The sequence below is a fragment of the Pseudomonas paracarnis genome (genome assembly GCF_904063055.1).
Taxonomy (GTDB): Bacteria; Pseudomonadota; Gammaproteobacteria; order Pseudomonadales; family Pseudomonadaceae; genus Aquipseudomonas; species Aquipseudomonas paracarnis.
This window is the reverse complement of sequence record NZ_CAJFCN010000017.1, coordinates 1-57,671: the sequence shown is the minus strand read 5'-3', so window position 1 is coordinate 57,671 and position 57,671 is coordinate 1. Positions and strand designations below refer to the sequence as shown.

The 57,671-nt window shown below is 61.3% G+C and carries 46 protein-coding genes (1 of these 46 running past the window's edge); 17 read left to right on the top strand and 29 right to left on the bottom strand.

Features of this window, described 5'->3' with window-relative positions; all coding sequences use genetic code 11:
* The 9 genes from JMV15_RS25110 to JMV15_RS25070 form a co-directional block, all read right to left on the bottom strand.
* Positions 1–392, bottom strand: partial view of a carbohydrate kinase family protein gene (locus JMV15_RS25110; protein ID WP_020301116.1) — the beginning only. 547 nt of this gene lie to the left of the window's left edge; 392 of the gene's 939 nt are visible here — the first part of the coding sequence; it begins with the start codon at positions 390–392; its stop codon lies beyond the left edge, outside the window.
* A gap of 12 nt (positions 393–404) precedes the next feature.
* Positions 405–1,886, bottom strand: coding sequence for a xylulokinase (gene xylB, locus JMV15_RS25105; RefSeq protein WP_032901628.1), 1,482 nt, complete (start codon positions 1,884–1,886; stop codon positions 405–407).
* A gap of 135 nt (positions 1,887–2,021) precedes the next feature.
* A complete protein-coding gene (locus JMV15_RS25100; protein WP_038450359.1) occupies positions 2,022–3,503 on the bottom strand; it encodes a mannitol dehydrogenase family protein in 1,482 nt (493 codons plus the stop codon).
* An 18-nt stretch (positions 3,504–3,521) separates the two neighbouring features.
* The gene (locus tag JMV15_RS25095; protein ID WP_038450357.1) at positions 3,522–4,625 is read right to left on the bottom strand and encodes an ABC transporter ATP-binding protein; all 1,104 of its coding nucleotides are present in this window, start codon (positions 4,623–4,625) and stop codon (positions 3,522–3,524) included.
* A 23-nt stretch (positions 4,626–4,648) separates the two neighbouring features.
* A complete protein-coding gene (locus JMV15_RS25090) occupies positions 4,649–5,479 on the bottom strand; it encodes a carbohydrate ABC transporter permease (protein WP_005788583.1) in 831 nt (276 codons plus the stop codon).
* A gap of 10 nt (positions 5,480–5,489) precedes the next feature.
* The gene (locus JMV15_RS25085; RefSeq protein WP_014718700.1) at positions 5,490–6,380 is read right to left on the bottom strand and encodes a carbohydrate ABC transporter permease; all 891 of its coding nucleotides are present in this window, start codon (positions 6,378–6,380) and stop codon (positions 5,490–5,492) included.
* Between the two features lie 176 nt (positions 6,381–6,556).
* On the bottom strand, positions 6,557–7,867 hold the full coding sequence (locus JMV15_RS25080) for an ABC transporter substrate-binding protein (protein WP_038450354.1): 1,311 nt from the start codon (positions 7,865–7,867) through the stop codon (positions 6,557–6,559).
* Positions 7,868–8,918: 1,051 nt separating this feature from the next.
* Positions 8,919–9,824: an AraC family transcriptional regulator gene (locus tag JMV15_RS25075; protein ID WP_003190965.1), complete on the bottom strand. Its 906-nt coding sequence runs from the start codon at positions 9,822–9,824 to the stop codon at positions 8,919–8,921.
* A 72-nt stretch (positions 9,825–9,896) separates the two neighbouring features.
* A complete protein-coding gene (locus JMV15_RS25070; RefSeq protein ID WP_032901625.1) occupies positions 9,897–11,186 on the bottom strand; it encodes a glycosyltransferase in 1,290 nt (429 codons plus the stop codon).
* A 158-nt stretch (positions 11,187–11,344) separates the two neighbouring features.
* Here JMV15_RS25070 and tpx point away from each other — a divergent pair, with 158 nt between their 5' ends.
* The 7 genes from tpx to JMV15_RS25035 all read left to right on the top strand — a co-directional run bounded on the left by tpx (position 11,345) and on the right by JMV15_RS25035 (position 24,378).
* Positions 11,345–11,845 (top strand): thiol peroxidase, encoded by a 501-nt coding sequence (gene tpx, locus JMV15_RS25065; protein WP_014718696.1) that lies wholly within the window; start codon positions 11,345–11,347, stop codon positions 11,843–11,845.
* A 232-nt stretch (positions 11,846–12,077) separates the two neighbouring features.
* Positions 12,078–13,376, top strand: a complete 1,299-nt coding sequence (locus JMV15_RS25060; RefSeq protein WP_014718695.1) for an MdtA/MuxA family multidrug efflux RND transporter periplasmic adaptor subunit — start codon at positions 12,078–12,080, stop codon at positions 13,374–13,376.
* The gene (locus JMV15_RS25055) at positions 13,373–16,474 is read left to right on the top strand and encodes an MdtB/MuxB family multidrug efflux RND transporter permease subunit (RefSeq protein ID WP_014718694.1); all 3,102 of its coding nucleotides are present in this window, start codon (positions 13,373–13,375) and stop codon (positions 16,472–16,474) included. Before JMV15_RS25060 ends, JMV15_RS25055 begins: the two co-directional genes overlap by 4 nt.
* On the top strand, positions 16,471–19,578 hold the full coding sequence (locus JMV15_RS25050; RefSeq protein WP_014718693.1) for an efflux RND transporter permease subunit: 3,108 nt from the start codon (positions 16,471–16,473) through the stop codon (positions 19,576–19,578). Before JMV15_RS25055 ends, JMV15_RS25050 begins: the two co-directional genes overlap by 4 nt.
* 80 nt (positions 19,579–19,658) lie before the next feature.
* Positions 19,659–21,116 (top strand): efflux transporter outer membrane subunit, encoded by a 1,458-nt coding sequence (locus JMV15_RS25045; RefSeq protein ID WP_370694787.1) that lies wholly within the window; start codon positions 19,659–19,661, stop codon positions 21,114–21,116.
* A 364-nt stretch (positions 21,117–21,480) separates the two neighbouring features.
* Entirely contained in the window at positions 21,481–23,577 is a 2,097-nt protein-coding gene (locus JMV15_RS25040) for a putative bifunctional diguanylate cyclase/phosphodiesterase (RefSeq protein WP_038450352.1), read from the top strand.
* A gap of 54 nt (positions 23,578–23,631) precedes the next feature.
* Positions 23,632–24,378: an SDR family oxidoreductase gene (locus tag JMV15_RS25035; RefSeq protein ID WP_038450350.1), complete on the top strand. Its 747-nt coding sequence runs from the start codon at positions 23,632–23,634 to the stop codon at positions 24,376–24,378.
* On the opposite strand, the gene mapR is transcribed toward JMV15_RS25035, so the two are convergent.
* The 3 genes from mapR to JMV15_RS25020 form a co-directional block, all read right to left on the bottom strand.
* The gene (gene mapR / locus JMV15_RS25030; protein ID WP_019816868.1) at positions 24,375–25,784 is read right to left on the bottom strand and encodes a GntR family transcriptional regulator MpaR; all 1,410 of its coding nucleotides are present in this window, start codon (positions 25,782–25,784) and stop codon (positions 24,375–24,377) included. The genes JMV15_RS25035 and mapR overlap by 4 nt on opposite strands.
* A 155-nt stretch (positions 25,785–25,939) precedes the next feature.
* Positions 25,940–27,349, bottom strand: a complete 1,410-nt coding sequence (gene ccoG / locus JMV15_RS25025) for a cytochrome c oxidase accessory protein CcoG (protein ID WP_038452177.1) — start codon at positions 27,347–27,349, stop codon at positions 25,940–25,942.
* Between the two features lie 184 nt (positions 27,350–27,533).
* Entirely contained in the window at positions 27,534–27,773 is a 240-nt protein-coding gene (locus tag JMV15_RS25020) for a DUF3203 family protein (protein ID WP_014718687.1), read from the bottom strand.
* A gap of 122 nt (positions 27,774–27,895) precedes the next feature.
* On the opposite strand from JMV15_RS25020, the gene JMV15_RS25015 reads away from it, so the two are divergent.
* Positions 27,896–28,387 (top strand): MgtC/SapB family protein, encoded by a 492-nt coding sequence (locus JMV15_RS25015; RefSeq protein WP_014718686.1) that lies wholly within the window; start codon positions 27,896–27,898, stop codon positions 28,385–28,387.
* A 19-nt stretch (positions 28,388–28,406) separates the two neighbouring features.
* On the opposite strand, the gene JMV15_RS28470 is transcribed toward JMV15_RS25015, so the two are convergent.
* Together JMV15_RS28470 and JMV15_RS25005 are read right to left on the bottom strand one after the other, a co-directional pair.
* The gene (locus JMV15_RS28470; RefSeq protein ID WP_231125710.1) at positions 28,407–29,420 is read right to left on the bottom strand and encodes a M10 family metallopeptidase C-terminal domain-containing protein; all 1,014 of its coding nucleotides are present in this window, start codon (positions 29,418–29,420) and stop codon (positions 28,407–28,409) included.
* Between the two features lie 195 nt (positions 29,421–29,615).
* A complete protein-coding gene (locus tag JMV15_RS25005; protein ID WP_165835081.1) occupies positions 29,616–29,780 on the bottom strand; it encodes a hypothetical protein in 165 nt (54 codons plus the stop codon).
* Positions 29,781–29,984: 204 nt separating this feature from the next.
* Between JMV15_RS25005 and JMV15_RS25000 the strand changes: the two genes are divergently transcribed.
* The 4 genes from JMV15_RS25000 (at position 29,985) to JMV15_RS24985 (ending at position 38,931) form a co-directional block, all read left to right on the top strand.
* A complete protein-coding gene (locus JMV15_RS25000; RefSeq protein WP_201491951.1) occupies positions 29,985–31,973 on the top strand; it encodes an alpha-1,4-glucan--maltose-1-phosphate maltosyltransferase in 1,989 nt (662 codons plus the stop codon).
* A 164-nt stretch (positions 31,974–32,137) separates the two neighbouring features.
* Positions 32,138–35,485, top strand: a complete 3,348-nt coding sequence (gene treS / locus JMV15_RS24995) for a maltose alpha-D-glucosyltransferase (protein WP_014718683.1) — start codon at positions 32,138–32,140, stop codon at positions 35,483–35,485.
* Complete coding sequence (gene glgB / locus JMV15_RS24990) at positions 35,482–37,728, top strand: 1,4-alpha-glucan branching protein GlgB (RefSeq protein ID WP_014718682.1); 2,247 nt, start codon at positions 35,482–35,484, stop codon at positions 37,726–37,728. Before treS ends, glgB begins: the two co-directional genes overlap by 4 nt.
* A gap of 42 nt (positions 37,729–37,770) precedes the next feature.
* Complete coding sequence (locus tag JMV15_RS24985) at positions 37,771–38,931, top strand: GGDEF domain-containing protein (RefSeq protein WP_019816876.1); 1,161 nt, start codon at positions 37,771–37,773, stop codon at positions 38,929–38,931.
* On the opposite strand, the gene JMV15_RS24980 is transcribed toward JMV15_RS24985, so the two are convergent.
* The 6 genes from JMV15_RS24980 to JMV15_RS24955 all read right to left on the bottom strand — a co-directional run bounded on the left by JMV15_RS24980 (position 38,910) and on the right by JMV15_RS24955 (position 46,883).
* Positions 38,910–41,114, bottom strand: a complete 2,205-nt coding sequence (locus JMV15_RS24980; protein WP_038450345.1) for a GAF domain-containing protein — start codon at positions 41,112–41,114, stop codon at positions 38,910–38,912. The two genes, JMV15_RS24985 and JMV15_RS24980, sit on opposite strands and share 22 nt — an antisense overlap.
* Before the next feature lie 171 nt (positions 41,115–41,285).
* Entirely contained in the window at positions 41,286–42,137 is an 852-nt protein-coding gene (locus tag JMV15_RS24975; protein ID WP_014718680.1) for a CAP domain-containing protein, read from the bottom strand.
* 82 nt (positions 42,138–42,219) lie between these two features.
* Complete coding sequence (locus JMV15_RS24970) at positions 42,220–43,545, bottom strand: MFS transporter (protein WP_038450343.1); 1,326 nt, start codon at positions 43,543–43,545, stop codon at positions 42,220–42,222.
* A 56-nt stretch (positions 43,546–43,601) separates the two neighbouring features.
* On the bottom strand, positions 43,602–44,795 hold the full coding sequence (lhgO, locus tag JMV15_RS24965) for an L-2-hydroxyglutarate oxidase (RefSeq protein ID WP_019816877.1): 1,194 nt from the start codon (positions 44,793–44,795) through the stop codon (positions 43,602–43,604).
* Positions 44,796–44,901: 106 nt separating this feature from the next.
* Positions 44,902–45,612, bottom strand: a complete 711-nt coding sequence (locus tag JMV15_RS24960) for a FadR/GntR family transcriptional regulator (RefSeq protein WP_019816878.1) — start codon at positions 45,610–45,612, stop codon at positions 44,902–44,904.
* Between the two features lie 38 nt (positions 45,613–45,650).
* Positions 45,651–46,883, bottom strand: coding sequence for an MFS transporter (locus JMV15_RS24955; protein WP_014718676.1), 1,233 nt, complete (start codon positions 46,881–46,883; stop codon positions 45,651–45,653).
* A 113-nt stretch (positions 46,884–46,996) separates the two neighbouring features.
* Between JMV15_RS24955 and JMV15_RS24950 the strand changes: the two genes are divergently transcribed.
* Both JMV15_RS24950 and JMV15_RS24945 read left to right on the top strand, forming a co-directional pair.
* The gene (locus tag JMV15_RS24950) at positions 46,997–47,881 is read left to right on the top strand and encodes a LysR family transcriptional regulator (protein ID WP_038450339.1); all 885 of its coding nucleotides are present in this window, start codon (positions 46,997–46,999) and stop codon (positions 47,879–47,881) included.
* 56 nt (positions 47,882–47,937) lie between these two features.
* Positions 47,938–48,615 (top strand): GNAT family N-acetyltransferase, encoded by a 678-nt coding sequence (locus JMV15_RS24945; RefSeq protein ID WP_014718674.1) that lies wholly within the window; start codon positions 47,938–47,940, stop codon positions 48,613–48,615.
* Here the strand turns inward: JMV15_RS24945 and JMV15_RS24940 are convergent.
* Positions 48,605–49,207 (bottom strand): TetR/AcrR family transcriptional regulator, encoded by a 603-nt coding sequence (locus JMV15_RS24940; protein WP_014718673.1) that lies wholly within the window; start codon positions 49,205–49,207, stop codon positions 48,605–48,607. The two genes, JMV15_RS24945 and JMV15_RS24940, sit on opposite strands and share 11 nt — an antisense overlap.
* Before the next feature lie 72 nt (positions 49,208–49,279).
* On the opposite strand from JMV15_RS24940, the gene JMV15_RS24935 reads away from it, so the two are divergent.
* Complete coding sequence (locus JMV15_RS24935; RefSeq protein WP_014718672.1) at positions 49,280–49,879, top strand: NAD(P)H-dependent oxidoreductase; 600 nt, start codon at positions 49,280–49,282, stop codon at positions 49,877–49,879.
* A 1-nt stretch (position 49,880) separates the two neighbouring features.
* Here the strand turns inward: JMV15_RS24935 and JMV15_RS24930 are convergent, their stop codons facing one another.
* The 3 genes from JMV15_RS24930 to JMV15_RS24920 all read right to left on the bottom strand — a co-directional run bounded on the left by JMV15_RS24930 (position 49,881) and on the right by JMV15_RS24920 (position 52,276).
* Positions 49,881–50,270: a hypothetical protein gene (locus JMV15_RS24930; protein ID WP_019816884.1), complete on the bottom strand. Its 390-nt coding sequence runs from the start codon at positions 50,268–50,270 to the stop codon at positions 49,881–49,883.
* A gap of 61 nt (positions 50,271–50,331) precedes the next feature.
* Complete coding sequence (locus JMV15_RS24925; protein WP_038450337.1) at positions 50,332–51,588, bottom strand: 3-phosphoshikimate 1-carboxyvinyltransferase; 1,257 nt, start codon at positions 51,586–51,588, stop codon at positions 50,332–50,334.
* 133 nt (positions 51,589–51,721) lie between these two features.
* Positions 51,722–52,276, bottom strand: a complete 555-nt coding sequence (locus tag JMV15_RS24920) for a UPF0149 family protein (RefSeq protein WP_019816886.1) — start codon at positions 52,274–52,276, stop codon at positions 51,722–51,724.
* Positions 52,277–52,460: 184 nt separating this feature from the next.
* On the opposite strand from JMV15_RS24920, the gene JMV15_RS24915 reads away from it, so the two are divergent.
* Both JMV15_RS24915 and nudC read left to right on the top strand, forming a co-directional pair.
* Positions 52,461–53,273: a crotonase/enoyl-CoA hydratase family protein gene (locus JMV15_RS24915; protein ID WP_032901606.1), complete on the top strand. Its 813-nt coding sequence runs from the start codon at positions 52,461–52,463 to the stop codon at positions 53,271–53,273.
* Between the two features lie 5 nt (positions 53,274–53,278).
* Positions 53,279–54,112, top strand: a complete 834-nt coding sequence (gene nudC / locus JMV15_RS24910; RefSeq protein WP_032901605.1) for an NAD(+) diphosphatase — start codon at positions 53,279–53,281, stop codon at positions 54,110–54,112.
* Here the strand turns inward: nudC and JMV15_RS24905 are convergent.
* The 5 genes from JMV15_RS24905 to JMV15_RS24885 form a co-directional block, all read right to left on the bottom strand.
* Positions 54,080–54,859, bottom strand: coding sequence for a TSUP family transporter (locus JMV15_RS24905; protein WP_003191011.1), 780 nt, complete (start codon positions 54,857–54,859; stop codon positions 54,080–54,082). The genes nudC and JMV15_RS24905 overlap by 33 nt on opposite strands.
* Before the next feature lie 109 nt (positions 54,860–54,968).
* On the bottom strand, positions 54,969–55,685 hold the full coding sequence (pcsA, locus tag JMV15_RS24900) for a phosphatidylcholine synthase (RefSeq protein ID WP_014718666.1): 717 nt from the start codon (positions 55,683–55,685) through the stop codon (positions 54,969–54,971).
* Positions 55,686–55,833: 148 nt separating this feature from the next.
* Complete coding sequence (locus JMV15_RS24895; RefSeq protein ID WP_014718665.1) at positions 55,834–56,754, bottom strand: class I SAM-dependent methyltransferase; 921 nt, start codon at positions 56,752–56,754, stop codon at positions 55,834–55,836.
* Between the two features lie 49 nt (positions 56,755–56,803).
* Positions 56,804–57,292 (bottom strand): DUF1289 domain-containing protein, encoded by a 489-nt coding sequence (locus JMV15_RS24890; RefSeq protein WP_038450334.1) that lies wholly within the window; start codon positions 57,290–57,292, stop codon positions 56,804–56,806.
* A gap of 146 nt (positions 57,293–57,438) precedes the next feature.
* A partial coding sequence (locus tag JMV15_RS24885) for a ribonucleotide-diphosphate reductase subunit beta (RefSeq protein ID WP_176902628.1) occupies positions 57,439–57,671 on the bottom strand: 233 nt, incomplete at its 5' end.

Genomic DNA, 57,671 nt, shown 5'->3' with positions numbered 1-57,671 from the left:
GAGCCCACATGCAGCCCGCGAATTTCATCGCCCAGGGGCGGCAGGTGCGTCAGTTGCAATTGCCGGTCGGCGCAGCCTTCGCCGCGAAAGCTGTACTGCGGCGAGCCATTGGCGCCCACGGCCACCATCGCCAGGGTGGTCGGCGCGTCGAACGCCACCAGAAAGCGTTCGCTGATACCTTCGTCATTCAGGACCTGCTGCAAGCGCCGTCCAAGGTAATCGGTGGACAGGCCGGCGAAGAGCCCCGACTCGATCCCCAGGCGCCGCAAACCCACCGCCACGTTGAACGGCGAGCCACCGGCAATCGCCTTGTAGTTGAGCTTGGCGGCCTGCCCGCTGGCATCCTCCTCGCTGAAGAAATCAAACAGCGCTTCACCACACACCAGATACATAGTTGCTCGCTCTTAAAGGGTTGCCACGTGCTGTTGATAACGCTGATACGCTTGTTGATAGGCACTGACATTGGCCGCCACGGGTAAGGTGCGGCTGGCCGGGTCAATGCTCACGCATTTGTCGCAAAGGCTGGCCAGCGGTTCGCCGCTCTGGCACCACGCCGCCTGGATCGCCGCGCCCAGGGCGGCCGCCTCGCTCTGTTCGGTACACACCACTTCGGTGTGCATGATATCGGCGACCATCTGCCGCCACAGCGGGCTTTTCGAGCCGCCACCGATCAGGCGGATGCTCTGGCTTTGCAGGCCGGTCTGGCGCAGCAGGTCGAGGCCATAACGCAGGCCGAAGGTGGTGCCTTCGACCACCGCGCGGCACAGGTTGGCACGGGTCAGGTTGGTCATGGTCAGGCCCTGCAGGCTGCCGGTGGCGTGGGGCAGGGCGGGCACGCGTTCGCCGTTGAGGAACGGCAGCATGCTCACCCCATCGGCCCCGATGGATGCCTGTTCGACCAGCGCGTTGAAGGCATCGAGGTCCAGGTCGAACAGCTCGCGAATCACCCCGGTGGCGTTGGTCAGGTTCATGGTGCAGATCAGCGGCAGCCAGCCGCCGCTAGAGGAGCAGAAGGTCGCCACCGAGGCCTGGGGGCTGACGTTGGGCTGGTCGGCAAAGGCATACACGGTGCCCGATGAACCCAGGCTCATGGTGATCACGCCGGGGGCGATATTGCCGGTGCCAATGGCGCCCATCATATTGTCGCCGCCACCACTGGACACCACCGCGTTGGGGTTGATGCCCAGGCGCTCGGCAATGGCCGGCAGGATCGTGCCCACCGCTTGGTCGGCTTCGATCAGTGTCGGCAACGCGGCTTGCAGGCGGCCGCTGGGGTCGATGTGCTGGAGCAACGCCACATCCCATTCGCGGCGGCGCACGTTGAAGTAACCGGTGCCCGACGCATCGCCGTACTCGGCGCAGGCGCGGCCGGTGAGCCAGTAGTTGAGGTAGTCGTGGGGCAGCAGGATATGGGCAATGCGTGCGAAGACGTCGGGGTGCTGTTCGCGGGTCCAGAGCAGCTTGGACACGGTGTAGCCCGGAGCGATGGCCACGCCCAGGCGCTCCAGGGACCCGCGTTCGCCACCCAGATGCTGCAGCAGCCGGTCGTTCTCCGGCGCGGTTTCGGTGTCGCACCACAACTTGGCCGGGCGCAGCACTTCACCTTGTTCGTCCAGCAGCACCAGGCCGTGCTGCTGGCCGGACACGCCGATGCCAAGGATGTCCTGGCCGTCCACCCCGGCTTGTTGCAGGGCGCGGTGGGTGGCTTCGGTGAAGGCGTCCAGCCATTCCTGGGTGTGTTGTTCACGCCGGCCGTTGGCGCCGCTGATCAAGGTGTGCGCGGCGGCGCCCAGGCCCAGCACCTTGCCGCTGGAGGCGTCGAGGACGATGGCCTTGGTGCCTTGGGTGCCGCAGTCGATTCCGAGGAACAGGTTTTGCTGGGTCATGATGGAGTGCTCAGCATTATTATTGGGTTGAAAATACGGTCGATGTGGGAGCTGGCTTGCCTGCGATAGCGGTCTGGCAGTCACCGCAGGGTTGACTGGACCACCGCTATCGCAGGCAAGCCAGCTCCCACCTGTTTAATCCGGTTTGTTCAGGAGGTTTTGTAGTGTGGTGGTGACGCCTTTGTCGCGCAGGCTTGCATAACACCGCTCGAACGCTGCCACAAACGCCGCCGACTTGGGAATAGCCGTGCCAAAAATCTCTTCCACACCCAGCAACCGCTGGCTGATCAGCGCGTCATCGCTCACCAGGTCCTGGCAGAACGCTGCCCGCGGGTCCGGGATACTGTAGCGCGCGCCGTTTTCATCCACACCTTTCAAGTACAGCGCCCAGGCCGCCACCACAAGGGCGGCACGGTCCGTCTCGCGGCCGTCGGCAATCAGGCGGTTGATGGTCGGCACGGTGAACTTGGGAAACTTCGATGAACCGTCGGAGCACACGCGCTCCAATTGGTCGGCAATCGCCTGGTTGGAAAAGCGTTCCACCAGGGTCTGCTTGTATTCGGTCAGGTCGATACCAGGTACCGGCGCCAGGTTCGGCGTGACGTCCAGGTCCATGTAGGCGCGCATATACGCCACGAACACAGGGTCGTTCATGGTCTCGTGAACGAATCGGTAGCCCTTGAGGAACCCCAGGTACGTGAGGGCCAGGTGGCTGCCGTTGAGCAGGCCGATCTTCATTTCTTCGTAAGGCGTGACGTCATCGGTGAACTGCACGCCGACCTTTTCCCAGGCCGGGCGGCCGTTGACAAATTTGTCTTCCAGCACCCACTGCACAAACGGCTCGCACACCACCGGCCAGGCATCGTCGATCCCGTGCTGGTCATGCAGTTGCAGGCGGTGGGCGGTGCTGGTCATGGGCGTGATGCGGTCAACCATGGCGTTCGGGAAGCTCACGTTGGCCTTGATCCAGTCATGCAGGCCCGCGTCGTGCAGGGCGGCGAAGGCCAGCAAGGCCTTGCGGATGACGGCGCCGTTGTGAGGCAGGTTATCGCAGGACATCACCGTGAAGGCCGGGGTGCCAGCGGCGCGGCGCTGGGTGAGCGCAGCGCAGATAAAGCCGAACACGGTTTTCGGCGCTCTCGGGTGCGCCAGGTCATGCTGGATCTGCGGCAGGTGGGCCATGAACTCGCCGTTGCTGTCGTCGATGCAGTAGCCGCCTTCGGTGATGGTCAGCGAGACGATGCGGATCTGTGGGCTGGCGAGCTTATCGATCAGCGCTTGGGCGTCGTCTTCGGCCAGCAGCATGTCGCTGATCGAGCCGATCACGCGCACTTGCGTGTCGTCGGTGTCGCCCAGTTCATACAGGGTGAACAGGTAATCCTGGCCGGCCAGGTCGTCGCGGGCCTTGCGGTCTTCACTGCGCAGGCCGACGCCGCAGATGCCCCAGTCCAGGCCCTCGCCGGTGTTCATCAGGGCATCGGTGTAAAACGCCTGGTGCGCACGGTGGAAACCGCCGACGCCGATGTGCGCGATGCCCTGGCGGGTGTCGGCAATCGCATAGGCAGGCAACTGCACTTGGGGCGCCAGTTGGGTCAGGTTGGCTTTATTCAATTTCATCGGGAAATACTCACGAAATCAGGCGGCAGCGCGCAGTGGACGGGCCACGGCGACGCCATCGGTGTCGAACAAATGGCAGTGCGTCGGGTCCAGGTGCAGTTGCAGCGTCTCGCCGTACTGGCTGGCCATGTCGCCACGGATACGCATGGTCAGCGGTTCGCCGTTGCGGGTGATGACGTGGCAGAAGGTGTCGCTGCCCAGGCGCTCGCCGACGTCGGCGGTGACGGTCAGGGTGGTTTGCCCGGGTGTGGCCATTTCCAGGTGCTCGGGACGAATGCCCAGGGTCACCGCGCTGCCCACGCTCAGGGTGGCGCCGCTCAACGGCAGGCTGATCAGAGTGCCGGCGTCCAGTTGCACCTCGCAGCCTTGGCTGTCGACGCGGGTGACCTGGCCCTTGAGGAAGCCCATCTTCGGTGTGCCGAGAAAGCCTGCCACAAACAGGTTGGCCGGCTGGTGGTACAGCTCCAGCGGCGAACCGACCTGTTCGATGCGCCCGCTGTTGAGCACCACCACCTTGTCGGCCAGGGTCATGGCTTCGACCTGGTCGTGGGTCACGTAGATCATGGTCGCTTGCAGTTCTTTATGCAGGCGCGCCAGCTCCAGGCGCATCTGCACGCGCAGGGCGGCGTCGAGGTTGGACAGCGGTTCGTCGAACAGGAAGATCTTCGGGTTGCGCACAATCGCTCGGCCAATCGCCACGCGCTGGCGCTGGCCACCCGAAAGTTGCTTGGGCTTGCGCTCCAGCAAAGGCCCCAGCTCAAGGATGCGCGCCGCTTCGCTGACTTTGCTCTCGACCAGCTTCTTGTCGACGCCCGCCAGGTCCAGGGCAAACGACATGTTCTTGCGCACGCTCATGTGCGGGTACAGCGCGTAGGTCTGGAACACCATGGCCAGGTCGCGCTTGGCCGGGGTGACTTCGGTAATGTTGCGGCCATCGAGTTCGATGGTGCCGTCGCTGACTTCTTCCAGGCCGGCGATCAGGCGCAGCAGGGTGGATTTGCCACAGCCCGACGGGCCGACGAACACCACGAATTCCTTGTCGTTCACTTCCAGGTCGATGCCCTTGATGATGGAAAAACCTTCAAAGCCTTTTTGCAGATTCTTGATTTTCAGGTTGGCCATGATGGGCCCTCCGCTGGGAATTATTATTTGACGGCGCCAAAGGACAAACCGCGTACCAACTGCTTCTGGCTGATCCAGCCAAAGATCAGGATCGGCGCGCAGGCGAGGGTCGAGACGGCGGACAGCTTGGCCCAGAACAAGCCTTCGGGGCTGGAGTAAGAGGCGATCAAGGCGGTCAACGGCGCGGCGCTGGAGGAGGTCAGGTTCAGCGACCAGAAGGCCTCGTTCCAGCACAGGATCAACGACAGCAGTACCGTGGAGGCCAGGCCACCCTTGGCGATGGGCAGCAGCACGCGCACCATTTCCTGCCACAGGGTGGCGCCGTCCAGGCGGGCGGCTTCGAGGATGTCCTTGGGGATGTCCTTGAAGTAGGTGTACACCATCCACACCACAATCGGCAGGTTGATCAGGGTGTAGATGATGATCAGCGCAATGCGCGTGTCCAACAGGCCAAAGCTCTTGGCCAACAGGTAGATCGGCATCAGCACGCCCACCGGCGGCAGCATCTTGGTCGACAGCATCCACAGCAGCGTGCCCTTGGTGCGCTGGGTTTCGTAGAACGCCATGGAATAGGCGGCCGGTACCGAAATGAGCAGGCACAGGGCGGTGGCGCTGAACGAAATCACCACCGAGTTCCAGGCGTAGGCGAAGTAATTGCTGCGCTCGTTGATGTGCAGGTAGTTCTCCAGCGTCGGCGTGAAGATGAACTGCGGCGGCGTGGCGAACGCGTCGATTTCGGTCTTGAAGCTGGTCAGCACCATCCAGAAGATCGGAAAGAAAATCAGGATCGCGATGGCCCAGGCCAATGTGCCGAGCAACAGGCTCTGCAGGCGACGGGATTGTTGAAGCGTCATGGCGCGGCCCTCAAGGCTTGTCAGTCAGGTTTTTGCCGATCATCCGCACCAGGATGATCGCCGCGATATTGGCGATGACCACGGCAATCAAGCCGCCGGCCGAGGCCATGCCCACATCGAACTGCACCAGTGCCTGGTTGTAGATCAGGTAGGCGAGGTTGGTCGAGGCGTAGCCCGGGCCGCCGTTGGTGGTGGTGAAGATTTCGGCGAATACCGAGAGCAGGAAGATGGTTTCGATCATCACCACCACGGCAATCGGGCGGGCCAGGTGGGGCAAGGTCAGGTGCCAGAAGATCGCAATGGCGCCGGCACCGTCCAGGCGTGCGGCTTCCTTCTGCTCCTGGTCCAGGGATTGCATGGCGGTCATCAGCAGCAGGATCGCGAAGGGCAGCCATTGCCACGACACAATGATGATGATCGACAGCAGCGGGTAATGCGCCAGCCAGTCCACCGGCTCGGCGCCGAAGAACTTCCACACGGCGGCGAGAATCCCCGACACCGGGTGAAAAATCAGGTTCTTCCAGATCAGCGCGCCCACCGTGGGCATGATGAAGAACGGCGAAATCAGCATCACCCTGACGATGCCGCGCCCCAGGAACTCACTGGCCTCCAGCAGCGCACTGATCAACACGCCGAACACCACGCTGATCAGCAAGACGCTGCCCACCAGCAACAGGGTATTGGTGGCGCCGGGCAGGAACCCCGAATCGGTGATGAAGTAGCTGAAGTTTTCCAGCCCCACGAATTGGTTTTCGCCGGGGTAGAGCAGGTTGTAGCGGATCAGCGAAAAGTACAGGGTCATGCCCAGCGGCACGATCATCCACAGCAGCAACAAGGCCACCGAGGGGCTGACGAGAAACCAGCCGGGGTTGGCCAGGCGGTTTTTGGTGGGTGTATTCATGGTGATCAGAACCAGTCAGATGCCTACAGAATCTGCGTCGGAGCGCGGTCACTGTGGGAGCTGGCTTGCCTGCGATGGTATCGCCTCGGTGTTACGGATAGACCGAGTCGTTTGCATCGCAGGCAAGCCAGCTCCCACAAAAGCCCAGCGCCTACATTTGCGGTGGTGTGGCAGGGTTATTTGGGGTAACCGGCCCGCTTCATTTCCCGCTCGGTTGTAGTCTGCGCGGCGGTCAATGCAGCATCGACGGTTTGCTGACCGGTCAGCGCCCCCGAGAAGAACTTGCCCACCTGGGTACCAATCGCCTGGAATTCAGGAATGGTCACCAACTGGATACCGATATACGGCACCGGCTTCTCGGTCGGCTTGGTCGGGTCGGCCACTTTCAGCGATTCCAGCGTCACCTTGGCGAACGGCGCGGCCTTCATGTACTCGTCGCTATAGGTGGATTGGCGCGTACCCGGCGGCACGTTGGCGATGCCATCGGTCTTGGCCACGAGCTGGCCGTATTCCTTGGAGGTGGCCCAACTGGTGAACACCTTGGCGGCGTCCTTGGCCTTGGAACTGGTGGGGATCGCCAGGCTCCAGGAGTACAGCCACGACGTGCCCTTGTCGGTTTTCTCATGGGGCGCGAAGGTAAAGCCGACATGGTCTGCGACCTTGCTCTGGCTCTTGTCGGTAACAAACGAGCCGGCCACGCTGGCATCCACCCAGATCGCGCATTTGCCGCTGTTGAACAGCGCCAGGTTTTCGTTGAAACCGTTGCTGGAGGCGCCCGGCGGGCCGGATTTCTTCATGTTGTCGACGTAGAAGTTCAGCGCGTTCTTCCACTCGGGGCCGTTGAACTCTGGCTGCCACTTCTCATCGAACCAGCGCGCGCCGAAGCCGTTGGCCAGGGTGGTGATCAGCGCCATGTTCTCACCCCAACCGGCTTTGCCGCGCAGGCACAGGCCGTATTGCTCTTTGGATTTGTCGGTGAGTTTAACGGCGAATTCGCCGATCTGGCTCCAGGTCGGGTGCTCAGGCATGCTCAGCCCGGCGTCCTTGAACAGGTCGGTGCGGTAATAGGTGATCGAGCTTTCGGCATAGAACGGCAGGGCGTACAACGAGCCCTTGACCGACAAACCGTCACGCACCGAAGGGAACACATCGTCGAGGTCGTAGGAAGCCGGCAAGTCCTTCATCGGCTCCAGCCACCCCTTGGCGCCCCAGAGTGCGGCTTCGTACATGCCGATGGTCAACACATCGAACTGCCCGCCCTGGGTGGCGATGTCGGTGGTCAGGCGTTGGCGCAGCACGTTTTCTTCGAGCACCACCCAGTTCAACTTGATCTCCGGGTGCTCGGTCTCGAAGGTTTTCGAGAGCTTCTGCATGCGGATCATGTCGCTGTTGTTGACGGTGGCAATGGTCAGGGTTTGCGCGCCAAGGCTGACGGCGCTGAGGGTCATGCAGGTGCAGGCAAGCAATGCTTTTGCTGTGAACTTCATCGCGCACTCCATTTCCGCGCCCAGAGGGCTACAGAAGGACGGTTATTGTTGTTGTGTCTTCCTACGAGAAGTCAGGAAGAGTGTGCGTTGATTACAGCCTTCAAAAGCGGCGGTGACAAATCCTTGGGCGCACGCTCACTGATACTTTTTTGCACTCATCGACCACCTGATCGTTCCCACGCTCCGCGTGGCAACGTCGCTAGGGACGCTCTGCGTCCCGGGGTGACGCAGAGCGTCACGGTATGCATTCCCACGCAGAGCGCGGGAACGATCCTCAGTGCAGTGCTTAACGCTTGATCGTTCCCACGCTCCGCGTGGTAACGCCGCTTGGGACGCTCTGCGTCCCCAGGTGACGCAGAGCGTCACGGAATGCATGCCCACGCAAAGCGCGGGAACGATCCTCAGTGCAGTGCTTAACGCTTGATCGTTCCCACGCTCCGCGTGGTAACGCCGCTTGGGACGCTCTGCGTCCCCAGGTGACGCAGAGCGTCACGGTATGCATTCCCACGCAGAGTGCGGGGACGATCCTCAGTGCAGTGCTTAACGCTTGATCGTTCCCACGCTCCGCGTGGTAACTCCGCTTGGGACGCTCTGCGTCCCCGAGTGATGCAGAGCGTCACGGAATGCATGCCCACGCGGAGCGCGGCAACGATCGATGCCGTCTTTAACGGTGAATAGCACGCTGGAGGCGGGATCGATTGGGGGATTTGGGGTGGGTTTGATCATGGTGAAACTCCTGATTTAAGTGGAGCTGCCACCCTTTCGCCGCGACGCTATGGGGTGGTAGCCGTACGCAGGTTCGCGGACCGGAATCAGGAAACCGGCATACCCGAAGGTATCCCGCGCACAGCCACCATGAAGCCGCACAGTAGACGATAAAAAAACGCCGACTAAAAGCGGAAATGGCACTTTGCATCTGATTAAACCGGGCCGCGACGCCCGACGCTGCCTGTGCAGCGGTGTACGGAGACTAGAGATCGAGTGTCCTAGGGGCAACCTCAAAGCCTTGTAAGACGTTTCTGTTTCCCACCACCTAGATGAACGATCAACCTCAAGCCAAATTCTGCTCCGTCAACCGCTGCACCGCCAACCGCCGATAGTGAGACGGCGTCATCCCCTTGAGCTGCTGAAACCGCCGATTGAAGTTGGAAATATTATTGAACCCCGACTCAAAGCACACATCCGTCACCGCCTTGTCCCCATCGGCCAGCAATTCACAGGACTTGCTGATGCGCAGCCGATTGACGAATTCAATAAAAGTCCGCCCGGTCGCCTGTTTGAACACCCGGGAAAAATACGTCGGCTTCATCCCCAGGTACTCCGCCACTTCTTCCAACGGCAGCTCTCGGGCGTAGTGGGCAAAGATGTAGTCCACTGCGCGGTTGGTGCGGTCGATGCTGTGTTCGTCGGCTTGCTGTGGCGTGGTGACGCCGGACAGTAACTGGTAGTCCTCACAGGCGCTCAACACCTCCAGCAAGATAAAGAAGTGCCCCAGGCGTGCCATGCCTTGGGCGTCTTCGATGCGTTGCATCAGGGTCATGGCGTGGGCGATGGTTTTTTTGCAGCGAAATTCGATGCCGTATTGCGCACGTTCAAGCAGCGGCGCCAGGCTCTTGAGTTCGGTGAAGATGTGGCTGCCGTGTTCGAACAACTCATCGGTGAAGTTCACCAGCATGTCACGCTTGGGCACCACTTCATCTTCCTCCACCTGGCTGATCCAGTTATGGGGCAGGTTGGGGCCGGTGAGGAACAGGCTTTCCGGGTAGAAGTTGCCGATGTAGTCGCCGATAAACACCTTGCCGGAGCTGGCGACGATCAGGTGCAGTTCGTATTCCTTGTGGAAGTGCCAGCGCACCAACGGGCAGGGGAAGCCATGCTGACGATAGATGATGGACAGGCCGTTGTGGTCGTCCATCAGTTCGTAGGAAGGGTCGGTGATGCGCGTTGCTCGGGTCATGCTGCCGTCGCTTTATTGTGGTCGCTGCGTAGGATAATGCCCCGTCGCGCGCGACCTCGCCAGCAGCAGTGTTTATAGGGTGCGGTTTTTGGCCTCGATCCACTGGGACATGTACTGGGTACTTTTATGCGCGTGATGGCGCAGCATGCTGCCGGTGAAGTTGTCCCGGCGATGGGCGGCGAGGTTGCTGCGGCAACGTTCCAGGCATTCCACCAAGGCGGGCCCGTGCACGTCCTGGTCATAGCGTCGGGCCAGGAGTTGGCGCCCATGCTCCTGGGCTTGAGTCCAGCGCTCGCGGTTTTGGTAAAGGGTAACGGCAGCGGCGGCCAGGGCCGGGGCGTCCTGTGCGATCTCGCCGGGCCAGGGCTGGTCATCGCCCATGGCTTCGGCGCCGATCGGGGTGGTGACATTGGGTGTGCCGCACAGCATGGCGTCCACCAACTTGCCCTTGATGCCGGCGCCAAAGCGCAGTGGCGCCAGGCAAATACGCGCCGCCGTCATGACTTGCAAGGCATCTTCGGCCCAGTTCATCACATGAAAACCCTGTGCCGGGTTGTGCAGGGCGGTGGCTTTGGGCGGGGTGTAGGCGCCGTAGATGTGCAACTGCGCGCCCGGCAACTGTTGGCGGATCAGCGGCCACAGGCTGTGCTTCATCCACAGCACTGCGTCCCAATTTGGCGCGTGGCGGAAGTTGCCGATGCTGAGGAAATGCGCACGGTCTTCAAAGGGCGCAAAGGCTGCAGTGGGCGGTTGCAGCATCAAGGGGCACCAGTGGAGCAGGGCGGCAGGCACCTTGAACTGTTCGGTGAGCAGGCGGATTTCCACGTCGGAGATCATCAGGCTGATGTCGCAGCGGTAAATCGCGGCGATTTCGCGCTTGGCCAGGTCGGTATCGGCCATGCGCTGGAATTCGTCCTCCAGCGCCGGCGCGAACAGGGCGCTGAAGTCGTCGCTGTCGGGGTTGGCTTTTACTTGTTCTTTGAAACGCTGGTGGCGGGCGTCGCGCAGGCTTTGCAGGTCGGAGGTTTCCAGCACGCGCAGGGCGTCGGGGCAGCATTGTTCTACGCGCCAGCCGAATTGCTCCTCCATCATGAAACGGTCGAACAGCACGATATCCGGGGCCAGTTCGCGAATAAAGTCGTCGAAACTGCTGTTATTCAGTTCGATGGCGCGTTCGGCGATCCCGAGTGCCGGCAAGTCGGCCTTGTGCTCGCCAATGGTGGCCGGGCTGCTGAAGGTAATGTCCCAACCTTGCGTAAGAAAGCTCTCAAGGATTTGCATCATATGCCCGCCCGCTGCCGAGGAGCGGGGCTCGGGCCAGACGTAGCCAATGACCAGGACTTTGGTGGCGGGCTGATTCATCGACGAAGGTTTCCTTGAAGGGCAGGCGCAAAGCGCGCAATTAAACCACAACCTCAGGACATGACAATTTGTGTCTGGCGGTAGGTAGCTTCGGCACTTTGTGGTTAACTTCCGCCTCTCGAATTCGTTTAACCAAACCCAGCATAAGGATTCCGTTCATGGCTCAAGTCACCCTTAAAGGCAACCCGGTCCAGGTTGAAGGCCAATTGCCGAAAGTCGGCGCCAAAGCTGCAGACTTCACCCTGACCGCCGGCGATCTGTCCAACGCCACCCTGGCTACCTTTGCCGGCAAGCGCAAAGTGCTGAATATTTTCCCAAGCGTTGACACCCCAACCTGCGCCACTTCGGTGCGCAAGTTCAACGCCCAGGCCAACGATGTGGCCAACACCGTGGTGCTGTGCATCTCCTCCGACCTGCCATTCGCCCAAGCGCGTTTCTGTGGTTCCGAAGGCCTGGAAAACGTTAAGAACCTGTCGGATTTCCGCAACGCCGACTTCGCCGTCGACTATGGTGTTTCCATCGCTGACGGCCCGCTGCAGGGCCTGACCGCTCGCGCTGTCGTGGTGCTGGATGAAAACGACAACGTGCTGCACAGCGAGTTGGTCAAGGAAATCGCTGAAGAGCCAAACTACGACGCCGCCCTGGCTGTGTTGAAGTAACTGTTTCTACGTATGACTGTCGTTTGGCAGTAACACGTATGATGCATGATTGCGGCCTGGCCTAGTCCAGGCCGTTTTTATTTGAGCGTCAGCGGCTTAGCGAAATAGCCGGTGGACTAAGATCAAAAAGTTAAACGTTGTAAGCCTAAGGTAAATAGCCGGTAAAGGTGCTTTTCTAAACGCACCCCAGTGCTTATCTTTCAGCCTCCCGAAGAAGAAGCTCTCACCCCCAATGGTTGATCACTCCATGCAATCCTCCTCCCGCAACTCCCGCCGCTGGCTGTTTGGCCTGCTCGTGCTGCTGGTTATCGCCGGCCTGTGCTGGAAATTCTGGCCCAGTGGCGCGGCCCATAAAGATGCTCCGGCGGGACACACGGGCAAGACCGGCATGGCGCGCCCAGGCTTCGGTGGTTCCACCGGGCCGGTACCGGTGCGTGTGGCGCCGGCGGTGCTGGGGGAGTTTCCTGTGTACTACAAGGCCCTGGGGACGGTCACTGCACTGAACACCATTAATGTGCGCAGCCGGGTGGGCGGCGAGTTGGTCAAGATCGCCTTCGAGGAAGGGCAGATGGTCAAGGCCGGTGACCTGCTGGCAGAAATCGACCCGCGCAGCTACCAGAACGCCTTGCTCCAGGCCCAGGGCACCTTGCTGCAAAACCAGGCCCAGTTGAAGAACGCCCAGGTCGATGTACAGCGTTATCGCGACCTGTACGCCCAGGACAGTATCGCCAAGCAGACCCTGGACACCGCCGAAGCGCTGGTGTTGCAGTACCAGGGCACGGTCAAGACCAACCAGGGCGCGGTGGACGACGCCAAGCTCAACCTGGAATTCACCAAGATCCGTGCGCCCATCAGCGGCCGCGTCGGTTTGCGCCAGCTTGACGTCGGCAACCTGGTTGCGGCCAACGACACTACCGCCCTCGCGGTGATCACCCAGACCCAGCCAATCAGCGTGGCCTTCACCCTGCCGGAAAATACCCTGGAAACCGTGTTGGCCCGTTACCACGCCGGCAACAAATTGCCAGTGGAAGCCTGGGACCGTAGCGACGTGAAAAAACAGGCGGTCGGTGTACTGCAAAGCCTGGACAACCAGATCGATGTCACCACCGGCACCCTGAAGTTCAAGGCGCGGTTCGATAACAAGGACCAGGCGCTGTTCCCCAACCAGTTCGTCAATGTGCACCTGCTGGCCGATACCTTGAAGAACGTGGTGCTGGCACCCTCTGCGGCGATCCAGTTCGGCAACAATGGCACCTTTGTCTATAAGCTCGACGGTGACAAGAAGGTCAAGGTCCAGCCGCTGGTGGTGGGGGATACCGATGGCGAAAATACCGTGATCAAAGAGGGCCTGGTCGCTGGCGACCGCGTGGTGCTGGAAGGCACCGACCGCCTCAAGGACGGTAGCGAGATCGAAGTGGTCAACGCCAGCAGCGAGGTGCCGACCACGCCGACCGAACACCTGCAAGGCAAGCCCGCAGCTAAAGGGGAGACCGGGGCAGACGCCGGCAAGGCGCAAAAGGTCGGTTCATGAACCTGTCGCGCCTGTTCATCCTTCGCCCGGTCGCCACCACGCTGAGCATGCTGGCCATTGTCCTGGCCGGCATCATTTCGTACCGCCTGCTGCCGGTATCGGCGTTGCCCCAGGTGGATTACCCGACTATCCGGGTGATGACCCTGTACCCCGGCGCCAGCCCCGACGTGATGACCAGTGCGGTCACCGCACCGCTGGAGCGTCAGTTCGGGCAGATGCCCGGGCTGACCCAGATGGCGTCCACCAGCTCCGGCGGCGCGTCGGTGCTGACCCTGCGTTTCAACCTCGACATCAATATGGATGTCGCCGAGCAACAGGTGCAGGCCGCGATCAACGCCGCCACCAACCTGTTGCCCAAGGATTTGCCGGCGCCGCCGGTATACAACAAGGTCAACCCGGCGGACACCCCGGTGCTGACCCTGGCAATTACCTCCAAGACCATGTTGCTGCCCAAGCTCAATGATTTGGTCGACACGCGCATGGCGCAGAAAATCGCGCAGATCAGCGGCGTCGGCATGGTCAGCATCGCCGGTGGCCAGCGCCAGGCCGTGCGCATCAAGGTCAACCCCGAGGCCCTGGCGGCCAATGGCTTGAACCTCTCGGACGTGCGCGCCCTGATCGCCGCCTCCAACGTCAACCAGCCCAAGGGCAACTTCGACGGCCCCACCCGCGTGTCGATGCTCGACGCCAACGACCAGTTGGTCTCGCCCGAGCAATATGCCGAACTGATCCTGGCCTACAACAACGGCGCCCCGCTGCGGCTCAAGGATGTCGCGCAGATTGTCGACGGTGCCGAAAACGAACGCCTCGCCGCCTGGGCCAATGAGAACCAGGCCGTGTTGCTCAATATCCAGCGCCAGCCGGGCGCCAACGTGATCGAGGTGGTGGACCGCATCAAGGCCCTCCTGCCCAGCATCACCGACAACCTGCCGGCCGGCCTGGACGTGACGGTGCTCACCGACCGCACCCAGACCATCCGCGCCTCGGTCAAAGACGTACAGCACGAGCTTCTGATCGCCATTGCCCTGGTGGTCATGGTGACGTTCCTGTTCCTGCGCCGGGTCAGCGCTACGATCATTCCGTCCATCGCCGTGCCGCTGTCCCTGGTGGGCACCTTTGGTGTGATGTACCTGGCCGGATTCTCCATCAATAACCTGACGCTGATGGCCCTGACCATCGCCACCGGGTTTGTGGTGGACGACGCGATCGTGATGCTGGAGAACATCTCGCGCTATATCGAGGAAGGCGAGACGCCGATGGCGGCCGCGCTCAAGGGCGCCAAGCAGATCGGTTTCACCCTGGTGTCCCTGACGCTGTCGTTGATCGCGGTGTTGATCCCTTTGCTGTTCATGGCCGACGTGGTCGGGCGGTTGTTCCGTGAGTTCGCCATCACCCTCGCAGTGGCGATCCTGATTTCCCTGGTGGTGTCCCTGACCCTCACGCCCATGATGTGCGCGCGCCTGCTCAAGCGCGAACCCAAGGAGGAAGAGCAGGGCCGCTTCTACAAAGCCAGCGGCGCCTGGATTGACTGGTTGATCGAAGCCTACGGCCGCAAGCTGCAATGGGTGCTCAAGCACCAGCCGCTCACGTTGCTGGTGGCGATCGCCACCCTGGGGCTTACGGTAGTGCTGTACCTCGTGGTGCCCAAGGGCTTTTTCCCGGTGCAGGACACCGGCGTGATCCAGGGTATTTCCGAAGCGCCGCAGTCGATTTCCTTTGCGGCGATGAGCCAACGCCAGCAGGAGTTGGCGAAGATCATCCTTGCCGACCCGGCGGTCGAGAGCCTGTCGTCCTACATTGGCGTGGACGGCGATAACGCCACCCTCAACAGCGGCCGCTTGTTGATCAATCTCAAGGCCCACGGCCAGCGCGATTTGAGCGCAGCCGAGGTGATCACCCGCCTGCAACCGCAAATCGACAAGCTGGTGGGCATCCGCCTGTTCATGCAGCCGGTGCAGGACCTCACCATCGAAGACCGCGTCAGCCGTACCCAGTACCAGTTCAGCATGTCCTCCCCGGACGCCGAGTTGCTGGCGTTGTGGAGCGGCAAGCTGGTACACGCCCTCAGCCAGTTGCCGGAACTCACCGACGTCGCCAGCGACCTCCAGGACAAAGGCTTGCAGGTGTACCTAGTGATAGACCGCGACGCGGCCTCGCGCCTGGGCGTGAGTGTCTCGACCATTACCGACGCGTTGTATGACGCCTTCGGCCAGCGCCAGATTTCCACCATCTACACCCAGGCCAGCCAGTACCGGGTGGTGTTGCAGGCCCAGTCCGGCGAAACCCTCGGCCCGGCGGCCCTCAACCAGATCCATGTGAAAACCACCGACGGTGGCCAGGTGCGGCTGTCGAGCCTGGCCCATGTCGAGCAGCGCCAGGCGCAGTTGGCGATTGCCCATATCGGCCAGTTCCCGGCGGTGATGATGTCGTTCAACCTGGCGCCCGGCGTAGCGCTGGGCAAAGGCGTGGAACTGATCAACCAGACCCAGAAGGACATCGGCATGCCGGTGGGCGTGCAAACCCAGTTCCAGGGTGCGGCCCAGGCGTTCGAAGCCTCGTTGTCGAGCACCTTGCTGTTGATCCTGGCGGCGGTGGTTACCATGTACATCGTGCTCGGTGTGCTCTATGAGAGCTATATCCACCCGATCACCATCCTCTCGACCCTGCCATCGGCGGCGGTGGGGGCCTTGCTGGCGTTGCTGCTCAGTGGCAATGACCTGGGCATGATTGCGATCATCGGCATCATCCTGCTGATCGGTATCGTGAAAAAGAACGCGATCATGATGATCGACTTCGCCCTCGACGCCGAACGCAACCAGGGCCTGGACCCGCAGACGGCGATCTACCAGGCGGCGCTGTTGCGCTTCCGGCCAATTTTGATGACCACCCTGGCCGCGTTGTTCGGTGCGGTGCCGTTGATGCTCGCCAGCGGTTCCGGCGCCGAACTGCGCCAGCCCCTGGGCCTGGTGATGGTCGGTGGCTTGCTGGTGAGCCAGGTGTTGACGCTGTTCACCACGCCGGTGATCTACCTGTACTTCGATCGTCTTGGCCGTCGCTGGCGCAAAGAGCCGCAACGCCTGGAGCCGGTTGAGCCATGAACCTGTCCGGACCTTTCATTCGCCGGCCGGTAGCGACCATGCTGCTGAGCCTGGCGATCATGTTGCTCGGTGGCGTCAGCTTCAACTTGCTGCCGGTGTCGCCGCTGCCGCAGATCGACTTCCCGGTGATCGTGGTGTCGGCCAGCTTGCCCGGTGCCAGCCCCGAGGTGATGGCGTCCACGGTGGCCACGCCGCTGGAGCGCTCGTTCGGCGCGATTGCCGGTATCACCACCATGAGCAGTTCGTCGAGCCAGGGCTCAACCCGGGTGATTCTGGCGTTCGATTCCGACCGCGACATCAACGGGGCGGCGCGGGAAGTGCAGGCGGCCATCAACGCGTCGCGCAACCTGCTGCCCAGCGGTATGCGCAGCATGCCCACCTACAAGAAGATCAACCCGTCCCAGGCGCCGATCATGGTGCTGTCGCTGACCTCTGACGTGCTGCAGAAGGGCCAGTTGTACGACCTGGCCTCGACCATCCTGTCCCAGAGCCTGTCCCAGGTGCCGGGCGTGGGCGAAGTGCAGATCGGCGGCAGTTCGCTGCCGGCGGTGCGTATCGAGCTGGAGCCCAAGGCCCTCGATCAGTACGGCGTGGCCCTGGACGATGTGCGCAACACCATCGCCAATGCCAACCAGCGCCGGCCCAAGGGCTCCTTGGAAGACAGCGAGCGCAACTGGCAGATCCAGGCCAACGACCAGTTGGAAAAAGCCAAGGACTATGAGCCCCTGCTGATTCGCTACCAGGACGGCGCCGCTCTGCGCCTCAAGGACGTGGCGAAGATCACTGATGGTGTGGAAGACCGCTACAACAGCGGCTTCTTCAACAATGATTCGGCGGTGTTGCTGGTGATCAACCGCCAGTCCGGCGCCAACATCATCGAAACCGTGCGGCAGATCAAGGCGCAGTTGCCGGCGTTGCAGGCGGTGCTGCCGTCCAGCGTCAAGCTCAGCCTGGCCATGGACCGCTCGCCCGTGATTACCGCCACCCTGCATGAGGCGGAAATGACCTTGCTGATCGCTGTAGGGCTGGTGATCCTGGTGGTGTACCTGTTCCTGGGCAACTTCCGCGCTTCGTTGATCCCGACCCTGGCGGTGCCGGTATCGCTGGTGGGCACCTTCGCGGTGATGTACCTGTACGGGTTTTCTCTGAACAACTTCTCGCTGATGGCGCTGATCCTCGCCACCGGGCTGGTGGTGGACGATGCCATCGTGGTGCTGGAGAACATTTCCCGGCACATCGACGACGGCGTGCCACCGATGAAAGCCGCGTACCTGGGCGCCCAGGAAGTGGGCTTTACCTTGCTCTCGATGAACGTGTCGCTGGTGGCGGTGTTCCTGTCCATCCTGTTCATGGGCGGGATCGTGACTAACCTGTTCCGTGAGTTTTCGATCACCTTGTCGGCGGCGATCATCGTTTCGCTGATTGTCTCGCTGACCTTGACGCCCATGCTGTGCGCCCGCTGGCTCAAGCCCCACGTCAAGGATCGGCAGACCGGTTTGCAGCGCTGGAGCCAGAAGGTCAACGACCGCATGGTCGCCGGCTACGCCACCAGCCTGGACTGGGTGCTGCGCCATCGGCGCCTGACCTTGCTCAGCCTGTTGATCACCGTGGGCGTGAATATCGCGCTGTACGTGGTGGTGCCCAAAACCTTCATGCCCCAGCAGGACACCGGCCAGTTGATCGGTTTTGTGCGCGGCGACGATGGCCTGTCGTTCAGCGTGATGCAGCCGAAGATGGAGATCTTTCGCCAGGCGGTGCTCAAGGACCCGGCGGTGCTCAGCGTGGCCGGCTTTATCGGTGGCAACCAAGGCACTAACAATGCGGTGATGCTGGTACGCCTCAAGCCGATCGGCGAACGCAAAATTTCCGCCCAGGCGGTGATCGAGCGCCTGCGCAAAGAGGTGCCACTGGTGCCGGGCGGGCGCTTGTTCCTGATGGCCGACCAGGACCTGCAATTTGGCGGCAGCCGTGACCAGACCAGCGCGCAATACTCTTACATCCTGCAAAGCGGTGACTTGGCCGCGCTGCGCCTGTGGTACCCGAAAGTGGTGGCGGCCATGCGTGAATTGCCAGAGCTGACCGCCATCGACGCCCGTGAAGGCCGGGGCGCGGCCCAGGTCACGCTGATTGTCGACCGCGACCAGGCCAAGCGCCTGGGCATCGACATGAACATGGTCACGGCAGTGCTCAACAACGCCTACAGTCAGCGGCAGATTTCCACCATCTACGACAGCCTCAACCAGTACCAGGTGGTGATGGAGGTCAACCCCAAATACGCCCAGGACCCGATCACCCTTAACCAGATGCAGGTGATCACTGCCGACGGCGCACGGGTGCCGTTGTCGACCATTGCCCACTATGAGAATAGCCTGGCCGACGATCGCGTCAGCCATGAAGGCCAGTTCGCTTCGGAGAATATCGCCTTCGACATGGCGCCCGGGGTCACGGTGGAGCAGGGCACGGCGGCTATCGAGCGTGCGATTGCCAAAGTCGGGTTGCCCGAGGACGTGATCGCCAAGATGGCCGGTACTGCCGATGCGTTCGCCGCGACCCAGAAAGGCCAGCCGTTCATGATTCTCGGCGCGCTGGTGGCGGTGTACCTGGTGTTGGGTATTCTGTATGAAAGCTACATTCACCCGCTGACCATCCTGTCGACGCTGCCGTCGGCCGGTGTCGGCGCGTTGCTTGCGATTTACCTGCTGGGCGGCGAGTTCAGCCTGATCTCCTTGCTGGGCTTGTTCCTGTTGATCGGCGTGGTGAAGAAAAACGCGATCCTGATGATCGACCTGGCGCTGCAACTGGAGCGCAACGATGGCATGAGCCCGCTGGAGTCGATCCGCAGCGCCTGCCTGTTGCGCCTGCGGCCGATCCTGATGACCACCCTGGCCGCGATCCTCGGTGCCTTGCCGTTGCTGCTCGGCAGTGGTGATGGCGCGGAAATGCGCCACCCGTTGGGCCTGACCATTATTGGCGGCCTGGTGTTCAGCCAGATCCTGACCCTTTACACCACCCCGGTGGTTTACCTTTACCTGGACCGCGCGCGCCATCGCTTCAACGCCTGGCGCGGCGTGCGTACCGATGCTGCCCTGGACACTGCGCTATGACCGACCCAACCAACGCCCCTGCGACCTCTGTAGGAGCGAGCTTGCTCGCGAAAAAGGCCCAGACGCCGCGCTCATCCAGAATGAACGCGTTAACGTTGACAGTCTTCGCGAGCAAGCTTGCTCCTACAGTGGGCTTGGCCATGTTGCTCAGCGCCTGCGCCATCGGCCCTGACTACAAACGCCCGGACGTCATCGAGCCGGTGCAGTTCAAGGAGGCCCAGGGCTGGCGCCAGGCCAACCCCAGCGACTCCCTGGCCCGCGGCGCCTGGTGGGAGCTGTACGGTGACCGTCAACTCAACGACCTGGTGGTGCGCCTCAACGCGTCCAACCAGACCGTCGCCCAGGCCGAAGCGCGTTTTCGTCAGGCAAAGGCGCTGGTGCGCAGCTCACGCGGGGCGTTTTACCCCAGCGTTGACCTGAGCGTGGGTAAAACCCGCGCCAGCCAGGGCACCGGCAGCAGCAGCGCCAGCCTCAGCAGCTCCAGCAGTGGTATCCGCGACACCCTCAATGCCCAGTTGGGTGTGAGCTGGGAAGCCGATATCTGGGGCAAGTTGCGCCGTGGTCTGGAGGCCAACGAAGCCAGCGCCGAGGCAAGCTCGGCCGACTTGGCCGCAATGCGTCTGAGCCAGCAGTCCGAACTGGTGCAAAGCTACCTGCAACTGCGGGTCATGGACGAACAGACGCGGCTGCTGCAAGCCACGCTGGACACCTACCAGCGTTCATTGAAAATGACCGAAAACCAATACCGCGCCGGTGTGGCTGGCAAGGACGCCATTGCCCAGGCGCAAACCCAGCTCAAGACCACCCAGGCCAGCCTGATCGACTTGATCTGGCAACGCGCCCAGCTGGAAAACGCCATAGCCGTGCTGATTGGCGAAGCCCCGGCCAACTTCAATCTGGCGGTGAGCAAAGATATTCCGGCGCTACCGCAAATACCGGTGAGCCTGCCGTCCCAACTGCTGGAGCGTCGCCCCGATATTGCCTCGGCCGAACGCTCGGTGATCGCCGCCAACGCCAATATCGGCGTGGCCAAGGCGGCCTATTACCCGGACCTCAGCCTGAGCCTGCAGGGCGGCTATTCCAGCAGCACTTATGAAGATTGGATCAGCCTGCCGAACCGCTTCTGGTCGGTGGGGCCGAAACTGGCCATGACCCTGTTCGATGGCGGCCAGCGCTCGGCGGAAGTCGACCGCAGCGTGGCCAGCTATGACGAGACCGTGGCCAAGTACCGCCAGACCGTGTTGGACGGTTTCCGTGAGGTGGAAAACTACATGGTCCAGCTCAAGGTGCTCGCCGATGAGGCGGTGGTCAGCAATGAAGCGCTGGAATCGGCGCGTGAATCCTTGCGCTTGACCGAAAACCAATACAAGGCCGGGTTGATTGCCTATCTGGATGTGGTCACGGTGCAGGCAACGGCCTTGAGCAACGAGCGCACCGTGTTGACCTTGCTGCAATCGCGCCTGGTGGCGAGTGTGCAATTGATTGCAGCGTTGGGCGGAGGCTGGGACGGCCAGACCTCCCTGGCTGAAAAGGAGTAACCGGATGCGCCGCGCATCCTGGGGGAGCAAGATCAACTGTGTGGGCTTGCCCCAATGCCAGTCAGTTAAGCACAGTACCCTGTGGGAGCTGGCTTGCCTGCGATAGCGTTAGTGCAGTAGTAGTTGCGGTGACTGACACACCGCCTTCGCGGGCAAGCCCGCTCCCACAGGGGATCTGCGCAGGCGATATTTTGATGTCCATGACGTCGTTGAAAACAGCCTGGCGAAGCCATCCGATTGACGCCAAAAACTCACTAATGGCCAACTGATTAATTAATCACCTGCCTCGGATTCATACTCGCTACAATCGCCCGCTTTGCCACCCGGCACGGGCTTTTTCGCCCCGTCGCCAGCGAGAAAACCTATGTTGATCGGTAGCTATTCAACCTCCCTTGTCGTGATTTCCCTGTGCGTGGCCATCCTGGCGTCCTACACGGCCTTGGACCTGGCCGGGCGTATCGCGACCGCCAAGGGGCGGGCTGTATACCTATGGATCACTGGCGGCGCAGTGGCGATGGGCGTGGGCATCTGGTCCATGCACTTTATCGGGATGTTGGCCCTGCGCCTGCCGTTTGCCCTCGGGTTTGAGGTAGGCATTACCCTGTTTTCGCTGTTGATCGCCGTGCTATCCAGTGGTTTCGCGTTATGGCTGGTCAGCCAGCCACGCTTGCCGGTCTGGCAACTGGCATTCGGGGCGTTGGTAATGGGCGCTGGAATTGCCAGCATGCATTACACCGGCATGGCCGCGATGCGCATGACACCCGGCATTGATTACGACCCGACCTTATTTGGCGCTTCGTTGGTGATCGCGGTGGTGGCTTCCGGCGCCGCCCTGTGGATCGCCTTCAACCTGCGGCGCAACACACCTTATGTGCGGCTGGCACGGGGTGGCGCCGCCGTCGTGATGGGCGTGGCCATCGTGGGGATGCACTACACCGGGATGGCTGCGGCGCGCTTTGCCGATGGCAGCTTCTGCGGCGCCGCATTGACCGGCTTGAGCGGCAAGGGCCTGGATAACCTGGTCTTGGTCACTTCGCTGGCGGTGCTGGTCATTGCGCTCTTGACCTCGGTGCTGGATGCGCGCCTGGAAGCGCGCACCGCCGTACTCGCCGATTCCCTGACCCTGGCCAATCAGGAACTTACTCACCTGGCCCTGCATGACATGCTCACCGGCCTGCCCAATCGCACGTTGTTGGCTGATCGCATTCAACAAGGCATCCAGGCGGTGAACGAGCGGGGCGGTTGCTTTGCCTTGATGTTTATCGACCTGGATGGCTTCAAGCCGGTCAACGATGCCTTTGGTCATCACCTGGGCGACCAGTTACTGCGCGAGGTCGGCTTGCGCTTGCGTGAGGACTTGCGCAGCCAGGACACCCTGGCCCGTATCGGCGGCGATGAGTTCGTATTGCTGGTGCAACTCACCCAGCCCGACGATGCCATGGGCTTGGCCGAGCGCCAGGTGAGCCTGATCAACCGCACCTTCACGGTGGCCGAGCATGAGTTGCAGATCTCGGCCAGCGTCGGTATCGCCATGTTCCCCGGTAACGGTAATAGTCCTCAGGAACTGCTGATGAACGCCGACGCGGCGATGTATCACGCCAAGGGCATGGGCAAGAACGGCTACAGCTTCTTCGATGTGTCGATGAACACCAATGCGCGCAAACAACTGCAATTGCTGCAGGACCTGCGCAATGCCCTGGAGCAGGGGCAATTTCGTTTGCACTACCAACCCAAGTTCGACGCCGTCAGCGGTCTTGCCGTGGGGGCCGAGGCGCTGTTGCGCTGGGAGCATCCGCAACAAGGCTTGTTGATGCCCGCTACGTTTATTGCACTGGCGGAGAAAACCGGGCTGATCATCCCCATCGGCGAATGGGTACTCGATGAAGCTTGTCGCCAGATGAGCCTGTGGTACGCACAGGGTTATGAGCACTGGCGCATTGCCGTAAACCTCTCGGCGTTGCAGTTCTGCCACGCCGGGTTGGTCAACAGCGTAGCGGCCGCGCTGGAGCGTCACCAATTACCGGCCAACAGCCTCACGCTGGAGATCACCGAGACCACCGCCATGAGCGATGCCGACGCGAGCATGAAGGTATTGCAGCAACTGTCGGACATGGGTGTGGACCTGTCTATCGATGACTTTGGCACCGGGTACTCCAGCCTCATGTACCTCAAGCGCCTGCCGGCCAATGAGTTGAAGATCGACCGCGGCTTTGTACGTGACCTGGAACACGACAGCGACGACGCCGCCATCGTCTCGGCCATCGTGGCCCTCGGCCAGGCTCTGGACTTACGGATTGTCGCCGAAGGCGTGGAAACCGATGCGCAGCAAAATTTCCTTACCCGCCTGGGGTGTGATTCCTTGCAAGGCTATCTGTTGGGGCATCCATTGCCGGCCGACAGCTTCATGACCAATATCCGCAGTGCCGAACAGGCAGCAGTGCCTGACAAACGCCCAGAGTGACGGGTATTCTTGGATCCAACCCTAAACATCAGGTTGAATCAGGAGACCGCAGCCATGGACAAAGTCGTCATCATCACCGGGGGCAGCCGAGGGATTGGCGCCGAGACGGCCTTGCTGGCCGCTCGCGAAGGTTATCGCATCTGCATTAATTATCAGTCGGACGAGAAGGCTGCCAATGCTGTGCTTGAACAAGTGCGCGGCCTCGGAGCACAGGCCATCGCGGTGCGCGCCGATGTCAGCATCGAAGATGAGGTGATTGCGCTGTTCAATCGTGTGGATGCCGAATTGGGGCGTGTCACTGCGCTGGTCAATAATGCCGGTACCGTGGGGCAAAAATCGCGGGTCGACGAGATGTCCGAGTTTCGTATCCTCAAAATCCTCAAGACCAATGTGCTGGGCCCGATTCTGTGTGCCAAGCACGCGGTGTTACGCATGTCGCCCCGGCATGGCGGGCAGGGCGGCAGTATCGTCAACGTGTCCTCGGTGGCGGCGCGGCTGGGCTCGCCGGGTGAGTATGTCGACTACGCCGCCTCCAAGGGCGCGCTGGATACCTTTACCCTGGGGTTGTCGAAGGAGGTGGCGGGCGAGGGCATTCGCGTCAACGCCGTGCGCCCAGGCTATATCTTTACCGATTTCCATGCCCTGAGCGGCGACCCGGACCGAGTCAGCAAGCTGGAGTCCGGCATCCCGATGGCGCGCGGCGGGCGTCCGGATGAAGTGGCGGAGGCGATTATCTGGTTACTGTCGGACAAGGCATCGTATTCCACCGGAACGTTTATCGACTTGGGGGGCGGCCGTTAAAACGATCGCACAATCCGCCCTAATGTCTCCATGGCCTTTTCCGATGCCTCGTTCCACGGGCTGCCATAGTTCAAGCGTATGCAGTTTCTGAACCGCTGAGTTGCGGAAAAGATCGGCCCCGGCGCAATGCTGATGCCCTGGGCCAAGGCCATCTGGAACAACTTCAGCGAGTCGGTCTGCTCCGGCAATTCCAACCACAGGAAATAGCCCCCCGCCGGCTGGCTGACCCGTGTCTGGGCCGGGAAGTAGCGAGCGATAGCCGCGAGCATGGCGCTTTGCTGTTCTTCCAGGGCGTAGCGCAGTTTGCGCAGGTGGCGGTCATAGCCGCCGTGTTGCAGGTAGTCGGCAATTGCCGCCTGGGCCGGCATCGACGGGCATAACGAGGTCATCAACTTGAGCCGCTCGACCTTCTGTGCAAAGCGCCCGGCGGCGACCCAGCCCACTCGGTAACCCGGCGCCAGGCTCTTGGCAAAGGAGCCGCAATGCATCACCAGCCCTTCGGTATCGAAGGCCTTGGCCGGTTTAGGCGCTTGTTGCCCGTAGTACAGCTCGGCGTAGACGTCATCTTCGATCAGCGGCACTTGATGGCTGCGCAGCAGTTCCACCAGCGCCTGTTTTTTCTCTTCAGGCAGCGTGGCGCCCATGGGGTTCTGGAAACTGGTCATGGTCCAGCAGGCCTTGATCGGATAGCGCTCAAGGCTTTGGGCCAGGGCGTTCAGGTCAATACCGTCGCGCGGGTGCACCGGGATCTCCACGGCCTTGAGCTTCAGGCGTTCAAGCACTTGCAAACACGCGTAGAACGCCGGCGCCTCGATGGCCACCAGGTCGCCCGGTTCGGTCACAGCCTGCAGGCACAGGTTCAACGCTTCGAGGGCACCGTTGGTGATCAACAGCTCCTCCATCGGCAGCATCAGGCCACCGACCATATAGCGCAGGGCAATCTGCCGGCGCAGTTGCGGGTTGCCCGGCGACATGTCGGTGACCACCAAGCGTGGGTCCATTTCGCGGCTGGCGCTGGCCAGGGAGCGGGCCAGGCGCGGCAGCGGGAACAGCATGGGGCTGGGGAAGGCCGAGCCGAAGGGCACGGTGTTGGGGTCTTTGATGGAGTCCAGTACCGAGAACACCAGCTCACTCACGCCCACCTCGGTGGACTCATGCACCTGCTCACTCACCACCGGTTCGGAAAACGGGCTGGGCGCATGGGCGTTGACGAAGTAGCCAGAGCGGGGGCGTGCGCGAATCAGGCCACGACGCTCCAGCAGGTAGTAGGCCTGGAACACGGTGGACGGGCTGACGCCGTAGGCCTGGCTGGCATAGCGCACCGATGGCACGCGCTGGCCGGGGCCGAGGACGCCGGAGCGGATCAGTTCTGCGATGTCGTCGGCAAATTTTTCGTAGCGTTTCATGGCGGCCTAATTAGCTTTTTGAATGTGTACGCAGGGCAAATTGTAGGCGCTGGCTTGCCTGCGAAGGCGGTGTGTCAGTCACTGCATCTGTTACTGCTCTACCGCTTTCGCAGGCAAGCCAGCTCCCACATTTGATCTCTGTTGTTGATGAAGTATCAGCGATTCAAGGGCGCTACGAAGCGGCTGTCAGCAGCGGTATAGATCCAAGGTTCATCCACATCAGTGACTTTAAAACGTAAGGTTTGAGAGCTGCTGGCCGGTGTGTCCGCCAGCAATGCTACCGACACCGGTATATCGACAATTTCCCCGGCAGCCAGGCTGACCTGGGTCTTGCCTTGCAACTGGAACCCCTCGGCATCCACCAGTTCCAGGCGGTATTCCTGGCGCTGCTGGGTTTTGTTGATCACCTTGAGGCTGTAGATGTTTTCGATCAAACCCAGGCTGTTTTCGCGGAACATGCCACGGTCTTTGGTCACATCCAGCGACACCATCGGCCGTTCAATCAGGGCCACCACCAGTGCCGCGAGCATCACCACCAGCACGGCACTGTAGCCGATCAGGCGTGGCCGCAGCAGATGAGTCTTGCCACCCTGCAATTGGTGCTCACTGGTATAACTGACCAAGCCACGGGCATAGCCCATTTTGTCCATGATCGAATCGCAGGCGTCGATGCAGGCTGCGCAGCCGATGCATTCCATCTGCAGGCCGTCGCGGATATCGATGCCCGTGGGGCATACCTGCACGCATAGCTGGCAATCGATGCAGTCACCGAGGCCAACCTGCGCTGGCGGCACGTCACGTTTACGCGGGCCACGTTGCTCGCCGCGGGCGGCGTCGTAGGAAATAGTCAGGGTGTCTTTATCAAACATCACGCTCTGGAAGCGTGCATAGGGGCACATATGCATGCATACGGCTTCGCGTAGCCAGCCGGCATTGATGTAAGTGGCCCCCGTGAAAAACAATACCCAAAACAGGCTCACACCGCCCATCTGCCACGTCAGCAGTTCGGCGGCCAAGGGGCGGATGGGGGTGAAGTAGCCCACAAACGTCAGCCCGGTCAACACACTGATACCCAGCCACAACGTATGTTTGGCCGAGCGCCGTGCCAGCTTATTCAGGCTCCAGGGTGCCGCCTGCAGTTTGATACGTTGGTTGCGTTCACCCTCGGTCACCTTCTCGCACCACATGAACAGCCAGGTAAACGAGCTTTGCGGGCAGGTGTAGCCGCACCAGACGCGGCCGGCAAACACCGTGATCGCGAAGAGGCCGAAGGCACAGATGATCAACAGCGCCGAGAGCAGGATGAAATCCTGGGGCCAGAATGTCGCACCAAAGATATGGAACTTGCTCTCGGCCAAGTCCCATAGTACGGCTTGGCGTCCACCCCAGTTCAGCCACACAGTGCCAAAAAAAGCCAGAAACAGCAGGCCGGCACCGCCCACGCGCAAGGTGCGGAACACACCGGTAAAACTGCGGGTATGGATCAGGTTGTCGCTGGATTTGGCCTTCACCTTCTTTGGGTGAATGGGCTCAAAGGTTTCCACGGTTGGGATTCGTTCGCTCATGGTCATTCGCTCATCAGCCTCCATCAGGCGGATGAACTATGGGCGACAGACTGTTTGCATAACAGACTCAGGTGGAAGGATAAAAAGCGGATCAGATAGGCTTGATGCGTTCTTGTGCGTCAATGTGCTGCACCCCGAGTCTATAGGGGTGCAGGGATTCAAAGGGTTCGATGATACAGATCAATCAAATCACCGAACCAGGCTTTTGCGCCTTTACATGGTTACGGCCATCCGTGGCCCCTTCAACCGTCAGCGCGTCGGCTTCGGCTTCAGTGATATAGATCCGCTCGCCCGCCAACTCCACATAGGACATGGCTTTGTCATGGTCGGTAAGGATCTTCACGCGGGTGGCTGGCAGGCTTTGTTCCTGGCCGTCCACGTCGAGCGTGAAGTAGCACAAATGGTTTTCGATGCGCAGGGGCATGGCGATCTCCTTTCTATGGGCTCTATCACGTTAGGCGACCCCTATGACAAGGGGTTCCAGGCAACTGACTGGCGGTCTGCGCTGTCCATCCTTTATCTATCCATAATAAAAGGAGCGCATCCATGGACGCCTGGTGGCATCAAGTGTGGCAAACCCTGCAAGCCGAATTCGCGGACATCGGCGATGCCCGGCAACTCACCCAAGTGACGGTGCGCCTGCTGATCGCCGCGATCCTGGGCGGCATCCTGGGTTTTGAGCGTGAGCACAAGGGCAAGGCGGCTGGCGTGCGCACCCATATGCTGGTTGCGCTTGGTGCGGCGCTGTTCGTGCTGGTGCCGCAGATGTCCGGCAACCAGGCGGACGCCATGAGCCGTGTGGTTCAGGGGGTGATTGCGGGTATCGGCTTCCTTGGCGCCGGCACCATCCTCAAGGGCAAGGAAGATGAAGAGGGCCAGCATGTGAAGGGCCTGACCACGGCTGCAGGGTTGTGGATGACCGCCGCCATTGGTGTGGCGGCGGGGATGGGGCGTGAATCGACGGCAGTACTCAGTACACTGCTGGCCCTGGCGGTGTTCAGCATCATGCCGAGAATCGTCAGATTGTTGGAAAAGTGATCCTGAGTCATACCGCGGATCAGGTCACGATGTTGCTTTGGCGTACCTCACCAAACACCTTGAGCAAAAAGGGGTCTTTGCCCGGCGCATCGGCGATGACAATTACGCTGGTGTTGGCGCTGGGCGAGTGATGGATCTGCATTTCACCGATTACTTCTGGAAACCGATCGACCGGCCGCAGCGACGTGTTCAGCTGCCGCTGGATGCCGGACAGGTCCAGTTTATCTCCCGATTTGAAATTGCGGATCTCGCTGGGGGCCTCCAGGGTAGATTCACTGGTGGCGTTGAAACTGTAGGTTGCAGCGCGAGTGTCGGCAGGCGATGAGTCCTGCGTTTCAGGCGCCGCCGATTGGTCGAGCTTTTCGTCGCTCAGGGACGAAGCTGCATCCGTGAGGGCTTTGGACTTGGTCTCCATTGCAGAAAAATTTTTGCTCAGAGCACCCAGTTCTTCGAGCCAATTTTTGTGATGGTCAACGGTGTTCCAGATGTCGCCGTCGAACGCGGCGGTAATGATTTCCAGAAGTTTGAGCCTCATTTTATCGGCCGCCTCATTGATCACCTGGTGCTTGGCAGACTCCAGGTTTGAATCAATATTTTTTTTGTCGAGCTTGTCCCTGATCTCTCGAAGTGTTTCGCGGTTTTTTTTCGCGTTGGCGCCCCTCGACATTAATTTGACATTCTCTGGGGTCAATGTGGTGTTGAACTGCTCAGTGATTGCGCGAGATTTCGGCGAGCTTGGATTGCGTTGTATCTCCTTGATGGTGTCTGGGGTCAATGCCGTATTCAGGTCGTCCAACTTATTTTTCGCCTCTACCTCCGACATAGAAGGTGAGGTGTTGGACTTCGTCGTTGGCGACAGGGGGGTATGGGGTGAGCGGTCAGGCGCCTTAGGGGAGGAGGACCAGTTCGGGCCGGCCTTTAGCAACGTATTTATTCGCTCGGGCGTCAGCGCCTGTTGATTGGAGACGGGATTGGAGGATGTGGGTGTTGTGACTGGAGCAGTGGGCGTTGATGGGGAGGCGATAGTCGACATGGGTCTACTCGTGATAAATGGGCTAAAGGCCAGGTGAAAAAAAGGCTGAGCATTCACGCGAGATCAATATAAAAAGGAACAGTAAAACGAACATTCAGCCTTGACGTGGAACTTCGTAGGACTCCTCGTTTTTTTGTGTGCTCGAACACCAGGACGTCTAGGTGTTCGAGCAGGCCGTGTTCTTGCTCTGATGATTTAGACGATCACCGGAGGCAGGGTCGTCGGCGGCTCTTGCACGGGCGGTGGGTCGTTTTCCGGCGGCTCTCTCTCTGGAATGGGCGCCGGTTCACTGGGCGGCGTCGGTAGTGGCGGAGTGTCGATATTCGGATCTTCAGGTTCAGGTGGTATCGGGATATTCATCGGTGTGGCCTCCTTTGTGCTTTGCTCTAGCGGTGGACCGCTGCCTGGGGCAATTGATTCCCTGCCCAGCGGCGGCATATCCACCTGAACTTTTGCGGCGCGCCCAGGCTCGGACCTTATACGGCCACGCTCAGGGAAAGCGTCGCCGCCTTTGAATTCGGATCAAGCCAAGAGCGTCCACAGGGCGTAAGGGGAAGATGCTCGATGATTGCTGAAACACTGGCTCCAGAAGGCTCGATACTGCCGCTGTCGCAAGCGCTGTTGTTACCCAGGATCGCTATCGAAAGCACCATGCCGGTGATCGACAATGGTGAGTTCGCCGTCAAGGCTGTCGTCGGCCAGCGTGTCAATGTCACCAGCAAAGTGTTCGCTGATGGTCACGACAAGCTGGCGGTGCTGATCCGCTGGCGCGTGCTGGAGGAAGAAAGCTGGCACAGCGTGGTCATGACCGATGTCGGCAACGATGGCTGGGAAGGCGCGTTCACCGTCGCCCAACTCGGGCCGCATGAATACTGCATCGAGGCATGGATCGATACCTTCGCCAGCTTCTGCTATGAATTGCGCAAGAAACATGAGGCCGGGGTGCCGGTCAGCCTTGAATTGCAGGAAGGCCGCAGCCTGGTGTTGCAGGCTGCCGAGCGCAGTGACAACGAATTGCGCGACCGTTTGATGGTGTTGCACCACGAACTGTCGGGCCTGCTGGAAACCGAGCAGGTGGCGTTGTTCCTGCACGAAGACAGTGCACACCTGATGACCCAGGCCGATCATCGCGCGTATCTGAGCATCAGCCCCGCCTACCCAATTGACGTAGAGCGTGAGGCGGCGCAGTTCGCCAGTTGGTATGAGCTGTTTCCCCGCTCGATCACCGATGATCCGGCCCGCCACGGTACATTCAACGACGTGCACTCGCGCTTGTCGATGATCCACGACATGGGTTTTGACGTGCTGTACTTCCCGCCGATCCATCCTATCGGCCGCAGCCACCGCAAGGGCAAGAACAACTCACTCACCGCAGGCCCCGATGATCCGGGCAGTCCGTATGCCATCGGCAGCGCGGAGGGCGGGCATGAGGCGATTCACCCGCAACTGGGCAGCCGTGAGGATTTCCGTCGCCTGGTCAAGGCCGCTGCCGACCACGGCCTGGAAATTGCCCTGGACTTCGCCATCCAGTGCTCCCAGGACCACCCATGGCTTGAACAGCACCCTGGCTGGTTCAACTGGCGCCCCGACGGCACGATTAAGTACGCCGAGAACCCGCCGAAAAAGTATCAGGACATCGTCAACGTCGATTTCTATGCGGCGGATGCGATTCCGGGCTTATGGACAGAACTGCGCGACATTGTGGTGGGCTGGGTGGAAGAGGGCGTGAAGACCTTTCGCGTCGACAACCCGCACACCAAGCCGCTGCCGTTCTGGCAATGGCTGATCAGCGACGTGCGTGCCAAGTACCCGGAGGTGATCTTCCTCGCCGAAGCTTTCACCACCCCGGCAATGATGGCGCGCCTGGGCAAGGTCGGCTATTCCCAGAGCTATACCTACTTTACGTGGCGCAACACCAAGGCTGAACTGAGCGAGTACCTCACTCAACTGAACCAATCGCCCTGGCGTGAGTGCTACCGCCCGAACTTCTTCGTCAATACGCCGGACATCAACCCGGGTTTCCTGCATGACTCCGGCCGCGCAGGCTTCCTGATCCGCGCTGCGCTGGCCACGATGGGCTCGGGCCTGTGGGGGATGTATTCAGGCTTTGAGTTGTGTGAGTCGGCGCCCGTGCCAGGCAAAGAAGAATACCTCGACTCCGAGAAGTACGAGATCCGCCCCCGCGACTTTACCGCCCCCGGCAACATCATCGCCGAGATCGCCCAGCTCAACCGCATCCGCCGCCAGAACCCGGCGTTGCACACGCACCTGGGGCTCAAGCTCTACAACGCCTGGAACGACAACATCCTGTACTTCGGCAAGCGCAGCGAGGACGGCAGCAATTTCATTCTGGCCGCCGTCAACCTCGACCCGCACAACGCCCAGGAAGCCCACTTTGAATTGCCGCTGTGGGAGATGGGCTTGCCCGACGATGCCCAGACCCAGGGCGAAGACTTGATGAACGGCCATCGCTGGACCTGGTACGGCAAGACCCAATGGACCCGGCTGGAGCCGCAGATGCCGTTCGGGATATGGCGCATCAGCACCCCCTGAGTGCTCGTTCCCACGCTCTGCGTGGGAACGCCTCACTTCGCTCTGCGTGGGAATGCCTCACTGGACGCTCTGCGTCGCGCTTGGGACGCGGAGCGTCCGGGGCTGCATTCCCACGCGGAGCCTGGGAACGATCCTCGAGAACTTTGTATTTTCAGGAGTTTGCAATGGCCAAGAAACCCAAGGCAGCCACCTTCATCAAAGACCCGCTCTGGTACAAAGACGCGGTGATCTACCAGGTACACGTCAAATCCTATTTCGACTCCAATAACGACGGCATTGGTGACTTTGCTGGGCTGATCGCCAAACTCGACTACATCGCTGACCTGGGCGTGAACACCATCTGGCTGCTGCCGTTCTACCCGTCTCCCCGCCGTGATGACGGCTACGACATTGCCGAATACCGCGGCGTGCACAGCGACTACGGGACGATGGCCGACGCCAAGCGCTTTATTGCCCAAGCCCATCAACGCGGGCTGCGCGTGATCACCGAGCTTGTGATCAACCACACCTCCGACCAGCACCCCTGGTTCCAGCGTGCGCGCAAGGCCAAGCCAGGCTCGGCGGCGCGGGACTTTTATGTGTGGTCGGACGATGACCAGAAATACGACGGCACACGCATTATTTTCCTGGACACCGAAAAGTCCAACTGGACCTGGGACCCGGTGGCCGGCCAGTACTTCTGGCACCGCTTTTACTCGCACCAACCGGACCTCAACTTCGATAACCCGCAGGTCATGAAAGCGGTGCTGTCGGTGATGCGCTATTGGCTCGACCTGGGCATCGACGGCCTGCGCCTGGACGCCATTCCCTATCTGATCGAACGGGACGGCACCAACAACGAAAACCTGGCGGAAACCCACAACGTCCTCAAGCAGATCCGCGCTGAGATCGATGCCCATTATCCCGACCGCATGCTGCTGGCCGAAGCCAACCAGTGGCCGGAAGACACGCAGCTGTACTTTGGGGATAGAAAGGGTGATGACGGCGATGAATGCCACATGGCCTTTCACTTTCCACTGATGCCGCGCATGTACATGGCGTTGGCCCAGGAAGATCGCTTCCCCATTACCGACATTCTGCGCCAGACCCCGGAGATTCCCGCCAACTGCCAGTGGGCAATTTTCCTGCGCAACCATGATGAGCTGACCCTGGAAATGGTCACCGACAAAGAGCGCGACTACCTGTGGAACTACTACGCCGCAGACCGCCGCGCCCGCATCAACCTGGGCATTCGGCGACGCCTGGCGCCGCTGGTGGAGCGCGATCGTCGGCGGGTGGAATTGCTCAACAGCCTGTTGCTGTCGATGCCGGGCACGCCGACCCTGTACTACGGCGATGAAATCGGCATGGGCGACAACATCTACCTGGGCGACCGTGACGGCGTGCGCACGCCCATGCAATGGTCCATCGACCGCAATGGCGGGTTTTCCCGTGCCGACCCGGCCAGTCTGGTGTTGCCGCCGATCATGGACCCGCAATACGGCTACCAGTCGGTCAACGTCGAGACCCAGGCCCAGGACCCGCATTCATTGCTCAACTGGACCCGGCGCATGCTCGCAGTGCGCAAGCAGTCCAAGGCGTTTGGTCGTGGCAGCTTGAAAATGCTCTCGCCGACTAACCGGCGCATCCTGGCTTACACCCGTGAATACACCGGTGAAGACGGCCACACCGAGATCATCCTGTGCGTGGCCAACGTGTCGCGCAGCGCCCAGGCGGCGGAGCTGGACCTGTCGGCCTTTGCCGGCATGGTGCCGGTGGAGATGCTTGGCGGTAATGCCTTCCCGCCAATCGGCCAGCTGAATTTCCTGCTGACCCTGGCGCCCTATGGTTTCTATTGGTTCGTGCTGGCAGCGGAAAACCAGATGCCCAGCTGGCATGTGGAACCGGCGCAAAGCATGCCCGACTTCACCACTTTGGTACTGAAAAAACGCATGGAAGAGCTACTCGAAGAACCTTGCCGCACCAGCCTGGAACATACGTCACTGCCCGCCTGGCTGCCCAAGCGGCGCTGGTTTGCCGGCAAAGATACGGCAATCGACACGGTGCACATCGCATATGGCGTGCGTTTTGGCGACCCGCAGCATCCGGTGTTGCTCAGTGAGATCGAAGTGACCAGTGCCGGCCAGGTCAGCCGCTACCAACTGCCCTTGGGCTTCCTTGGCGAAGACCAGTTCACCAGCGCCTTGCCCCAGCAATTGGCGTTGGCCCGAGTGCGACGCACCCGCCAGGTAGGTTTGGTGACCGATGCCTTCAGCCTTGAGCATTTTATCCTTGAGGTGATCCAGGCCATGCAGGCCGGCACCGTGCTCAATACCCCTGACGGCGATCTGCGATTCGAGGCCACTCATCACTTGGCCGCATTGCAACTGACCCGTGAATCGCCGGTGCGTTACTTGTCCGCCGAGCAGTCCAACAGCTCGGTGGTGGTCGGTGAGAGTCTGGTGCTCAAGCTGATTCGCAAAGTCAGCGCCGGCGTGCACCCGGAGCTGGAAATGAGTGCGTACCTGACCGCCGCTGGCTACCCGAACATCTCGCCGCTGCTGGGCTTTATGAGCCGCCAGGACGGGCAGGGACAGGACAACTTGCTGATGATTGCCCAGGGTTACTTGAGCAATCAGGGCGATGCCTGGAGCTGGACCCAGAACAACTTGGAGCGGGCGATCCGCGATGAGCTGGCCGACGCGATCTCTGAACAGGAACAGCATTACAACGCCCTCGGGGAACTGGCAGATTTTGCCGGTTTGCTCGGTCAGCGCCTGGGTGAAATGCACCTGGTGCTGGGTGCGCCAACGGCCGACAAGGCCTTCAAACCCGAACCCACCACAATCAAAGACACCCAAGCCTGGGCCAAGGATGTCGGCGCCCAGATCGACCGTGCCTTGCAGTTGCTCAAGCTTAATCAAAGCCAGTTGAACCCCGCCGACCAGGCGTTGGTCAGTGAATTACTGGCGCAGAAAAAAGCCATCGCGGCGCATGTCCAGGCGTTGGCCAAAGCCACGGCGGGCGGATTGCGCATTCGCGTCCACGGTGACTTGCACCTGGGCCAGGTATTGGTGGTCAAGGGCGATGCCTACTTGATCGACTTCGAGGGCGAACCGGCGCGACCGCTGCATGAGCGGCGCGGCAAACACAGCCCTTATAAAGATGTGAGCGGTGTGCTGCGTTCCTTTGATTATGCCGCGGCCATGGCGCTGAATGTACAAGGGGTGGATCACACGCCAGAAGCGAACGCTGCGCGCAAACGCGTGACCGACCGCTACCTGAATGAAGCCCGCGTAGCATTTACCCAGGCTTACCAGGCCGCTGCGTCTACACTGGCGCATGACTGGCAGGATGCCAACGGCCAAGACGCAGCGCTGACCTTGTTCAGCTTGGAAAAGGCCGCGTACGAAGTGGCCTACGAAGCAGAAAACCGCCCGACTTGGCTGCCGGTGCCCCTGCAAGGGCTGCACGGCTTGTTGAGCGGGCTGACACCTATATCTAAACCTGTACGCGGTGGGGAGACGTCATGAGTTTTACACAGAGAGAACCGCTGCAGCCCAAGTTGACTGCATTGCCGGCGTCCAAGGACGTCGATGCGCTGGTGCGCGCCGAGCACCCCGATCCCTTTTCGATCCTGGGGCCCCATGATGACGAGCAGGGCGGCCAGTTTATCCGTGCGTTCCTGCCCGAGGCCCTGAGTGTCCAGGTACTGGCGCGTGACACAGGTGAGCCGTTTGGCAGCCTCGATGCCACCCAGGTGCCAGGCCTGTTTATTGGGCACTTCAGCACTCGCCAGCCCTACCTGCTGAAAATCCAGTGGGCCGGCGGTGAGCAGATCACCGAAGACCCCTACAGCTTCAGCCAATTGCTGCTGGGGGAAATGGACCTGTACCTGTTTGCCGAAGGCAATCACCGTGACCTGGGCAACTGCCTGGGGGCTCAGGTGGTCAGCGTCGATGGCGTGCAAGGCGTGCGCTTTGCCGTGTGGGCGCCGAACGCCCGGCGGGTTTCGGTGGTGGGCGACTTCAATATCTGGGACGGGCGCCGCCACCCGATGCGCCTGCGTCATCCATCGGGGGTGTGGGAAATCTTTATCCCGCGCCTGCAACCGGGCGCGGCCTACAAGTATGAAATTCTCGGTGCCCACGGCATTCTGCCGCTCAAGGCCGACCCTGTGGCGCTGGCCACCCAACTGCCGCCGGACACCGCCTCGAAGGTCGCCGCACCTTTGCAGGTGGATTGGCAGGACCATGAGTGGATGCAATCGCGGGGAGACAAGCAGAAAGCCACCGCGCCGTTGTCGATCTACGAGCTGCATGTGGGGTCCTGGCAGTGCGAGCTGGACGAGGCCGGTGAAGTGGCTCGGCAATATGGCTGGCGCGAATTGGCCGAGCGGCTGATTCCTTACGTTCAACAATTGGGCTTCACCCATATCGAACTGATGCCGATCATGGAGCACCCCTTTGGTGGCTCGTGGGGTTATCAAGCGTTATCCCAGTTTGCCCCCAGCGCGCGCTTTGGCTCGCCGGAAGACTTTGCCTGGTTCGTCAATGCCTGCCATCAGGCCGATATCGGCGTGATCCTTGATTGGGTGCCAGCGCATTTCCCCACCGATACCCACGGCCTGGCGCAATTTGACGGTACCGCGCTGTACGAATACGCCAACCCGCTGGAAGGTTTTCACCAGGACTGGGACACGCTGATCTACAACCTGGGCCGCACCGAGGTCCACGGTTTCATGCTCGCGTCGGCCTTGCACTGGCTCAAGCATTTCCACGTGGACGGCCTGCGTGTGGACGCAGTGGCCTCCATGCTGTATCGCGATTATTCGCGCAAGGCCGGTGAATGGGTGCCCAACCGTCATGGCGGCCGCGAGAACCTGGAAGCCATCGATTTCTTGCGGCACCTGAACGACGTGGTTGCCCTTGAAGCGCCGGGCGCGTTGGTAATTGCCGAGGAGTCCACGGCCTGGCCCGGCGTCAGCCAGCCGACCCAACAGGGAGGCCTGGGCTTCAACTACAAATGGAACATGGGCTGGATGCACGACTCCCTGCATTACATCCAGCAAGACCCGGTGTACCGCGCCCATCATCACAACGAGCTGAGTTTCGGGCTGGTGTACGCCTGGTCGGAGCGCTTTATCCTGCCGATTTCCCATGATGAGGTGGTGCACGGCAAGCACTCGCTGATCGACAAGATGCCCGGCGACCGCTGGCAGAAATTTGCCAACCTGCGCGCCTACCTCAGTTTCATGTGGATGCACCCCGGCAAGAAGCTGCTGTTCATGGGCTGCGAATTTGGCCAATGGCGCGAGTGGAACCACGACCAGCAACTGGATTGGTATTTGCTGCAATACCCCGAGCACCGTGGGGTGCAGAAGCTGGTTGGCGACCTGAACCGCCTGTACCGCGAAGAACCGGCGTTGCACGAACAGGACGATGCGCCCCAGGGCTTCCAATGGCTGATCGGTGATGACGCGATCAACAGCGTCTACGCCTGGCTGCGCTGGAGCAAGGGTGGCAAGCCGGTGTTGGTGGTTGCCAACTTCACCCCGGTGCCCCGTGAAGGCTACGCAGTCGGTGTGCCGTTTGGTGGGCGTTGGAGTGAGGTGATCAACAGTGATGCCGATACCTACGCCGGCTCCAATTACGGGAATGGCGGAGCCGTGTTTACCCAGGATGAGCCGCGCCATGGGCAACCGGTGTCGTTGTCTTTGAACCTGCCGCCCCTGGGCGTGCTGATTTTGCGACCTCAAGAGCCTGAAACGCTCTAGCGCGGCGTATGCCGCTGTTCGGCTTGCTGGCAAGGTGCCACAATGGCGCCTTTGCCGTCGCCGGTCAAACAGGCCAACCCCATGAATAGCCTCGGGCAGGACCAGGGTCACTCCATTGAAGAGCAGGTGCGAACCGACCGTTTGCACCAGCTGTTTCGTCAATCATTCTCGGCGATCTTCGGCAGCTACCTGGGCGCCGTCATGCTCTGCTGGCTGTGCTGGGATCGGTTCGATCATCAGGTCATCCTGGTGTGGTTGGTACTGTTGGCGGGCTCGTCATTGGTGCGCCTGCATCTGTTCGTGCAATGGTTTCGCTGCCCTGACGCGGCGCGCACGCCCGCCCGTTGGGAACGCCGCTACTGGGTCACGCTGATGCTGTCGGCGGGTATCTGGGGCGGCGGGGCGCTGGCGGTGATGCCGGTCGATGACCGCTTATCCCAGGTGTTGGTGATGCTGTTTACCGTGGGCATGTCGGTCAGCGCGGTGTCCTGTTATTCAGCCTATCGCTACATGACGCTGGGCTCGATGGCGCTGGTGTTGCTTCCCTGTACGGTATGGATGCTGTTTCAGCCTTCGCCGATGCAGGTCGGCGTGGCGTTGGCGGTGCTGGTGTTTGCTTCGTTTGTGGCCGGTGCCACGCGCAAACTCTCCGATGCCCTGGAAAAAGCCTTTCGCCTGACGAGGCAAATGGAACGCGCTCATCATATTTCCACCCGCGCCGCTCAGACCGATGAACTGACCGGGCTGATGAACCGTCGGGCGTTCTACGAACAGGCTCAGTTGCTGTATGCCCAGTGCCTTCGCGAGCAGCAGCCGTTGTGTGCATTGATGATGGACATGGACCACTTCAAAGCCATCAATGACACCTACGGCCACCAGGCCGGCGACCAGGTGTTGCGTCAGATTGGCGCGGTGATCAGCGCGTCCTTTCGCCAGACCGATATCTACGGTCGCCTGGGGGGCGAGGAGTTTGCAGTGCTGCTGCCCAATACCTCATTGGAGACCGCACGCAGCATTGCCGAGCAGTTGCTCCAGACGATTTATCACTTGCCCGCCGACCCGGTACAAGGGGTGAGCGCAAGCTTGGGCGTGGCATCGACCCACGCTCAGCCTCTGGATTTGAACGGCTTGATGAACAGCGCCGACAAGGCCCTGTACCAGGCCAAGGCATCGGGCCGCAATCAGGTGGCGGTTGTCGACTGATCCTTGCTCATCGCCTTTGCCAGCACTCGCGCAACCTGGTCGGCGGAGTAGGGCTTGGCGAGGAACTCAAAGCCTTCATAGCCGCTGTCCGCCAGTTCCTCGCTGTAGCCGGAGACGAGTACCACGGGCAGGTCCGGGCGGCGCTGGCGCAGTAGCTTGGCCATGGCCACGCCGGTCATGCCGGGCATCACCACGTCGGAGAAAATCGCATCGAACCCCTGGACGTCTGTGCCGGCGAGGTTCAGCGCCTGTTCGGCATTGGTCGCCCACGTGGTCTGGTAACCCAGGTCCTTGAGGATCTGGCTGGCGAAGCGTCCTACCTCAAGGTTGTCCTCGACGATCAGCACGTGCTGATGAGCAGCCTCTTGCGGCGCTGGCAAGTCTGTATGCGGGTCTTGATCCGGCGCCGCTTCGCCTTCGACCTGCGGCAGGTACAAGGTAAACACCGTACCCTGGCCAAGGGTGCTGGCCACATCGATATTGCCGCCTGACTGCTTGGCAAAGCCGAATACCTGCGACAGGCCAAGGCCCGTGCCTTTGCCCACGGCCTTGGTGGTGAAGAACGGCTCGAAGATGCGTTCGAAGGTATCGCTGGGAATCCCGGTGCCGGTATCGGCCAGAGAAATGGCGATGTAGGGCATGCACGACTCGGCATCCCCGCGAATACGTGGCAGCGTTTGCTCGCTGGCGACTTTGAGGGTCAGGGTACCCTGGCCGTCCATCGCATCGCGGGCGTTGAGGGCGATGTTGATCAGCGCGGTTTCGAACTGGCTTGGGTCGATGCGTGCATAGCAGGGCCGATCGGGCAATTGCACCTGCACATGAATGCGTGCGCCGGTGACGCTTTCGAGCATCTCGCCGATGTTCTGCACGCGCTGGCCGACATCGAACACCTGCGGGTTCAATGGTTGGCGACGGGCAAAAGCGAGCAGTTGGCTGGTGAGCTTGCTGGCCCGCTCCACCGTGTCGGATACCGCGCACATATAACGTTGCCGACGCTCTTCGGACAGGCCCGGTTGGCGCAGGAAATCCACGGATGAGCGGATAATGGTCAGCAGGTTATTGAAGTCATGGGCGACGCCACCGGTCAGTTGGCCGATGGCCTCAAGTTTTTGTGACTGGCGCAGTGCAGCTTCGGCTTCGGCCAGCGCACGGGTACGCTCATTCACGCGCTGCTCCAGGCTGGCATTGAGTTCCGCATAGGCGGCCAGGCCCTTACGCACGGCGGCGTCGGCACGCACGCGCTCGATATGCGCCCATGAACGTTCGGTGACTTCGCCCAACAGCGCGATGTCGTAGGACGACCAAAAACGCGGCACTTTGTCGTGTACGGCCATCAGTGCGGTGAGCCGCCCGTCTTTGATCAAGGGCATGCAAATGGTGGCCGTCACACCGAGTGCCTGGAAGCTCGCGGCGTCATGGGGCGGCAGCTCGATCAGATTATTGCGTACCACCAGTGGCTCGCCGGCACGCAGGCAGTTGACCGCGCATTCGCCAAACGCCGCCAGGCTGTAATGGCCGATGATGCTCGGCGAGCCTTGCGCCGACCAGTCGCCTCGAATGGTGAAGCCATCTTCATCCTCGTCCATGTCGGCGTAGGCACAGATGGACACCTGCAGATGTTCGGCCAGCAGGCGAGTCGTAGACGTCAGGATGGTTTCGGCGTCGGTAGCGTTGGTCACGCTATTGCTAATGGCGTCCAGCACTTCAAGACGACGGGCGAGGAACACCGTGGCAGTGGTTTCGGTCACCGTGTCGAGCAAACCGACCACTACACCTTGGGCATTGCGAATCGGGCTGTAGCAGAAGGTGAAATAAGCTTGTTCCGGCGCTTCGTTGCGTTGGATCAACAGCGGGAAGTTTTCGATATAGGTGGCGTGCCCATCGAACGCGGCGTCGGCGATAGGGCTGATATCGTCCCACACCTCGTGCCAGATCTCGTTGAACGGGCGGCCCAAGGCGTCGGGTTTGCTACCCAGGATCGGCGTGAACGCGTCGTTGTAGAGGGTAATCAACTGAGGCCCCCAGACGATGGCCTGGGGGAAACTCGACGCGAAGCACAGCGCAACGGTTGTCTTCAACACATCGGGCCAGTGTTCAAGTGGCCCCAGGGGCGTACTGGCCCAATCGTGCTGACGAACCCGCTCTGCCATTTCGCTGCTGCCTTGCAGCCAATTCATCATGGGGTTCACACCTTGCTTGCTACGTACTGTTTAGCTTTGAAGAGTCATACCGACTAGCAACAGACCGGAATGACCGCATTCAGTTCAGCGCGATTATCTCCCTGATAGCACTTTGATTTCACTGTCTATTTGCACGCCTTCATTATTGGCCGGTTGGGCCGGCGCCCAACCTTATTGCGTGCCGAATAAGCCCGTCCAATAGATGCCCGCGTCACTCTTGGGGTCCATGGCGTAGGCAGCACCCAATTCGCGAAACTGCGGGTTCATCAGGTTGGCGCAGTGGCCGGGGCTGGCGAGCCAACCGTCGACGACCTTGCGCGGCGTGTCGAGGCCGGCGGCGATGTTTTCGCCGATATTCTTCGCGATATACCCCGCCAACTCGGCGCGGTCACCCGGCGTGCGGCCGTCGGGGTCCAGGTGGTCGAAGAAATTGCCGTTGGCCATGTTGCGGGTATGGCTGTTGGCTGCGCCGGCCAGGGTGTCGTTCCACGACAGGGGCGCCGTGGCGGTGAACGCCTGGGTGCCACACTGGCGCGGCTCGGCACGGGCGGTGTTGATCAGGTCGAGCAGTTTTCTGCCTTCGGTCTGCCAATCGCCCAGGCCGCTGGTCACCAACGGGCGAGCCAGCACGATGCGCCAGTCCTGGCCGCTGTTGCTGACGCCGATGTCGACAAATTGCGGGTCGAGCACTACGCGGCAAAAGCTTTCGCGCACCGCTTTCATCGCGGCCTCGGCATCCTTGGGCCCGGACAGGCTGATGGCCTGCACATTCACCATCGGGTAGGCAGCGCGCGCCAGCGACTGCTGCAAATCGCCGACATTGGAGGCCGGCAACACCAGCCGCGTGTCGCTGGTCAGCGGCGGAAGCTCCTGGGAACCCTGGTCACCGCAGCGTTGCACCTGGCTGCGGTATTGGTTGATCTGTTGGACTAACTGACTTTCTTCATTCGCCATCGCGCTGGCGCAGAACACCGTAGTGGCGGCCAGCGTCGTAAGACCCATCATCAATGACAGAACGCGCATGGACGTTACCCTTGAGCTTGAAAGTGCCCATGATGCGCGATCCAGGTGCATCCATGCACCCGTTGGTCCGAACTTTTTTTGCTCAGTTCTTGAATGTCGAGTGTTTCGCGCCCTGATCGCAGAGGGCAAACACCACCACCAACAAGGCAGAAATCGCGAGGATCACCACCACGCCATCGGTGGAGTGGGTGGCCGAGGCCGCTACCATCGACAGCGCGCCCAGCGGTGCCAGGCCACCGGCAATGGCGGTGCCGATCTCCCGCCCGGTGCCAAAGCCCGATGAGCGCGTTTGCGTCGGGAACTGCCGGCTCAGGAACGAACCCTGGGGGGCGAACATCATCGGCGCGAGGATTCCGGTGCCCACCCCGATGGCGAGGTAAATCATCAGGCTTTCACCACTGTTGAGCAGGGCCAGGAACGGGTAGGCGAACAACAGCGAGCACAGCCCGCCGAGCATCAACACGGTCTTGCTGCTCCACTTGTCACACAGCCAGCCGAAGCAGGGCACGGCGACGATGGCCACCATGCTGGCGATGGTCACCGACAGCGAGGTGACATGCACGTCCACGCCTTTGAATTGGGTCAGGTACGCCAGGGAGAAGGTCTTGAAGATGTAGCTCAGGGCGTTGTAGCCAATCGCGACAAAAAACACCACGGCGAGGCCCTTGAGGTCATTCTTGAACAAGGCTTTGAGAGGCGATGGCTTGGCCTTGGCTTTTTCTGTGCTCAGCGCTTCGAACTGTGGGGTCTCCGGAATGCTGTTGCGCACCCACAGGCCGACGCCTACCAGCACGATGCTGCAGATAAACGGAATGCGCCAGCCGCCGGCCAGCAGGAACTCGTTGCCGTTGATGGTCAGCAGGTAAATAGTCAGTGAGGACAGCAACAGGCCTAGGTTCAGGCCCAGTGCCGGCCAGGCGCCCTGGCTGCCACGCTTGCCTTGGGAGGCATGCTCGTAGGAGGTGACTGCCGCGCCCGACAACTCGGCACCTGCGCCCAGGCCCTGGATGATGCGGATAAACACCAGCAGGATCGGGGCCCAGATGCCGATGGAGGCGTAGCTGGGGATCAAGCCGATCAAGGTGGTGCACACGCCCATCAGGCAGAAGGTCAGCACCAGCACTTGCTTGCGCCCGAACTTGTCGCCCAGGTAGCCAAACAGGATGCCGCCGAAGGGGCGGGCGATAAAGCCGATGGCAAAGGTCGAAAAGGCCATCAGCGTGGCGGTCTTCGGGTCGCTGTTATCGAAGAAGATCTTCGAAAACACAATCGCCGCCATGGTGGCGTACAGGTAAAAGTCATACCACTCCAGCATCGAGCCGAAGATGGTGGCGGCGGCTACTTTGCGTAGGCGCTTGCGGGTTTGTTCGGGCGTTTCGGTACCGGGAATGGAGGCGGATGCCGACATGCTGGACTTCCTTCTGGGTCTTTGTAGTTATTGTTGGGTGAGCGGGCGGTGCGGTCTTACTGGGGGTGGAACAGGCGGTCGGCGATCATCGCGCCGATGGGCATGGCTGAGGTGGCGGCCGGTGAGGGCGCATTGCACACATGCAGCATTCGTGAGGTTTGGGCGAACAGAAAGTCGTGCACCAGGCTACCGTCGCGCATTACCGCCTGGGCACGGATGCCGGCCTCGTAGGGCAGCAGGTCATCGAGCGTCAGGGACGGGCAGTACTTGCGGCACTGCTCCAGGTAGCCGGACTTGAACAACGAGTTCTTCATCTCGGTGGTGCCGGAACCGAGGTTTTGCCACAGGGTTTTCCAGAAACCCGGGAAGCTGGCGTACTGCGCCACGTCGCGCCAGTTCACCGAAAACTTGCGGTAGTTCTCGCGGCCCAGGCCCAGCACGGCATTCGGGCCGACGGTGACGCTGCCGTCGATCATGCGGGTCAGGTGCACGCCGAGGAAGGGCAGCTCCGGGTCAGGGATCGGGTAGATCAGATGGTTGACGATGTTGTTCTTGGCGGCGGGCAGGCGGAAGTACTCGCCCCGAAACGGGATGATCTGATGGTCGATACGGATGCCGGCCAGGCGGGCCAGGCGGTCTGACTGCAAGCCGGCGCACACCACCAAGTGGCGGGCCTGCCAGGTCTCGCCCTCGGTGTTGACGGTGACCGTATCGGTGTTTTCGTGGATGGCAGTGACGGTGCGTTCCAGGCAGATCTGCCCACCGCTGCGACGAATCACCTGGGCCATGGTCTCGCACACCTGGCGGTAATCGACAATGCCGGTGGCATCGAGAAACAAGCCGCCGAGGCCGACGATGTTCGGTTCACGCTGGCGCAGTTGTTCGGCATTCAAGCGCTCGACCTGCATGCCGTTGAGCTGGGCACGGGCGTACAGCGCTTCCATGCGTTGCATTTCAAGCGGGCTTGAGGCCACCAGCAGCTTGCCGCACACCTCGAATTTGATCCCGTGTTCGCGGCAGAACTGCTTGGTGGCTTCGGCGCCGCGCTTGCACAAGTCGGCCTTGAGGCTGCCGGGTGCATAGTAGATGCCGGCATGGATCACGCCGCTGTTGTGGCCGGTCTGGTGCTTGGCCAGCACCGTCTCTTTTTCCAGGATCACCAGCGACGCGCCAGGTTGGCGCTTGAGCAGCTCCATGGCGGTGGCCAGGCCGACGATGCCGCCGCCGATAATGCAAAAGTCATGAATCATTGCAGAAGTACCTAGGCTGTACATTTCAGTCTGCTTATCAGGTTGTCAGACTAATGTTTTTGTTAAAAAAATGGCGTGTCCGCGGACACGCTGCAAACAAGTTGGATCAGTTCGTGGTCGGTAATTCCAGTTGCAGGCGTCGCGCCGCGGCACGCAGGTGTGCCTCGGCACTGGCGGCGGCGCGTTGGGCGTCGCCGTCGGCAATGGCCTGGTAGAGCTGTTGATGTTCCTGGGTGGCATCGGCCGAACCGGTGGCAAAGCGCGACGCCGAGTTCTCCCACGCGGTTTTACGCGCACTGGCCAACTGGCTCCTGAGGAAGTCATGGAAGGCCACGAAGTAGTCATTCTTGCTGGCGTCGGCAATGGCACGGTGGAATTCCACATCGGCCAGGGCTGCGGCTTCAAAGTCGTCGCGGTTGTCCTGCATGGCCTGCAACGCGCTTTTCATGCGCTGCAGGTCGGCGCTGTCGCGGCGCTGGGCAGCAATCGAAGCGGCCTGGGTTTCGATCCACAGGCGCACTTCGAACATCTGCGCCAGGTCAGGTCGTCGCCCGTTGGGCTGCGGAAACCGAAACACCGTGCCCGCAGGGGTCTGCGAAATAAACGAGCCCAGGCCACGGCGGGCGGTGAGCACACCGTCGGCCTTGAGCTGGGCAATGGCTTCACGCACCACGGAACGGCTGACGTTGAGTTGTTCGGCCAGTTGCTGTTCGGTCGGCAGGCGCGACTCCGGGGCCAGTTGGCCGGATTCGATTTCTGCGCGAATGGCGCTGACAACCCGTACGACAAGCGAATCGGGGCGCTGGAGCTCAAGCATGGGAAAACCTTGGTGATCAGGTTGTCAGACAATAGTCGTTACGATTTTAGCTTGTCAATATTTGTCTGCTTCGCGCTGGCCAGGGAATGCCCACGTCTCCAGGCGATCAGCACCGCCAGTAACAGCAAACCTACCGCCATGGCGAAGGTGGCGTGCAGGCCGGCAGCCACCGCCTGGGGCGCGGCGAGGCTGACATCCGGGGTGGCGCGGGCGAACACCGCGCCGAGGGCCGAGGCGCCGAAAATCAGGCCCAGGTTCCGTGACAGATTCAGCAGGCCGGACACTGTGCCTCGGCGTGTCGCCTGTATATCGCTCATCACCGCCGTGTTGTTGGCCGCCTGGAACAGGCTGTAGCCGGCCGTCAACACGATCAGGCCCGCGAGATAAACGCCAAGCCCGGACGCCTGCGACAGCAACAGGGCCCCGCACAGCATCACGCTTAGCCCCACGAGGGTCAGGCGTTGGCTGCCAAGGCGATCGGTCAGGTAACCCGCCGGTACACCGGTCACCGCCGCGACCGTTGGCCCGACGGCCATGGCCAAGCCCATCCAGGCGGGATCGAGGCCCAGGCCACGTGACAGGTAGAACGGCCCCACCACGAACGTGGCCATGATCACCGCCGACACCAGGGCACTCATGGCCAGGCCGGCGCGCAACGGCGCATCGCGCAGGGGCGCCCAGAGTGTATCGCCTGGCCAAGCGTCGCGGCGGTGAGCATCTACCGGCAAATAACGGTAGGCGAAGGCGGCAGCCACACCCGCCAAGGGCAGGCCGATCAAAAACAGCGCGCGCCAGCTCCACAGGCTGAGCAATACCCCGCCGACACTCGGACCCATGGCCGTGCCGAGTGCCGACAGGGTGCCCAGCAGGCCCATGACTCGGCCGGTATTCTCTTTCGTGACAGTGTCACCCACCATGCCCAGGGTCATCGCCATCATGATCGCCGCGCCCAGGCCCTGGAATGCCCGTGCGCCGATCAGCCAGGGCAGGGTTGGCGCGGCGGCACACCCGGCGCAGGCCAGGGCAAACACCAGCAACCCGGCCAGCAGCAAGCGCCGGCGCCCCAGACGGTCGCCCAGGCGCCCGGCGCTGACAATCACGGCGGTGATGGCCAGCAGGTAGGCGAGCACCACCCACTGCACGGCCTGAAACGATGCCCCGAAGGCGTGCGCCAGGCTGGGCAGGCCGACATTGGCGATGCTGGTGCCCAGGGCGGCCAGCAACATGGACAGCGACAAGGCGACCAGGCCGCCGCGTGTGGAGGTTTGCATGCGCGTTTCCTTGAGTGAATGCACCTGTCACAAATCTACGGCGTCGCCTAACATGGCGGAAGACGCATGGCTTGCAGGTTATAGCTGCACCCAACGCCTGATCAGGAGCCCGCATGCCCGACCTCAATTTACTCATCACCCTCGACGTGTTGCTTGCCGAAGGCAGCGTCGCTCGCGCCGCCCAGCGCCTGCGCCTGAGCCCTTCGGCCATGAGCCGGGCCCTGGCGCGTTTGCGTGCGGCCACGGGCGATCCGCTGCTGGTACGTGCCGGGCGCGGCCTGGTGCCGACGCCCCGGGCGTTGCAATTGCGCGAACAGGTTAGCCAACTGGTGCAGGACGCCCATGCGGTATTGCGCCCGGCGCACAGCCTGGACTTGGGTGAGGTGGTGCGTACCTTCACCCTGCGCACCAGTGAGGAGTTCGTCGAACGCTTCGGCCCTGCATTGCTCGCGCGTATCGCCCAGGAGGCTCCAGGGGTGCGCTTGCGTTTCGTGCACAAGAGCGACAAGCACAGTGCGCTGCTGCGCGACGGTGGCGTCGACCTGGAAACCGGTGTGGTCGATGTCGGCGCCAGCCCGGAGGTGCTGACCCAGGCGCTGTTCCGTGATCGCCTGGTGGGCGTGGTGCGCGAGGGCCATGCTCTGAGCCGCGGCCCCTTGAGCGCAGCGCGTTTCGCCCAGGGACAACATGTCTACGTGTCGCGGCGCGGCCAGGACCGTGGCCAGATCGATGAGGCCCTTGAGGCGCAAGGTCTGGTTCGGCAGGTCAGCATCGTGGTCGCCGGTTTCAACACGGCCATCGCCCTGGCGCGTGATACCGACCTGATCGCCAGCGTGCCTGAGCGCTATATCACAGTGCCGCCTCGAGGCTTGTATTGCTTTGAGCTACCGGTGACATTGCCGCCATTTACCGTGGCGATGCTGTGGCACCCGCGACAGGACGCCGACCTGGCCCATCGCTGGCTGCGCGCGTGTTTGCGCGAGGTGTGCGGGCCATGAGCGGCGCGCAACAGGTACAATCGCCGCTGCCTTGACGCGAAACCCCAGGAATTTGCATGTTCAGCCTTACCCGCTACACCACGCCGTGCCCCGAACCGGTCAACAGCCAGATCCTGCAGATGGTGGTGGACAACCTCACCGATATCAGCAGCGTAGCGCTGGCACCGAGCAACCTGCTCTACAACATCTACCAGTACGCCATCGGGTTTGAGGTACACCTGTACCTTGAGGCGTTGAATGGCGAAAAGGGCATCGCCGTCGAGTTGGTCGTGGCGATGGAAGACGAGACGGTGGTGGGCTTTTGCCTGTACCTGCCGGTGAAGGATGACCCGAACGCGTGTGGCATCGCGTTTATGGCGGTGCAGGCCGGCTTTCGTCGCCAGGGTGTGGCACGCAGCATGCTGGACGAGGTGTTGGCGCGTTATCCCCACGCCGAACTGGCCTGTGCGGTAGAGAAGGTTGCGGTGTTCGAAGCCATGGGTTTCCAGGTACGCGGTGCGCGTGGCACCCAGGTCGTGATGAACACCCGCAACTACGGCACCGATGGGCTGATGGGCGTGTTGGATGTGGCTTCAATCTACAGCTCGCTGGAAGTGCGGCAGATCCACACCTACCTGCTGCAAAAACACGGCAAGCGCGCCATGGTCGATGCGGAGAAACAGCGTGATCGGCACCTGGACCAGTTGACGCGCAAGGCGCAACTGTTCGTCCAGGGCCGTCTGCCTACGGCCTGACGCGCATGACCATCCCGAGGATAGTCTCCAGCAGTTCCTGCTGAGCTTCCTCGCGGCTGATCTCGCCATTGGCCGCCGCATGGGACAGGGCTTCCGCCGCGCCGAGCATGGCGCGCAACCCGGCCTGGGAAATACTGCCGCCGTGGGTGAAGGGCGACAGCGCGTCTCTGCACTTATCGAGGAAGATCGCCTCGTATTCGCGCTTGGACGCTTCCAACTCCGGTGAACCGCTCAAGGCGGCAATCACCCCGGGGATTTCCCGACCTTGCAACAACACACAATCGACATACGACGACGCGATAACCCACGCGCGGTCCTCAAGAGTCGCCTTGCTGGTGGCGATGGCATCGGCAAACACCTGGTCCTGGCGCTCGTCGAAGTCTGCATACAGCGCGGCCAGCAACCCCGCGCGTGTAGCGAAGTGGTCGTACACCACTGGTTTGGTGACGCCCGCCAGCTCGGCCAGGCGGCCCAGGGTCAGGGCGTCGGTGCCTTCGTCACGCACCAATTGCCAGGCGACGTCGAGTAACTGGCGCAGGCGATCTTCACGGGACAAACGACGACGGGGGGCAGGGGATTCATTGCTTGACATGCTTATATACCAAAAGTAACTTATTCGACGTAACTTACTAAAAGTAGATTAAGCCGAAACGGAGTCAAAGTCATGCACGCACTGATCGTTGTTGCCCATCACGACCCGCAATCCCTCACCCATAGCGTGGCCGCCGAGGTGGGCGCGGGCTTGAGCGCCTCTGGCCACACCTTTGAAATAGCCGACCTTGCCGCTGAAGGGTTCGACCCACGCTACAGCGCGGCCGACCATCGGGTGCACCGTACTCGGGCGACGCCGCCAGCCGACGTGGTGGCCGAGCAGGCCCGCATCGATCGCGCCGACGCGCTGGTGCTGGCATTCCCCATCTACTGGTGGTCAATGCCGGCATTGCTCAAGGGTTGGGTCGACCGCGTATTCGTCAATGGCTGGGCGATTGATTACGGCCCCGATACACCGGTGCAGAAGAAACTAAGGCATTTGCAGGTGCATCTGCTGGCCCTGGGTGGGGCTGATGACAGTGCCTTTGAGCGACACGGTTATGCCAAGGCCATGAATACCCAGATCGACTACGGCATCTTTGATTATTGCGGGGCGCGGGTACTCACTTCCGAGTTGTTGTTGGACTCGGAAAGTGGCACGGCCCAGGCGCATTTGCACAAGGCCCGGGCGGTGGGGCAGGGGTTGTTTGAGCGTGAAGCCGTCGCGGGATAATTCAAGCGTCGCGAAACAGGTCGTGGGCGTCCAGCAAGCGGTAGGCAATCTCTGGTTTTTTCTCCAGGCCGCGGCGAATGGAGGCGGGGATCGACTGGCGAGTCTTGCGGCACATGCCCGGCAGTTCGTCGATGACGATCTGGATCCCGCGCATGCTTTTGACCTCGGTATGCCCGGGCGCGATGTGGACGCGGATGCCGAGTTGGTCGTACATCCGCTGTTGCAAGTGTTCGAGGTCTTGCAGGCTCTTGAGGTTTTCCAGGCGCTCCAGCAGGATTTTTTCCTGCTGTCGCGTCAGTTGCAGAATGCGCAGATCAGCGCCGGGAGCTTCCAGCAGTTGTTCACGGTTGCAGACACAGGCGCCGGGTGGGCAGGGTTGGCGAAGGGTCATTGACGCTCCCGGCAAGGTTCAGTTGTAGGAGCGAGCTTGCTCGCCCCTACAGGTTTGTGTGTCAGTAGCTCAAGTGAACGCCCAGGCTGGCCAGCGCTTTCCAGTAGTCAGGGTAGGTCTTGGCTACGCAGTCCGGGTCTTGGATGCGAATGCCCGAGACTTTCAGCCCGGCCAGGGCAAAGCACATGGCGATGCGATGGTCGGCGTGGGTGTCGATCAGTGCGGTGCAGGCGGTGCCAGCCAAAGCGGGGTCGCTGGCAACCAGCAAGTCATCACCCTCGATGGTCGCCAGGCCCGGACGAATTTCGTTGAGGCCATCGTGCAGCGCCTGCACGCGGTCACATTCCTTGACGCGCAGGTTCGCCAGTTCAGTGAAGCGCACCGGGGTGTTGTTGAACGCGGCGAGCACCGCCAGGGTCGGGATCGCATCCTGCATTTGTGAACCCACCACCGTGGCCTGCATGTTCGGGAATTGCGCGATCACGGCCTGGGCCTTGGCGTCGGGCTGGGTGAAGTCCTGTGGGGCTACACCAATATCGATACGGCCACCGGTCAGTACTTCTGCGGCCCACAGGTAAGTGGCGGCGGAAGCGTCGGGTTCGATCAGGTAGTCATGGGCGGTATAGCCGGTGGGGCCCACGCGCCAGGTGGTGTCGTCCACGGCGTCGACCTGGGCCCCGAACGCACGCATGCAATCGAGGGTCAGGTCCACGTAGCCACGGGCGCCAATGTCCTTGCCGGTCAGCGCCACTTCAATCGGCGCTTCGCCGCACGCCGCCAGCATCAGCAGGGCCGATACGTACTGGCTGGACAAACCTGCGTCAATCTCAAAACGCCTGGCCTGGACCTTGCCCGCGCCGTGCACGGTTACCGGTGGGCAACCGGTGGGGCTGTCGACCTGGATGCCGTTCTGGCCCAGGGTGGCCAGCAGCGGGCCGATCGGGCGTTTTTGCATGTACTCGTCACCGTCCAGTACCACGGTGCCTTGCACGGTGGCGACGGCAGCCGTGAGAAAGCGCATGGCGGTGCCGGCGTTGCCGAGGAACAACGGCTGGGCCGGCAATTGCAGCGAGCCTTGGCTGGTGACGACAAAGGTGGTGTCGTCCGGCTCGTCGATGGTGACGCCCATCTGCCGCAGGGCGACCGACATGTGGCGCGTGTCATCACTTTTGAGCGCACCGCTCAAACGGCTGGTGCCCTTGGCCAGTGCCGCCAGCAACAGCGCACGGTTGGTAATGGATTTGGAGCCGGGGGGCGCGACCTTGCCAGTGAGGGGGAAGTTGGACGGTGTAACGGTCACGGTTTTCTGCGAACTCAAGGTACAAGGCTCCTGGTCAAGGCAAGGTGGCGTGGAGTGGCCGACGTGCGGACCCGAATCATCAGGCAAACACGCCATGCTTGTCGAGTGAGTGGGTGATCTGCGTGATTTATTGGCATGCGCTCCTACTGCCTTAACGCTGGCTCAACCAGTAGTCATGCAGCGCCCGCGCAGCCGGTTCGATTGCGCTGACCTGCAGTTGATGGGCGTTTACATCCAGGTCTGCCGGCAGTTCGAAATTGTCCTGTTCGGCGCACCAGGAAATCCGCTCCAGTTGCCCGGCTTGTACAGCGGGCAATGGCGGCCAGTTGGCGATTGTCACGCCGCGCACATAACCAAAGCACCATTCCTCGGCAAGGGTCACCGCCTGGCCTTGATGTTCGGTTTCATCGAAACGGGCTTTGAATGCCTGGGAGTCAGTGGCCAATTGCGCGGCCAGGGTATTCATATGGCGTACACACAGCTCGAGAAAAGCCTGGGCCTCGTCCATGTTGTCCCATTCAGGGTTTTGCCCGCCCCAGATCGCCGGGAACCACTCGGACACATCCACCTTGGCCGGGCTGGAAACCAGGGCGGTGAAATAACCGTCGAGTTCGGCCATGTTCAGCACCGAGTGGTCTTCGCCGTATTTGAGCAAGGTGGCGTCAATGAATTCGAAATCGGCGGGAGCGAGAGGTTGGGCGTGCATGGCATATCCTTAAAACGTCGAGCGCCGCGCACAGCGCGGCTTAAAGCACAAAGGATGGCCTGTGCATCGGGTTTTATCCAGCGTCTTTTCCTTCACCGTGGCCAGTCCCGTTTTTGGCCGATGCGCCGTGGCGCACCCTTGATATAGTCTGGCCTTTCTCAATCGCCAGTCAGGGATCACTGCCATGTCCGAATACCAAGCCTTCGTTGTCGAACTCAGTGGCAACGTTGCCCATGTGCAGATCAATCGCCCGGAAAAGATCAACGCCATGAACGCGGCGTTCTGGACCGAAATCATCGACATCTTCCAATGGGTCGACGAGACCGACGCCGTGCGTGCCGTGGTGCTCAGCGGGGCGGGCAAGCACTTTTCCTCGGGCATCGACCTGATGATGCTGGCCTCGATCGCCAATGACTTTGGCAAGGACGTGGGTCGCAATGCGCGCCTGCTGCGCCGCAAGATTCTCGAGCTGCAAGCTTCGTTCAACGCCGTGGACACTTGCCGCAAGCCCGTGCTGGCGGCGATCCAGGGCTACTGCATTGGCGGTGCCATCGACCTGATCAGCGCGTGCGACATGCGCTATGCGGCCGAGGACGCGCAATTCTCGATCAAGGAAATCGACATCGGCATGGCCGCTGACGTCGGCACCTTGCAACGCCTGCCGCGCATTATCGGCGATGGCATGCTGCGTGAACTGGCCTATACCGGTCGTCAATTCGGCGCTGAAGAAGCGCGCAGCATCGGCCTGGTCAATCGCGTGTTTGCCGATCAGCAAAGCCTGCTGGCGGGTGTCATGGACCTGGCCCAGCAAATCGCCGCCAAGTCGCCGATTGCCGTGACTGGCACCAAGGCCATGATCAGCTACATGCGTGACCACACAGTCAATGACGGCCTGGAATACGTTGCCACCTGGAACTCGGCTATGTTGCAATCCAACGACCTGCGCGTGGCCATCGCGGCCCATATGAGTAAGCAGAAACCCGAATTCGTGGATTGACTGACATGACCCCAGGCTGGATTACCACAACGCTGCTGGACAACGACGCCCCCGGCGGCTGGGCCGTCGCCCGCAGCCGCGAAGGCTTTTTACACGATACCAACGGCCCGCTGTTCCCGCGCGAATGGCTCAAGCGCCAGGACCTGTCGGTGTTTGCCGAACACGGCATCGGCCATCTCGATGGCGAGCCGGTGTACCTGTTGGAACTCAACGCGTCGGCAGAGGTGCCAGGGTGCAGTTGGCAAGGCTTGCGCGGCTTTATGCTGCAAGGTGATCACACCCTGTACAAGGTGCTGGGCTACGCCGCGCAGATCGGCACCTGGGCGCGGGAGCACCGTTTTTGTGGCAGTTGCGGCCAGGCGATGGTACAGGTGCCGCGGGAGCGGGCGATGTATTGCCAGGCCTGCGACCTGCGCAGCTATCCACGCATCTCGCCAAGCATGATCGTGCTGGTGACCCGTGGCGATGACATCCTGCTGGCGCGCTCGCCGCGTTTCGTCACGGGGGTCTACAGCACCCTGGCCGGTTTTGCCGAGCCGGGTGAGTCCGCCGAAGACTGCCTGATCCGTGAAGTGCGCGAAGAGGTGCAGTTGGAGGTCAAGAACATCCAGTACATGGGCAGCCAATGTTGGCCGTTCCCTCACTCGATGATGCTGGGCTTTCACGCCGAATACGCCGGTGGCGATATCGTTCCCCAGGCCGACGAGATCGAGGACGCGCAGTGGTTCAATATCCACGAGCTGCCGCCGTTGCCGGCGTCACGCTCGATTGCGCGTTACCTGATCGACCTCTACGTGGCCCGCCGCCTAGGCCACGCTGAACCAGTGCTGCCAGGCTAGGCGCACGGTCAGGCCCAGCACCACGGTGATAAACACTGGGCGGATGAATTTGGCGCCGCCGCTGATCGCGCTGCGTGCGCCAAAGAACGCGCCACACATCACCGACACACCCATCGCCAGGCCGACGATCCAGTCCACCGACCCATTGATGATGAACACCGTCAGCGCCGCGGCGTTGCTGACGAAGTTCATGCTGCGCGCCACGCCGCTGGCCTTCACCAGATCGATGGGGTGCAGCAGCATCGTGCTGACCGTCCAGAACGCCCCCGTGCCGGGCCCGGCCACGCCATCGTAAAAGCCCAGGCCAAAGCCCTGGGTGGCTTGCCATTTCTTTTTGATCGGTGCCTCGGCATCCAGTGGCGCCTTGGGCGTGCCCCCGAACAGCAGGTACACACCGCAGGCGAAGACGATCACCGGGAGCATCTTGTTCAGGGTTTCGGCAGGCAAGTAATGAGCGACGACCGCGCCGGTCAGTGCACCGATCAAGGTACCGACAATGGCGTGCACCCATTGGCGTGGGTGGAACAGCTTGCGGCGGTAGAAGGTAAAACTGGCGGTGGCCGAGCCGAAGGTGGAGCTGAGCTTGTTGGTGCCCAGCACCAGATGCGGCGGCATACCGGCGGTGAGCAGGGCCGGGGTGGTCAACAAACCGCCACCGCCGGCGATGGCGTCGATAAAACCGGCGATAAAAGCGACAACGGCCAGGATGGCCAGGGTGGTGAGGTCTACGCTGAGTTCGAAGGGCATGGGCAGGGCTTATTGTTGGAGGGCCGCAGAAGGCCAGCATCTTACTGCGATGTGACTCAAATGTGGGAGGTGGCAAGCCTCTCCCACATCTTTTACCGGGCCCGCCTGGTTATTTGTGCGCGCCCAGCCATTCCACGGCCGTGCGCCAGATGCAGATACCCAGGAAGTACGCCGACATCAGCGACCACAAGCCAAATGTCCAAGGGTTGGTATTCGGGTAATCCACCACCATCAGGAAGCTGCACAGCAGCCAGATAGTGGTCACCGCGATGTTGATCGGCATGAAACGCTTGACCCGGAACGGGTGCAGGAACTTCATCGGCGTCACGGTCAACAGCGCCAGGCCGATCACGGTCAGCAAGGTGACCCAGGCATCCGGCTGGATGATATAGACGCACAGGGCAACGACGTTCCAGGCGGCAGGGAAGCCGACGAAGTAGTTGTCCTTGCTCTTCATGTTCACATTGCAAAAGCAGAACAGCGACGACACCAGGATCACCGACACCGCAAACAGGTGGGTGAACTCGGGCAGGTCGATGTAGCGGTAGATAAACAGGGCAGGAATGAACACGTAGGTGAGGTAGTCGATCACCAGGTCGAGCACCGAGCCGTCAAAGCTGGGCAGCACCGTGCTGACATTCACCCGTCGCGCCAGCGAGCCGTCGACGCCATCCACCACCAGTGCCAGGCCCAGCCACAGCAGGCAAGCCTTGGGGGAGTTTTCCAGCAGCGCCAGGGTGGCCAAAAAGGCCAGTACCACACCGGTGGCGGTAAAGCCGTGGGCGCCCCAGGCTTTGAGTCTGGCTACATGCAGGGTCGATATCACGGGCGGTTCTCCAAAAGGTCAAACGGGGCAGCCGACGACGTAGCGCCGTCGAGTCTGGCCAGGGAATGCAGGTATCGACCGGGAAGGGGAGGATAAGGTTCACCGCCCGGCGTATCCGTTAGCGTAGCAAGCGTAGGATGTTTCGGCATCAGCCCTGACGGAACACCAGTGCCTTTAGTCCACTCTGCGGATCAATGTCAGGAAATTCCGGTGGGTTTTCCAGCCGCTGTACAAACCGCAGGCCCGGTGCTTCGCGGGTCACGCCGTCGATCAGGAAATCTTCGCCGAAGGCCGGATCGTTCATGCATGCCAGTACGGTGCCGTGGGCACTGAGCAAGTCCGGCAGGCGGCGCAGCACGCGCTGGTAATCCTTGGTCAGCAGGAAACTGCCTTTCTGGAAGGAGGGCGGGTCGATGATCACCAGGTCATAAGGACCGTTGTTCGTCACCTTGGCCCAGGACTTGAACAGGTCGTGGCCCAGGAAACTCACCCGGCTCAGGTCGTGCCCATTCAAACGATGGTTGTCGCGGCCACGGCTGAGGGCACCACGGGCCATATCCAGGTTCACCACATGGTCGGCGCCGCCTTCGATGGCGGCCACGGAAAAACCGCAGGTATAGGCAAACAAATTCAGCACGCGCTGGCCCTGTGCTTGCTCACGTACCCAGTTGCGCCCGTAACGCATGTCGAGAAACAGCCCGCTGTTCTGTTTTTTACCCAGGTCGATCAGGTAGCGCAGGCCGCCCTCGGTGATGGTCAACTCGTCGATGGCGTCGCCCACCAGCCATTCGGTGGTGCTTTGCGGCAGGTAGCGGTGTTGCAGGGCCACGGTGTGCGCGCCGAAAGCGGCCCAGTCGATGTGCAGTAGCGTCTGCTTCAGGGCCTGCAGGTGCTCGGTTTCCTTGAACAACGCCACCAGCACCACCCCTTGCAGCCAGTCCACCGTCAGTTGTTCCAGGCCCGGCCAGCAGCGGCCACGGCCATGGAACAGGCGCCGGGTTTCTGCGGGCGCGTCAGCCAGGGCAGTGAGCAAGTGGGCGTGCAGGGTAGCGAGTGCGTCTGGGTTCATCGTTAAGGGTCAGTCATCGGGCGGGCGGCATTTTAAACACAACTGTGGGTCAGCGCGTGGCAATCAGCGCCGGGCCGAATGACTCTTTCAAGAAAACCGGGGCGATATAGCGCTCGTAATGTGCCTCGGACAGCAGAAAAAACTCTCGATCTATCGCATCGCGCAAATCCGCCAGGTGGCGTTCGCGAAACTCCGGTAACAGCGTCAACCCATAGGCATCCAGCTTGGAAATCACCCGCGCTCCGCGCGCAATCAACTGGTATGCCCAGCAATACGGCGACTGGTGCGGCATAAAACGAATCTTGCGCGCTTCCAGCTGCTGTCGCAGGCAGTGCGGGTCGAACACTTCCAGCTTGCTGACCATCACCTGCACCAGCAGTTGTTCCAGGCGCAGCCACACCGCCTGTTTTTCCTCGGCGTTATAGCCATTCCACTGGATCACCTCGTGGTAATAACGCTTGCAGCCCCGACAGACCAGGTCACCGTAGACGGTGGAACACAGCCCGACGCAGGGGGTTTTGATGGTGTGGTTGGGCATAAAGGCTTACTTGCAAAGTCTATGGATCACAATAGCCAATGTGGGAGCTGGCTTGCCCGCGATAGCTGTGTGTCAGTGGGTACATCCGTGACTGATACACCGCTATCGCGGGCAAGCCCGCTCCCACATTTTTTGGTTCGTGTTGATTAGTCCCAGCTCAACGCGCCGCCAGTCTGATACTCGATCACACGGGTCTCGAAGAAGTTTTTCTCTTTCTTCAAGTCCATGATCTCGCTCATCCACGGGAACGGGTTGGTGGTGCCTGGGTACTCTTCCTTCAAGCCGATCTGCGACAGGCGACGGTTCGCGATGAACTTGAGGTAATCCTCCATCATCGCCGCGTTCATGCCCAGCACCCCACGCGGCATGGTGTCACGCG

Excerpts from the sequence above, each read along its gene's own strand:
- xylB (WP_032901628.1), bottom strand. The coding sequence starts at position 1,886 with ATGACCCAGCAAAACCTGTTCCTCGGAATCGACTGCGGCACCCAAGGC.
- JMV15_RS25100 (WP_038450359.1), bottom strand. The coding sequence starts at position 3,503 with ATGAAATTGAATAAAGCCAACCTGACCCAACTGGCGCCCCAAGTGCAG.
- JMV15_RS25095 (WP_038450357.1), bottom strand. The coding sequence starts at position 4,625 with ATGGCCAACCTGAAAATCAAGAATCTGCAAAAAGGCTTTGAAGGTTTT.
- JMV15_RS25090 (WP_005788583.1), bottom strand. The coding sequence starts at position 5,479 with ATGACGCTTCAACAATCCCGTCGCCTGCAGAGCCTGTTGCTCGGCACA.
- JMV15_RS25085 (WP_014718700.1), bottom strand. The coding sequence starts at position 6,380 with ATGAATACACCCACCAAAAACCGCCTGGCCAACCCCGGCTGGTTTCTC.
- JMV15_RS25080 (WP_038450354.1), bottom strand. The coding sequence starts at position 7,867 with ATGAAGTTCACAGCAAAAGCATTGCTTGCCTGCACCTGCATGACCCTC.
- JMV15_RS25075 (WP_003190965.1), bottom strand. The coding sequence starts at position 9,824 with ATGACCCGAGCAACGCGCATCACCGACCCTTCCTACGAACTGATGGAC.
- JMV15_RS25070 (WP_032901625.1), bottom strand. The coding sequence starts at position 11,186 with ATGAATCAGCCCGCCACCAAAGTCCTGGTCATTGGCTACGTCTGGCCC.
- tpx (WP_014718696.1), top strand. The coding sequence starts at position 11,345 with ATGGCTCAAGTCACCCTTAAAGGCAACCCGGTCCAGGTTGAAGGCCAA.
- JMV15_RS25060 (WP_014718695.1), top strand. The coding sequence starts at position 12,078 with ATGGTTGATCACTCCATGCAATCCTCCTCCCGCAACTCCCGCCGCTGG.
- JMV15_RS25055 (WP_014718694.1), top strand. The coding sequence starts at position 13,373 with ATGAACCTGTCGCGCCTGTTCATCCTTCGCCCGGTCGCCACCACGCTG.
- JMV15_RS25050 (WP_014718693.1), top strand. The coding sequence starts at position 16,471 with ATGAACCTGTCCGGACCTTTCATTCGCCGGCCGGTAGCGACCATGCTG.
- JMV15_RS25045 (WP_370694787.1), top strand. The coding sequence starts at position 19,659 with ATGAACGCGTTAACGTTGACAGTCTTCGCGAGCAAGCTTGCTCCTACA.
- JMV15_RS25040 (WP_038450352.1), top strand. The coding sequence starts at position 21,481 with ATGTTGATCGGTAGCTATTCAACCTCCCTTGTCGTGATTTCCCTGTGC.
- JMV15_RS25035 (WP_038450350.1), top strand. The coding sequence starts at position 23,632 with ATGGACAAAGTCGTCATCATCACCGGGGGCAGCCGAGGGATTGGCGCC.
- mapR (WP_019816868.1), bottom strand. The coding sequence starts at position 25,784 with ATGAAACGCTACGAAAAATTTGCCGACGACATCGCAGAACTGATCCGC.
- ccoG (WP_038452177.1), bottom strand. The coding sequence starts at position 27,349 with ATGAGCGAACGAATCCCAACCGTGGAAACCTTTGAGCCCATTCACCCA.
- JMV15_RS25020 (WP_014718687.1), bottom strand. The coding sequence starts at position 27,773 with ATGCCCCTGCGCATCGAAAACCATTTGTGCTACTTCACGCTCGACGTG.
- JMV15_RS25015 (WP_014718686.1), top strand. The coding sequence starts at position 27,896 with ATGGACGCCTGGTGGCATCAAGTGTGGCAAACCCTGCAAGCCGAATTC.
- JMV15_RS28470 (WP_231125710.1), bottom strand. The coding sequence starts at position 29,420 with ATGTCGACTATCGCCTCCCCATCAACGCCCACTGCTCCAGTCACAACA.
- JMV15_RS25005 (WP_165835081.1), bottom strand. The coding sequence starts at position 29,780 with ATGAATATCCCGATACCACCTGAACCTGAAGATCCGAATATCGACACT.
- JMV15_RS25000 (WP_201491951.1), top strand. The coding sequence starts at position 29,985 with ATGATTGCTGAAACACTGGCTCCAGAAGGCTCGATACTGCCGCTGTCG.
- treS (WP_014718683.1), top strand. The coding sequence starts at position 32,138 with ATGGCCAAGAAACCCAAGGCAGCCACCTTCATCAAAGACCCGCTCTGG.
- glgB (WP_014718682.1), top strand. The coding sequence starts at position 35,482 with ATGAGTTTTACACAGAGAGAACCGCTGCAGCCCAAGTTGACTGCATTG.
- JMV15_RS24985 (WP_019816876.1), top strand. The coding sequence starts at position 37,771 with ATGGCGCCTTTGCCGTCGCCGGTCAAACAGGCCAACCCCATGAATAGC.
- JMV15_RS24980 (WP_038450345.1), bottom strand. The coding sequence starts at position 41,114 with ATGATGAATTGGCTGCAAGGCAGCAGCGAAATGGCAGAGCGGGTTCGT.
- JMV15_RS24975 (WP_014718680.1), bottom strand. The coding sequence starts at position 42,137 with ATGCGCGTTCTGTCATTGATGATGGGTCTTACGACGCTGGCCGCCACT.
- JMV15_RS24970 (WP_038450343.1), bottom strand. The coding sequence starts at position 43,545 with ATGTCGGCATCCGCCTCCATTCCCGGTACCGAAACGCCCGAACAAACC.
- lhgO (WP_019816877.1), bottom strand. The coding sequence starts at position 44,795 with ATGATTCATGACTTTTGCATTATCGGCGGCGGCATCGTCGGCCTGGCC.
- JMV15_RS24960 (WP_019816878.1), bottom strand. The coding sequence starts at position 45,612 with ATGCTTGAGCTCCAGCGCCCCGATTCGCTTGTCGTACGGGTTGTCAGC.
- JMV15_RS24955 (WP_014718676.1), bottom strand. The coding sequence starts at position 46,883 with ATGCAAACCTCCACACGCGGCGGCCTGGTCGCCTTGTCGCTGTCCATG.
- JMV15_RS24950 (WP_038450339.1), top strand. The coding sequence starts at position 46,997 with ATGCCCGACCTCAATTTACTCATCACCCTCGACGTGTTGCTTGCCGAA.
- JMV15_RS24945 (WP_014718674.1), top strand. The coding sequence starts at position 47,938 with ATGTTCAGCCTTACCCGCTACACCACGCCGTGCCCCGAACCGGTCAAC.
- JMV15_RS24940 (WP_014718673.1), bottom strand. The coding sequence starts at position 49,207 with ATGTCAAGCAATGAATCCCCTGCCCCCCGTCGTCGTTTGTCCCGTGAA.
- JMV15_RS24935 (WP_014718672.1), top strand. The coding sequence starts at position 49,280 with ATGCACGCACTGATCGTTGTTGCCCATCACGACCCGCAATCCCTCACC.
- JMV15_RS24930 (WP_019816884.1), bottom strand. The coding sequence starts at position 50,270 with ATGACCCTTCGCCAACCCTGCCCACCCGGCGCCTGTGTCTGCAACCGT.
- JMV15_RS24920 (WP_019816886.1), bottom strand. The coding sequence starts at position 52,276 with ATGCACGCCCAACCTCTCGCTCCCGCCGATTTCGAATTCATTGACGCC.
- JMV15_RS24915 (WP_032901606.1), top strand. The coding sequence starts at position 52,461 with ATGTCCGAATACCAAGCCTTCGTTGTCGAACTCAGTGGCAACGTTGCC.
- nudC (WP_032901605.1), top strand. The coding sequence starts at position 53,279 with ATGACCCCAGGCTGGATTACCACAACGCTGCTGGACAACGACGCCCCC.
- JMV15_RS24905 (WP_003191011.1), bottom strand. The coding sequence starts at position 54,859 with ATGCCCTTCGAACTCAGCGTAGACCTCACCACCCTGGCCATCCTGGCC.
- JMV15_RS24895 (WP_014718665.1), bottom strand. The coding sequence starts at position 56,754 with ATGAACCCAGACGCACTCGCTACCCTGCACGCCCACTTGCTCACTGCC.
- JMV15_RS24890 (WP_038450334.1), bottom strand. The coding sequence starts at position 57,292 with ATGCCCAACCACACCATCAAAACCCCCTGCGTCGGGCTGTGTTCCACC.